General features: G+C 39.7%; 65 protein-coding genes (1 of these 65 running past the window's edge). 40 read left to right on the top strand and 25 right to left on the bottom strand.

The window, feature by feature from the left end:
• The coding region (locus FTV17_RS06935) for a hypothetical protein (protein ID WP_179998709.1) at positions 1-491 on the top strand (491 nt) is incomplete at its 5' end.
• Positions 492-513: 22 nt separating this feature from the next.
• Here the strand turns inward: FTV17_RS06935 and FTV17_RS06930 are convergent.
• Positions 514-1,449, bottom strand: coding sequence for a lauroyl acyltransferase (locus FTV17_RS06930; protein WP_179998708.1), 936 nt, complete (start codon positions 1,447-1,449; stop codon positions 514-516).
• Positions 1,450-1,684: 235 nt separating this feature from the next.
• On the opposite strand from FTV17_RS06930, the gene FTV17_RS06925 reads away from it, so the two are divergent.
• The 6 genes from FTV17_RS06925 (at position 1,685) to FTV17_RS15495 (ending at position 6,290) form a co-directional block, all read left to right on the top strand.
• The gene (locus FTV17_RS06925; RefSeq protein ID WP_179998707.1) at positions 1,685-2,560 is read left to right on the top strand and encodes an urease accessory protein UreD; all 876 of its coding nucleotides are present in this window, start codon (positions 1,685-1,687) and stop codon (positions 2,558-2,560) included.
• Positions 2,561-2,656: 96 nt separating this feature from the next.
• Entirely contained in the window at positions 2,657-2,959 is a 303-nt protein-coding gene (ureA, locus tag FTV17_RS06920) for an urease subunit gamma (RefSeq protein ID WP_035270654.1), read from the top strand.
• 22 nt (positions 2,960-2,981) lie between these two features.
• Positions 2,982-3,290, top strand: coding sequence for an urease subunit beta (locus FTV17_RS06915; protein ID WP_035270651.1), 309 nt, complete (start codon positions 2,982-2,984; stop codon positions 3,288-3,290).
• 12 nt (positions 3,291-3,302) lie between these two features.
• Positions 3,303-5,003 carry an urease subunit alpha gene (gene ureC / locus FTV17_RS06910; protein ID WP_179998706.1) on the top strand — a complete coding sequence of 567 codons (1,701 nt, stop codon included), beginning with the start codon at positions 3,303-3,305 and terminating at the stop codon, positions 5,001-5,003.
• A gap of 167 nt (positions 5,004-5,170) precedes the next feature.
• On the top strand, positions 5,171-5,575 hold the full coding sequence (locus FTV17_RS06905; protein ID WP_179998705.1) for a hypothetical protein: 405 nt from the start codon (positions 5,171-5,173) through the stop codon (positions 5,573-5,575).
• A 28-nt stretch (positions 5,576-5,603) separates the two neighbouring features.
• Positions 5,604-6,290, top strand: coding sequence for a hypothetical protein (locus FTV17_RS15495; RefSeq protein ID WP_257219898.1), 687 nt, complete (start codon positions 5,604-5,606; stop codon positions 6,288-6,290).
• Here the strand turns inward: FTV17_RS15495 and FTV17_RS06895 are convergent.
• The gene (locus FTV17_RS06895) at positions 6,277-6,759 is read right to left on the bottom strand and encodes an NUDIX hydrolase (protein WP_257219897.1); all 483 of its coding nucleotides are present in this window, start codon (positions 6,757-6,759) and stop codon (positions 6,277-6,279) included. The genes FTV17_RS15495 and FTV17_RS06895 overlap by 14 nt on opposite strands.
• 332 nt (positions 6,760-7,091) lie before the next feature.
• Between FTV17_RS06895 and FTV17_RS06890 the strand changes: the two genes are divergently transcribed.
• From FTV17_RS06890 to FTV17_RS06845, 10 genes are all read left to right on the top strand, one after another.
• On the top strand, positions 7,092-7,976 hold the full coding sequence (locus FTV17_RS06890) for a transporter (protein WP_179998703.1): 885 nt from the start codon (positions 7,092-7,094) through the stop codon (positions 7,974-7,976).
• Between the two features lie 45 nt (positions 7,977-8,021).
• The gene (locus FTV17_RS06885; protein ID WP_179998702.1) at positions 8,022-9,356 is read left to right on the top strand and encodes an acetamidase/formamidase family protein; all 1,335 of its coding nucleotides are present in this window, start codon (positions 8,022-8,024) and stop codon (positions 9,354-9,356) included.
• 110 nt (positions 9,357-9,466) lie between these two features.
• The gene (locus tag FTV17_RS06880; RefSeq protein ID WP_179998701.1) at positions 9,467-10,669 is read left to right on the top strand and encodes an aromatic ring-hydroxylating dioxygenase subunit alpha; all 1,203 of its coding nucleotides are present in this window, start codon (positions 9,467-9,469) and stop codon (positions 10,667-10,669) included.
• Between the two features lie 11 nt (positions 10,670-10,680).
• Positions 10,681-11,034 carry a hypothetical protein gene (locus FTV17_RS06875; RefSeq protein ID WP_179998700.1) on the top strand — a complete coding sequence of 118 codons (354 nt, stop codon included), beginning with the start codon at positions 10,681-10,683 and terminating at the stop codon, positions 11,032-11,034.
• 12 nt (positions 11,035-11,046) lie between these two features.
• Positions 11,047-11,538 carry a nuclear transport factor 2 family protein gene (locus FTV17_RS06870; protein ID WP_179998699.1) on the top strand — a complete coding sequence of 164 codons (492 nt, stop codon included), beginning with the start codon at positions 11,047-11,049 and terminating at the stop codon, positions 11,536-11,538.
• Positions 11,539-11,572: 34 nt separating this feature from the next.
• Positions 11,573-12,844 carry a styrene monooxygenase/indole monooxygenase family protein gene (locus FTV17_RS06865; RefSeq protein WP_179998698.1) on the top strand — a complete coding sequence of 424 codons (1,272 nt, stop codon included), beginning with the start codon at positions 11,573-11,575 and terminating at the stop codon, positions 12,842-12,844.
• The gene (locus tag FTV17_RS06860) at positions 12,831-13,355 is read left to right on the top strand and encodes a flavin reductase family protein (protein ID WP_092766728.1); all 525 of its coding nucleotides are present in this window, start codon (positions 12,831-12,833) and stop codon (positions 13,353-13,355) included. Before FTV17_RS06865 ends, FTV17_RS06860 begins: the two co-directional genes overlap by 14 nt.
• Entirely contained in the window at positions 13,352-14,122 is a 771-nt protein-coding gene (locus FTV17_RS06855) for an SDR family oxidoreductase (RefSeq protein ID WP_179998697.1), read from the top strand. The genes FTV17_RS06860 and FTV17_RS06855 overlap by 4 nt, the downstream gene beginning before the upstream one ends.
• Positions 14,119-14,451 carry a non-heme iron oxygenase ferredoxin subunit gene (locus FTV17_RS06850; RefSeq protein WP_168379990.1) on the top strand — a complete coding sequence of 111 codons (333 nt, stop codon included), beginning with the start codon at positions 14,119-14,121 and terminating at the stop codon, positions 14,449-14,451. Before FTV17_RS06855 ends, FTV17_RS06850 begins: the two co-directional genes overlap by 4 nt.
• A 5-nt stretch (positions 14,452-14,456) precedes the next feature.
• Positions 14,457-15,449: a 2Fe-2S iron-sulfur cluster-binding protein gene (locus FTV17_RS06845; protein WP_218945299.1), complete on the top strand. Its 993-nt coding sequence runs from the start codon at positions 14,457-14,459 to the stop codon at positions 15,447-15,449.
• A 35-nt stretch (positions 15,450-15,484) separates the two neighbouring features.
• Here FTV17_RS06845 and FTV17_RS06840 read toward each other — a convergent pair whose 3' ends face one another.
• Together FTV17_RS06840 and FTV17_RS06835 are read right to left on the bottom strand one after the other, a co-directional pair.
• Positions 15,485-16,132 carry a response regulator transcription factor gene (locus FTV17_RS06840; RefSeq protein ID WP_168379989.1) on the bottom strand — a complete coding sequence of 216 codons (648 nt, stop codon included), beginning with the start codon at positions 16,130-16,132 and terminating at the stop codon, positions 15,485-15,487.
• A complete protein-coding gene (locus FTV17_RS06835; protein ID WP_179998695.1) occupies positions 16,123-17,610 on the bottom strand; it encodes a PAS domain S-box protein in 1,488 nt (495 codons plus the stop codon). The genes FTV17_RS06840 and FTV17_RS06835 overlap by 10 nt, the downstream gene beginning before the upstream one ends.
• 387 nt (positions 17,611-17,997) lie before the next feature.
• Here FTV17_RS06835 and FTV17_RS06830 point away from each other — a divergent pair, with 387 nt between their 5' ends.
• From FTV17_RS06830 to FTV17_RS06810, 5 genes are all read left to right on the top strand, one after another.
• Entirely contained in the window at positions 17,998-18,885 is an 888-nt protein-coding gene (locus tag FTV17_RS06830; RefSeq protein WP_179998694.1) for a DMT family transporter, read from the top strand.
• A gap of 170 nt (positions 18,886-19,055) precedes the next feature.
• Entirely contained in the window at positions 19,056-19,541 is a 486-nt protein-coding gene (gene ureE, locus FTV17_RS06825; protein WP_179998693.1) for an urease accessory protein UreE, read from the top strand.
• A complete protein-coding gene (locus tag FTV17_RS06820) occupies positions 19,528-20,193 on the top strand; it encodes an urease accessory protein UreF (protein WP_179998692.1) in 666 nt (221 codons plus the stop codon). Before ureE ends, FTV17_RS06820 begins: the two co-directional genes overlap by 14 nt.
• Positions 20,194-20,213: 20 nt before the next feature.
• Positions 20,214-20,828, top strand: a complete 615-nt coding sequence (gene ureG, locus FTV17_RS06815; RefSeq protein ID WP_179998691.1) for an urease accessory protein UreG — start codon at positions 20,214-20,216, stop codon at positions 20,826-20,828.
• 10 nt (positions 20,829-20,838) lie between these two features.
• On the top strand, positions 20,839-21,408 hold the full coding sequence (locus FTV17_RS06810; protein WP_179998690.1) for a HupE/UreJ family protein: 570 nt from the start codon (positions 20,839-20,841) through the stop codon (positions 21,406-21,408).
• A gap of 59 nt (positions 21,409-21,467) precedes the next feature.
• Here FTV17_RS06810 and FTV17_RS06805 read toward each other — a convergent pair whose 3' ends face one another.
• Positions 21,468-23,378: an ATP-binding cassette domain-containing protein gene (locus FTV17_RS06805; protein ID WP_179998689.1), complete on the bottom strand. Its 1,911-nt coding sequence runs from the start codon at positions 23,376-23,378 to the stop codon at positions 21,468-21,470.
• 34 nt (positions 23,379-23,412) lie between these two features.
• Here FTV17_RS06805 and FTV17_RS06800 point away from each other — a divergent pair, with 34 nt between their 5' ends.
• Positions 23,413-23,658: a SlyX family protein gene (locus tag FTV17_RS06800; protein ID WP_035266784.1), complete on the top strand. Its 246-nt coding sequence runs from the start codon at positions 23,413-23,415 to the stop codon at positions 23,656-23,658.
• Positions 23,659-23,770: 112 nt separating this feature from the next.
• Positions 23,771-24,781: a hypothetical protein gene (locus FTV17_RS06795; protein ID WP_179998688.1), complete on the top strand. Its 1,011-nt coding sequence runs from the start codon at positions 23,771-23,773 to the stop codon at positions 24,779-24,781.
• A 40-nt stretch (positions 24,782-24,821) separates the two neighbouring features.
• On the opposite strand, the gene FTV17_RS06790 is transcribed toward FTV17_RS06795, so the two are convergent.
• On the bottom strand, positions 24,822-25,568 hold the full coding sequence (locus tag FTV17_RS06790; RefSeq protein WP_179998687.1) for an SDR family oxidoreductase: 747 nt from the start codon (positions 25,566-25,568) through the stop codon (positions 24,822-24,824).
• 268 nt (positions 25,569-25,836) lie between these two features.
• On the opposite strand from FTV17_RS06790, the gene FTV17_RS06785 reads away from it, so the two are divergent.
• Positions 25,837-26,286, top strand: a complete 450-nt coding sequence (locus tag FTV17_RS06785) for a hypothetical protein (protein WP_092766741.1) — start codon at positions 25,837-25,839, stop codon at positions 26,284-26,286.
• Between the two features lie 31 nt (positions 26,287-26,317).
• Entirely contained in the window at positions 26,318-28,957 is a 2,640-nt protein-coding gene (gene topA, locus FTV17_RS06780) for a type I DNA topoisomerase (RefSeq protein WP_179998686.1), read from the top strand.
• Between the two features lie 55 nt (positions 28,958-29,012).
• On the opposite strand, the gene FTV17_RS06775 is transcribed toward topA, so the two are convergent.
• Complete coding sequence (locus tag FTV17_RS06775; RefSeq protein ID WP_179998685.1) at positions 29,013-29,528, bottom strand: hypothetical protein; 516 nt, start codon at positions 29,526-29,528, stop codon at positions 29,013-29,015.
• A 133-nt stretch (positions 29,529-29,661) separates the two neighbouring features.
• Here FTV17_RS06775 and FTV17_RS06770 point away from each other — a divergent pair, with 133 nt between their 5' ends.
• The 6 genes from FTV17_RS06770 to FTV17_RS06745 all read left to right on the top strand — a co-directional run bounded on the left by FTV17_RS06770 (position 29,662) and on the right by FTV17_RS06745 (position 34,951).
• Positions 29,662-30,804 carry a glycerate kinase gene (locus FTV17_RS06770; RefSeq protein ID WP_179998684.1) on the top strand — a complete coding sequence of 381 codons (1,143 nt, stop codon included), beginning with the start codon at positions 29,662-29,664 and terminating at the stop codon, positions 30,802-30,804.
• Positions 30,805-30,906: 102 nt separating this feature from the next.
• A complete protein-coding gene (locus FTV17_RS06765; protein WP_179998683.1) occupies positions 30,907-32,895 on the top strand; it encodes an ATP-dependent helicase in 1,989 nt (662 codons plus the stop codon).
• Positions 32,896-32,975: 80 nt separating this feature from the next.
• On the top strand, positions 32,976-33,227 hold the full coding sequence (locus tag FTV17_RS06760) for an RNA-binding protein (RefSeq protein ID WP_035266766.1): 252 nt from the start codon (positions 32,976-32,978) through the stop codon (positions 33,225-33,227).
• Between the two features lie 298 nt (positions 33,228-33,525).
• Positions 33,526-33,852 (top strand): hypothetical protein, encoded by a 327-nt coding sequence (locus FTV17_RS06755; protein ID WP_179998682.1) that lies wholly within the window; start codon positions 33,526-33,528, stop codon positions 33,850-33,852.
• A gap of 194 nt (positions 33,853-34,046) precedes the next feature.
• Positions 34,047-34,550, top strand: coding sequence for a DUF6586 family protein (locus FTV17_RS06750; protein WP_179998681.1), 504 nt, complete (start codon positions 34,047-34,049; stop codon positions 34,548-34,550).
• 122 nt (positions 34,551-34,672) lie between these two features.
• Positions 34,673-34,951, top strand: coding sequence for a hypothetical protein (locus FTV17_RS06745; protein WP_035266758.1), 279 nt, complete (start codon positions 34,673-34,675; stop codon positions 34,949-34,951).
• A 36-nt stretch (positions 34,952-34,987) separates the two neighbouring features.
• On the opposite strand, the gene FTV17_RS06740 is transcribed toward FTV17_RS06745, so the two are convergent.
• The 4 genes from FTV17_RS06740 to FTV17_RS06725 form a co-directional block, all read right to left on the bottom strand.
• The gene (locus tag FTV17_RS06740) at positions 34,988-36,706 is read right to left on the bottom strand and encodes a cation:proton antiporter (RefSeq protein WP_179998680.1); all 1,719 of its coding nucleotides are present in this window, start codon (positions 36,704-36,706) and stop codon (positions 34,988-34,990) included.
• Between the two features lie 151 nt (positions 36,707-36,857).
• Complete coding sequence (gene rpmG / locus FTV17_RS06735; RefSeq protein WP_001205031.1) at positions 36,858-37,013, bottom strand: 50S ribosomal protein L33; 156 nt, start codon at positions 37,011-37,013, stop codon at positions 36,858-36,860.
• A gap of 12 nt (positions 37,014-37,025) precedes the next feature.
• The gene (gene rpmB, locus FTV17_RS06730) at positions 37,026-37,262 is read right to left on the bottom strand and encodes a 50S ribosomal protein L28 (RefSeq protein WP_000048256.1); all 237 of its coding nucleotides are present in this window, start codon (positions 37,260-37,262) and stop codon (positions 37,026-37,028) included.
• A gap of 165 nt (positions 37,263-37,427) precedes the next feature.
• Positions 37,428-38,876: a coniferyl aldehyde dehydrogenase gene (locus FTV17_RS06725; protein WP_035266754.1), complete on the bottom strand. Its 1,449-nt coding sequence runs from the start codon at positions 38,874-38,876 to the stop codon at positions 37,428-37,430.
• A gap of 124 nt (positions 38,877-39,000) precedes the next feature.
• On the opposite strand from FTV17_RS06725, the gene FTV17_RS06720 reads away from it, so the two are divergent.
• The 5 genes from FTV17_RS06720 (at position 39,001) to FTV17_RS06700 (ending at position 42,725) form a co-directional block, all read left to right on the top strand.
• Positions 39,001-39,693, top strand: a complete 693-nt coding sequence (locus FTV17_RS06720) for a TetR/AcrR family transcriptional regulator (RefSeq protein WP_035266753.1) — start codon at positions 39,001-39,003, stop codon at positions 39,691-39,693.
• A gap of 88 nt (positions 39,694-39,781) precedes the next feature.
• Positions 39,782-40,648, top strand: coding sequence for a formyltetrahydrofolate deformylase (purU, locus tag FTV17_RS06715; RefSeq protein ID WP_092766746.1), 867 nt, complete (start codon positions 39,782-39,784; stop codon positions 40,646-40,648).
• A gap of 213 nt (positions 40,649-40,861) precedes the next feature.
• The gene (locus FTV17_RS06710; protein ID WP_179998679.1) at positions 40,862-41,677 is read left to right on the top strand and encodes an energy transducer TonB; all 816 of its coding nucleotides are present in this window, start codon (positions 40,862-40,864) and stop codon (positions 41,675-41,677) included.
• 20 nt (positions 41,678-41,697) lie between these two features.
• Positions 41,698-42,321, top strand: a complete 624-nt coding sequence (locus FTV17_RS06705) for a MotA/TolQ/ExbB proton channel family protein (protein ID WP_179998678.1) — start codon at positions 41,698-41,700, stop codon at positions 42,319-42,321.
• On the top strand, positions 42,321-42,725 hold the full coding sequence (locus FTV17_RS06700) for a biopolymer transporter ExbD (RefSeq protein ID WP_035266746.1): 405 nt from the start codon (positions 42,321-42,323) through the stop codon (positions 42,723-42,725). The genes FTV17_RS06705 and FTV17_RS06700 overlap by 1 nt, the downstream gene beginning before the upstream one ends.
• Before the next feature lie 50 nt (positions 42,726-42,775).
• Here FTV17_RS06700 and msrA read toward each other — a convergent pair whose 3' ends face one another.
• The 9 genes from msrA to lgt all read right to left on the bottom strand — a co-directional run bounded on the left by msrA (position 42,776) and on the right by lgt (position 49,031).
• The gene (gene msrA / locus FTV17_RS06695; protein WP_179998677.1) at positions 42,776-43,297 is read right to left on the bottom strand and encodes a peptide-methionine (S)-S-oxide reductase MsrA; all 522 of its coding nucleotides are present in this window, start codon (positions 43,295-43,297) and stop codon (positions 42,776-42,778) included.
• A gap of 83 nt (positions 43,298-43,380) precedes the next feature.
• Entirely contained in the window at positions 43,381-43,836 is a 456-nt protein-coding gene (locus FTV17_RS06690) for an META domain-containing protein (RefSeq protein WP_179998676.1), read from the bottom strand.
• Positions 43,837-43,910: 74 nt separating this feature from the next.
• Positions 43,911-44,981 (bottom strand): DUF4105 domain-containing protein, encoded by a 1,071-nt coding sequence (locus tag FTV17_RS06685; RefSeq protein WP_179998675.1) that lies wholly within the window; start codon positions 44,979-44,981, stop codon positions 43,911-43,913.
• Positions 44,982-45,007: 26 nt separating this feature from the next.
• The gene (locus tag FTV17_RS06680) at positions 45,008-45,523 is read right to left on the bottom strand and encodes a dihydrofolate reductase (protein ID WP_179998674.1); all 516 of its coding nucleotides are present in this window, start codon (positions 45,521-45,523) and stop codon (positions 45,008-45,010) included.
• A gap of 170 nt (positions 45,524-45,693) precedes the next feature.
• The gene (gene thyA, locus FTV17_RS06675) at positions 45,694-46,536 is read right to left on the bottom strand and encodes a thymidylate synthase (RefSeq protein ID WP_179998673.1); all 843 of its coding nucleotides are present in this window, start codon (positions 46,534-46,536) and stop codon (positions 45,694-45,696) included.
• A 201-nt stretch (positions 46,537-46,737) separates the two neighbouring features.
• Positions 46,738-47,229 (bottom strand): lipocalin family protein, encoded by a 492-nt coding sequence (locus FTV17_RS06670; protein WP_179998672.1) that lies wholly within the window; start codon positions 47,227-47,229, stop codon positions 46,738-46,740.
• A gap of 146 nt (positions 47,230-47,375) precedes the next feature.
• A complete protein-coding gene (locus FTV17_RS06665; RefSeq protein ID WP_179998671.1) occupies positions 47,376-47,627 on the bottom strand; it encodes a hypothetical protein in 252 nt (83 codons plus the stop codon).
• Positions 47,628-47,759: 132 nt separating this feature from the next.
• Complete coding sequence (locus FTV17_RS06660; RefSeq protein ID WP_179998670.1) at positions 47,760-48,131, bottom strand: hypothetical protein; 372 nt, start codon at positions 48,129-48,131, stop codon at positions 47,760-47,762.
• Between the two features lie 84 nt (positions 48,132-48,215).
• Positions 48,216-49,031, bottom strand: coding sequence for a prolipoprotein diacylglyceryl transferase (gene lgt / locus FTV17_RS06655; RefSeq protein WP_035266733.1), 816 nt, complete (start codon positions 49,029-49,031; stop codon positions 48,216-48,218).
• A 93-nt stretch (positions 49,032-49,124) separates the two neighbouring features.
• On the opposite strand from lgt, the gene FTV17_RS06650 reads away from it, so the two are divergent.
• A complete protein-coding gene (locus tag FTV17_RS06650) occupies positions 49,125-49,928 on the top strand; it encodes an NRDE family protein (protein ID WP_179998669.1) in 804 nt (267 codons plus the stop codon).
• A gap of 27 nt (positions 49,929-49,955) precedes the next feature.
• Here the strand turns inward: FTV17_RS06650 and FTV17_RS06645 are convergent, their stop codons facing one another.
• The 4 genes from FTV17_RS06645 to tatA form a co-directional block, all read right to left on the bottom strand.
• On the bottom strand, positions 49,956-52,163 hold the full coding sequence (locus FTV17_RS06645) for a PhoX family phosphatase (RefSeq protein ID WP_179998668.1): 2,208 nt from the start codon (positions 52,161-52,163) through the stop codon (positions 49,956-49,958).
• Positions 52,164-52,328: 165 nt separating this feature from the next.
• Positions 52,329-53,084 (bottom strand): twin-arginine translocase subunit TatC, encoded by a 756-nt coding sequence (tatC, locus tag FTV17_RS06640; RefSeq protein ID WP_373687193.1) that lies wholly within the window; start codon positions 53,082-53,084, stop codon positions 52,329-52,331.
• A 23-nt stretch (positions 53,085-53,107) separates the two neighbouring features.
• On the bottom strand, positions 53,108-53,572 hold the full coding sequence (gene tatB, locus FTV17_RS15625; protein WP_179998666.1) for a Sec-independent protein translocase protein TatB: 465 nt from the start codon (positions 53,570-53,572) through the stop codon (positions 53,108-53,110).
• A gap of 15 nt (positions 53,573-53,587) precedes the next feature.
• Positions 53,588-53,815, bottom strand: a complete 228-nt coding sequence (gene tatA, locus FTV17_RS06630; protein ID WP_035266725.1) for a Sec-independent protein translocase subunit TatA — start codon at positions 53,813-53,815, stop codon at positions 53,588-53,590.
• 172 nt (positions 53,816-53,987) lie between these two features.
• Between tatA and FTV17_RS06625 the strand changes: the two genes are divergently transcribed.
• Complete coding sequence (locus FTV17_RS06625; protein ID WP_179998665.1) at positions 53,988-54,863, top strand: permease; 876 nt, start codon at positions 53,988-53,990, stop codon at positions 54,861-54,863.
• On the opposite strand, the gene rdgB is transcribed toward FTV17_RS06625, so the two are convergent.
• Complete coding sequence (rdgB, locus tag FTV17_RS06620; RefSeq protein WP_179998664.1) at positions 54,860-55,489, bottom strand: RdgB/HAM1 family non-canonical purine NTP pyrophosphatase; 630 nt, start codon at positions 55,487-55,489, stop codon at positions 54,860-54,862. The two genes, FTV17_RS06625 and rdgB, sit on opposite strands and share 4 nt — an antisense overlap.
• A 94-nt stretch (positions 55,490-55,583) precedes the next feature.
• On the opposite strand from rdgB, the gene FTV17_RS06615 reads away from it, so the two are divergent.
• Positions 55,584-55,671, top strand: the beginning of a protein-coding gene (locus FTV17_RS06615) for a GNAT family N-acetyltransferase (protein WP_179998663.1). Its footprint extends 368 nt past the window's final position; 88 of the gene's 456 nt are visible here — the first part of the coding sequence; the start codon lies at positions 55,584-55,586; its stop codon lies off the right edge, out of view.

Below are 55,671 nucleotides of genomic sequence, written 5' to 3'. Positions count from 1 at the left end.
AAGAAGCTAAAGAAGCTAAAGAAGCTAAAGAAGCTAAAGAAGCTAAAGAAGCTAAAGAAGCTAAAGAAGCTAAAGAAGCTAAAGAAGCTAAAGAAGCTAAAGAAGCTAAAGAAGCTAAAGAAGCTAAAGCACAGTCTTTTGCTCAAAAAGTAACGCCTGAACCAACAGCCTATCAATGTTTTGCTGAGCAATGTCCAAGGGTGGATTTAAAAGAGATTCAAATTGATCTCAACGGAAAAGTACCAAAATTTATAACCCCTGTTGCTGTCGGTGAAATTCATGCAAATCAATGGACTCGTTTAGGTACGGAGTTCAATGTAAATTGGACAGATCAGGATCAAAATAAGACTTCAGAAAAGCTGATATTAAATGTCTTGGATATGCAGCATATGACTTTAAAAGATGAGTTAGGTCGTATCAACCGCTATAAGATGGTAGAGGCGAAAAAGCCTAATACTGATAAAAATTCAGATGTATTAGAAACACAATAAAAAAGCGGCTCAGCCGCTTTTTTTAATAAATTTTTTCAAAACCTTCTGGACGTGTTTTAAATCTACGGTGGAACCACATATATTGGGTTGGTGCTAAACGAAGTTGATTTTCAATAATCAAATTTGTTCGTGTCGCGTCTGCAATTTCATCTTCACTTGGCATATTGTCTAACGCCGGTTCAATCAAAATATGATATTTCGGATTTGTAATATCACCTTTACGGTAGAAGTAAAGTGGAATCGCGGCAGCTTTGGTCATTTTTAATATACGGCGATGTGCAGTTACAGTGGCTGCGGGTACACCAAAAAAGGGCGCCATAACACCTTGTTTAAGACCAAAATCTTGGTCGGGACTATACCAAATAGGTCGTCCTTCTTTTAAATGACGGATTAATCCACGCATATCATCATGGTCGATTTGATGGGTATAAATCGTGGCACGACAACGGTAAATCAGCATATCTAGCAATGGATTATTTTGCGGACGATACACGACATCTGGATCAAAATACTGTGCACAGACATATCCACCTGCATCGAGTAGGGTAGAGTGTGTACCAAGTAGTAAAGCCCCACGCCCTTCAGCTTGCGCTTGTTGAATATGTTCTAAACCTTCAATCGTTACACGATCTTTAAACCATTTGGGACAATACCAAGCATTCAGTGTTTCAAAAACACCGACCATTTGATCAATAAAGACTTGGCGAGCATTTTCATAACGAAGTTCGGGCATCCATTCAGGAAAGCAGACTTCTAAATTTCTTAAAGTTGTTTCACGACGTGAACGCAAGTATTTGAAAGCTACATTTCCCATCAGATACGCTAAACGATGCTGAATTGCCCAAGGTAATATCGCAAGGAGCATCAGAAATATAATACCAATCCAAATGCCCCAATATTTTGGCATTAAGAAAGACCACTGGAACTCTCCCAGTTGGTAGTTTTTCTGTTTACTCATATTCAAACTTGATAACAATTTAAGGTAATTCACTATATTAGCACGAACTGTTTTTTTTCGGCGAAGGCAACAATCGGATTCTTTAGGAAAATGTTCTTAGATTTTTCACATGAATTACTCATCAATATCAACATTAAGTGCCTAAAAACTTTTAACCAAAATTAGCTTGAGCAAACTTGGTGCAATTTTTGCAGAACATTTACTGAAAATGATATGAATACGAAGATGACCGTGAATGAATCAAGTATTGATCAATGAGCCAGTCAAAAATGCACAGTATTGGTTTGCTAAATTAGAGTTAGGTTTTACCAAAGATTCAAATCGCACAATTTTGGCGCATCGTAAGCACTTTGGACCTGTTCGCGTGCAAAAGATGCTGTGGCCTGAAAAAACAGGAGTATGTCATGCCATTATTGTTCATCCACCTGCTGGAATTGCTGGTGGAGATCATCTCACCTTTGAAATGAAAATAGATCTGGATTCGCATGCTTTGGTCACCACACCTGGCGCAGGGAAATGGTACAAAACCAATCTTAAACAAGCATTTCAACATATTCATATTCATGTCCAAGATGAGGCGATTTTCGAGTGGCTTCCTCAAGAGACGATGCTCTTTAATGGTGCGAATGCAAATTCAGAGACGATCGTACATTTGGACGCTGCTGCCAGTTTTATCGGTTGGGATATGTTGGTGATTGGACGGCAAGCACGACATGAAACCTTCTCGCAGGGTGCTTATCAAAATAAATTTCAGCTTTATCAAAATCAGAAAATATTGGTTGCAGACTGTTTAAATTTTAAAGGTAATGATCGTTGGTTAAAGTCTTGTTTAGGGATGAACGGTCATGCAGTGATGGCCAGTTTTTGGGCAGTGCCTCCAGAACAATACCGGTCAAATTTCTATCTTGATCAACATATTGATCAAATTCGTGAATTAATCATGCGTATGAATATTAACGTCACATTGACGTTACTCGATTACGTCGTGACCGCACGTTATCTCGGAAATGATGTACGTGAGTGTCATGATGCATTTGCTGCAATTCGTGCAAAGCTTCGTCGTTATTGGTTTGATCTTGATGAAGAGTTCCCAAGAATTTGGCGCACATAAATTTATTCTTGTCATAGCAACATAGTTAAGTTGTTTTAACACAAACATTTGAGCACACATCTTGCATCAATATTTAAAGATAGTGAGGAAAGCATTATGGAACTAACACCTACAGAAAAAGACAAAATGCTGATTTTTACTGCGGGGCTTGTAGCGGAAAGACGCAAGGCCCGTGGTTTAAAGCTGAATTATCCAGAAGCAGTGGCTTACATTTCTGCCGCACTATTAGAAGGTGCACGTGATGGAATGAGTGTGAGTGACCTCATGCATTTTGGAACAACATTGCTAAAACGGGATGAAGTAATGGAAGGGGTAGCTGAAATGATCGCAGAAGTACAAGTTGAAGCGACATTTCCTGATGGTTCAAAACTGGTCACTGTACATCAACCGATTGTGTGATGTCTGAGAGGGAAAATTAAATATGATTCCAGGTGAAATCATTACGTCCGATACAGACATTGAAATGAATGTCGGACGGGCAACGCTCAAAATGACGGTAGCAAATGCAGGGGATCGACCGATTCAGGTTGGGTCACATTATCACTTTGCTGAAGCGAATGATGCGTTGCAGTTTGATCGTGAGTTAGCACGAGGATATCGACTGAATATTGCGGCAGGTACAGCGGTGCGTTTTGAGCCAGGACAGAGTCGAGATATTGAACTTGTTGCACTCGCAGGTAAGCGTGAGGTGTATGGCTTTGCGGGTCGTGTTATGGGTAAGTTGGATTAAGGGAAAATAATAATGAAAATGTCACGCCGTGCTTATGCGGAAATGTTTGGTCCAACGGTAGGTGATCGAGTTCGTCTCGCGGATACTGAGCTGTTTATTGAAGTTGAGCAAGACCTCACAACCTATGGTGAGGAAGTGAAGTTTGGCGGTGGTAAAGTCATTCGTGATGGCATGGGACAATCACAACTGTTGGCTGAAGATGTTGCGGATACTGTAATTACAAATGCGCTGATTGTGGATTGGTGGGGTATTGTCAAAGCCGATGTCGGTTTAAAAAACGGTCGTATCTGGAAAATTGGGAAAGCAGGCAATCCTGATATTCAACCCGATATCACCATTCCACTTGGTGCAGCGACGGAAGTGATCGCTGGTGAAGGGCAAATTCTTACCGCAGGCGGTGTCGATACGCATATTCATTGGATTTGCCCGCAGCAAGTGGAAACGGCACTGATGTCCGGTGTGACCACCATGATTGGTGGTGGTACAGGCCCTGCGGCAGGGACTTCTGCAACAACAGTGACACCGGGGCCTTGGCATATCGGGACGATGCTTCAAGCCATAGATGATTTACCGATGAATATTGGTTTATTGGGTAAAGGTAATTTAAGTCAGCCCGACCCAATTCGTGAGCAAATTCGTGCAGGGGTAGTGGGTTTAAAGCTACATGAAGATTGGGGTTCAACCCCCGCAGCGATTGATAATTGCCTGAGTGTTGCCGATGAATTTGATGTGCAGGTGGCCATTCATACTGACACGTTAAATGAAAGCGGTTTCTTGGAAGAAACCTTGGCTGCATTTAAAAATCGTACCATTCACACCTACCATACCGAAGGCGCAGGCGGTGGACATGCCCCTGATATTTTAAAAGCCATTGGTCAGCCCAATGTGTTGCCATCTTCGACCAATCCGACTCGTCCTTATACCATCAATACGATTGATGAGCATCTGGATATGCTGATGGTGTGTCACCATTTAGACCCTGCTATTTCTGAAGATGTCGCATTTGCAGAAAGTCGTATTCGCCGTGAAACCATTGCTGCTGAAGATATTTTGCAGGACTTAGGTGCAATTGCGATGATGTCATCAGACTCGCAAGCGATGGGGCGAGTTGGTGAAGTGGTGATTCGCACATGGCAAACCGCACATAAAATGAAAATACAGCGGGGTCCTTTAGAAGGTGACAATGCCACGCATGACAATAATCGTGTGAAGCGTTATATCGCCAAATATACAATTAACCCTGCCATTACGCATGGTTTAAGCCATGAAATTGGTTCGGTGGAAGTGGGCAAACTTGCTGATTTAGTGCTGTGGAAGCCTGCATTTTTTGGGGTGAAGCCTTCGATGATTATTAAAGGTGGCATGATTGCAGCTGCGCCGATGGGAGATATTAACGCTTCGATTCCAACACCACAGCCTGTGCATTATCGTCCGATGTTTGGGGCAAATGCGCGCGGTGTGCATAACACCTGTATTACGTTCTTGTCACAAGTCGCGATTGAAGCAGGCGTGCATGAAAAATTGGGTCTGAAAAAGTTGATCAGTCCATGTAAAGGTACACGCGATATTCAGAAGAAAGATATGAAACTGAATACCTACTGTCCTGTGATGGAGGTTGATCCTGAAATTTATGAAGTGCGAGCAGATGGGAACTTGCTGACTTGTGAGCCTGCGGAAGTGTTGCCGATGGCGCAAAGGTATTTCTTGTTTTAAAAATCTCCCTAAATCCCTCTTTTCAAAGAGGAACATTCCTCCCTTTCATAAAGGGAGGTTAGGAGGGATTGAACGGTTTTTCATTTTTTCTCTATTTTATATTATGTTATTGAATTAGTTTTTGATTTATATAGAATTTAAATTAATTAGAATCAATGAAAAAAATTATGGATTTTTCTTTTTTAAGTGAAGATTTTGAAAATGCCGTTGGGAAAGTTTTAGAGCTTTACTCAGGAGTTAAAGATGATGCAACTTTAGATGATTGGTCAAAATTATTAATAAAAAACTTAGCATTTGTTAGTTCACTACCTGAAACAAAGCTACAACAATTTGAGACATATTGTCTTTTAACAAAAAAATATTATGGATTTAATTTACTACATGTATTTGATAAAGGTCAAAATACAACTGTAACTGAAAAATTAGAAAGATTTACACTATGCATGTATGTTTATTATAAAGAAATGCTTTTTAGAAAAGGTATTTCTGACCCCAAAATGCTTCAACCTTTTTTCAATTTTATTGAAAATAATAAGGCTAATTTTCAACAAAACCTGAATTATTTTTTTTAAGTTTGTTGATCAAATACCTTATTTCATTATGAGTGAAATCTATAGTAATCCTAATTTTCAAACAATTTCTCAAACTATAAAAGAACCTCGATTTGGAGAATATTTAAACTCATTCGAGAAAATTGACACAGTATTAGATAAAATTGAAGACTGGGAGAATACACTTCAAACCAAACAAAATGCTGTCACCGAATTAGAATCTCGATTAGAAACTAGCAAGCAAACATATGACTTTGTTTTGCTTAATGCAGGATTTAAAAGTTTATATGATCAAAAAAAGCGAGACTTAAAAGATCCCACTTCGAACTACAAATGGATTTTTAGATTTATTTTGATAATACCGATTTTAGAGATTTTATTTTTTAGCTGTTTGATTGCTAGAGAAATAGAGATCAATTCCGCAACGATCTGGTACATGCTGATACCCTCAATTTCGTTAATCTTATTTCTGTTTTACTTTTATCGCATCAATTTGCAAGAAGCTCGTTCTATCAAATCCCAAATGATGCAACTTGAACTTCGTATGGCACTTTGTCAATTTATTCATAATTATGCGGAAGATTCAGAAAAGCTACATGCAAAAAATAAAGCTGGATTTGAAAAATTCGAAAATATTATCTTCTCACCGCTCGTTTCTTCAGATGAAAAGATTCCAACCACTTTTGATGGTATGGAGCAATTAGCGAAATTAGTAAGTGAATTTAGGAAGTCTTAGCGTTGGATTGGTTTGAGTAAACAGCCCATCTTTTTTCCTGAGGCTGATTTAAAAAATGTCTAATCATGACTTCAGTTTCAGGAAAAAGTGGTTGTGGAAGCTCATCAAAACTAAACCATTCCCAACGCTCAAAAATCTCAGGTTCTGTCACGCAAATTTGAGTTTTTAAACGTTCATCTAAAAGTTGATAAATCGTTCCGAACGTAACTTTTACTGCCTCAGAATCTTGATCAATGATCGTATTTAAGGGTTGAATAGACTCAATATATTGACTCAGATCTAAAGCAGTTTCCTCTAACAATTCGCGTACTGCAGCATCTTCAATTGATTCATGCGCATCCATTTTCCCACCCGGGAAACACCATGAGGCAGGCTCATCGTTTTTGTTTCTATAACCCAATAGAACTTTTTGACGTTGATCAATCAACATGATGCCCACTCCGATGATGGAATTGCTTTTAATGTTCATGATTGTGCACATCTCGCTGCTCTGTGTTCTATAAAGTACAACAGCGATATGACAACGCTAACTTTTAAATGTTTCAAAAAATGTAGTTTAAATAAAAAATTGCTCAAATTTATAGGGGATATTACCTATGTCCCTAGCGAAAAAACCTATTTTATTTCTCTAAAATCTGTATGCCAGTGAGAAAAAATCAATATTTCTACAAGAAAATTCCTTAATTCAACATAGATTCATCCTTATATTTCCCTGCCTCCTTTCAAGACTAGATTAAGACATGCGATAGACGATGCAGTAGATCGCCAGCAAGGAATTTAGCAACGAGGGGGATGCGGTAAATGGTAAGGAAATATCTAACCTCTGTGGCATTGACCACATGTCTTTTCAGTAGTGCAAGTTTAGCGGTTGCCGCTGAAAATGGTGGAAGTGCTTATCCTGATGGAACGGAAAGTTTTTTTGGTGGCGCAATGCCACCACCTGGGATGTATCTCGTCAGTTATAACCAACACTACAGTGCCGATAAGTTTAAACATGATGCACCTGTATTTGATGATTTTAAAATTGACACCTTTGCCACAGTTGCTCGTGGCGTCTATGTCAGCGACAAAACATTTTTAGGCGCGACATGGGGCATGCATGCATTCCTTGTATATGCCAATGCAGATCTTACATTAGGTGGTCGTCAAGATGATCACATGGCAATGGGTGATCTCATTATCGATCCATTCTTATTGGGTTGGCATAAAGGGGATTGGCATGTGGCGACAGGTGTCGACTTTTATATTCCAGTTGGCTCTTACAACAAAAATAGACTCGCAAATATTGGGCGTAATTATTACACCATTCAACCGATTATCTCGACCACATACTTAAATAAACAAGGTATCGAAGTCAGTACCAAGTGGATGTATGACATCAATTTCGAGAATAAAGATACCAAATACGAGTCGGGTAATGCTTTGCATGTCGATTACTTAGTCTCGAAACACATGGGACCTTTGGCGGTTGGTGTTGGTGGTTACGTACATCGTCAGCTTGAAGGTGACTCAGGTGAAGGTGCTGTTTTAGGTGACTTTAAAGCTAAAGCAGCCAGCGTAGGACCACAAGTTCGCTATCAATTCCCTAAAGGGTATGCAATCGCAGCGAAATATCAAAAAGAATTTGATGTTGAAAACCGACCAGAAGGTCAGAAGTTCGCAATTGATATCACCATCCCATTTTAAAACATTGTTACCCAAACATTAGAGCAAGCATATAGAGGTAAGGCCATGAAAATTGAGAATCAAGAATATGCAGCAGGCAGTGCTGGAGCTGTCGATTATTTAGTGGTGAATGAGTTTTCAGGCGGTATCGTCGGACCGAGTCAACGTATGCTTGGCCCTTTAAAAAATGGTGGGACACTTAAAACTGGTACACCTCCAGGATGCTGGGGTCCCATGATTACACCTGCATTCCAAGGTGGGCATGAAGTAACACTGCCTGTCTTTATTGAAGGTGCAGAGGTGGGCGATGCTGTCGCTTTAAAGATAAAACACATGCATGTGACCTCTACGGCGACCTCATCTGGTGTGATGCAATTTGTTGAGGGGCGTTATAAAGGAGATCCATTTGTTGCGAAATATTGTGAGGCATGTGGTACTGAACAGCCTGCAAGTTATGTAGAAGGGATTGGCGACGACGCGATTCACTGTAAAAACTGTGGTGCAGAAGTCAGTGCTTTTCGCTTTTCACATGGTTATGTGATCGTGTTGGACGAAGAAAATAAAGTGAGTTTGACGGTCAATCAAGAGATTGCCAACAAGTTAGCTGGTAATGCCAATGAGCTTTCTGCATTACCTGAACATGCTGCACAGCATTCAATCTTGTCGCTTGCACGTGCTGATATGCCAGGGGTTGCTGCGCATATGCGTCCATTCCTCGGAAATATTGGTACGACACCTTCACGTGACTTACCAGACTCTCACAACTGCCACGACTTTGGTCAGTATTTGATTGATGCACCGCATAAATTCGGGATGACTGAAGAAGAACTTATAGCAGCCAAAACAGACGGTCACATGGATACCAATTCGATTCGTCCAGGCTGTATTTTGATTTGTCCTGTGAAAGTACCAGGTGCAGGTATCTACATGGGGGATATGCATGCGCAACAAGGCAATGGTGAAATTGCAGGACATGCCACGGACGTTTCAGGCGAAACAGAATTACAAGTGGAAGTGATTAAAGGTTTAACAATTGACGGCCCAATTTTACTTCAAGCACCAGATGACTTACCACCAATGGCACGTCCATTTACCAAGGAAGAGCGTGAAAAAGTGAAAGCTTTAGGTGCGCGTTGGGGACAAACTGAGATTGAGAAAAGTGGTCCAATCACATTTATGGGAACAGGTAAGAACCTCAATGATGCAACGGACAATGCTTTAAATCGAGCGGCAAAAGTCACAGGTTTAAGTGTGGATGAGGTTATGAACCGTTGCACCATCACAGGCTCTATCGAAATCAGCCGTTTACCAGGAATGGTACGTGCAACCTTCTTATGTCCAATGCCAATTTTAGAAAAATTGGGGATCGCAAACTTAGTTCGCGAACATTACCAACTTTAATTCATCACGTGAACGGCGGTTGATTCAGATGATTCAAACGCTGTTCGCAAATAAGCATGAAATTTACTGAACTTAAAACTTAGAAACGAAAACTTGAACAGGAATGTCATATGAACAGTAATGCAAAACTCCGTTGGGGCGATTTATATCCAGAACTTGGTATTGAGCCTATTCCAACCGAACCATGTATTTCGCCAGAGATCTATCAAGAGGAAATTGAAAAAGTTTTCTCAAAAGTTTGGTTGAAAGTGGGGCGTGTAGAAGAAATACCAAAGAAAGGCGACTACAAAGTTAAACGCTTAGATTTTGCTAAAACCTCAGTCATTTTAATGCACGGTAAAGATGGTGAAATTCGTGGATTTCATAATATTTGTTCACACCGTGGCAATAAAGTTGTGGTGGAGACTGGCAATGAAACTTTTGGTTCAAATAAAGCTGCAGTCGTGACTTGCCGTTTCCATGGCTGGGTTTACGATGCTAAAGGTGATTTGGTTAGTGTACCTGAAGAAGAAAAATTCACTTCTTGTTTTGATAAAGGTCATAACGGTCTTGCACCTATTCGTACCCAAGTTTGGGAAGGATTTATCTTTGTTAATCTTGATAATGATGGAACACAATCTGTTGAAGAATTCCTCGGTGATATGGGTAAACATTTAGGTGGCTACCCATTCCATGAAATGGAAGAGTGCTTTGCTTACAACACCTTATTGAATTGTAACTGGAAAGTGGCACATGACGCGTTCGCAGAAGCCTATCACGTTGCAACCATTCATGCTGGCTCTTTCCCGAATGTCTTTGCTTCAGGCTTACAGGAAGTTCAGTTGTTTGGTGATCACCGTACTTGTGCAGTGTGTCTGACCAAGAATGCCAATCCAAAACCTGCTGCAGCATTGTCGGGTGAAATCACAGGTGCTTCTTTAGTCAATCACTATGAACGTGTTCAGTTACCAAAAACAGTCAATCCAAATGACCGTGATGACTTCTCTTTCGAACTGTCTGTCATTTTCCCAAACATTTTGGTGCACGTGACTGAAGGGGTGTGGTTTACGCATCAATTCTGGCCAGTTGGGCACAATCAAACACGTTGGGAAGGTCGTTATTACATTCCTAAAGCGAAAACTTATTCGGAGCGTTGGGCACAAGAATTTGCACAAATCTTACAACGTAACGCTTGGTTAGAAGACACCGCAACCATGGAAGACACTCAAGAAGCACTTGAATCTAAAGCGAAAAAAGTGATGCACCTTCAAGATGAAGAGATCTTGATTCGTCACGGTTACCACGTACTTGAACAATATTTAAATCGCGCATAAGGAGAATGCACATGTCAAACATCATTTCACAGTTGCCAGCTGACTTTGCAAGCTTAGAACCTTTTGTTGCGAAATGGGCTTTAGGAACGGGTAAGCAACGCCATGAAGCGCGTTTGAATTCAACCAAAGAAGAATTGCAAGCATTTTACGATGCTATTTTGCCCGAAATGCGCAAGCTACTTGCCGCACTCGATCAATATGCCCTAGGGACCTTACCTGAAGAGCTTCATAAGTTGTATTGGTTAAGTCTCAGCTTTGCTGAAGTTGCACCACACATCGAGCTTTATAAGGGTTCAGTTGGCGTACCGTATGCATTTGCGGAGAACCGTTTCATTTATGAAACTGGTGACGTGGTCAACGTTTAAGAGGAATACAGGATGAGCCAGCACAATCTAGAACAGCGTTTGCATTATCTGGAGGCCTGCGAGGCGATTCGTGGCCTGATCGGTCGCTATGCAACAGCGGCTGATCAGCGCAACAATCCAGCCATTTTACAGCATGTATTTCACCAAAATGCCGTTTGGTGTGCTAAGGGTTTTGGGGAGTATCAAGGACGTCAAAATATTTTAGAGGCATTGTCCAATATTGCAGAGGCTCAAGTGTTATGGAGCTTACATATTATGGCCATGCCCGATATACAGCTCCTAGATCAAGACCATGCAAAGGCAACTTGGATGTTATGGGAAGTCTGTAATTTAGCCGAGGAATCAACAACAGCCGCAACAGATCAAGTTAAACCTGCAACGACCTGTTGCTTAGGTGGATTTTATAAAACAGAAGTAAGTCGGAATGAGCAGGATGAATGGAAATTTGATCGCGTTGAATTAAATTTGACCTTCAATCAACCCTATCCGAACACAGTTAAATAGGCACTGAATCAATACGGCCTAAGGGGAATTCAAGATGAGAAAAATTGCAATTATCGGTGGTGGACAAGCAGGTTTATTACTGGCGTTCTCGCTACTCGAAAACAAATATGATGTCACTTTATATGTAGATCGCCCTGCGGATGAGTTGTTACATGGTCGTATGGTCAGTACCACAATGTTTTTTGAAGGAACTTTAGAGTTAGAGCGCAGATTGGGCTTAAATTTTTGGGATGGGAAAGCGCATCGTGGTCAAGCATTGCATGTCGATTTTCGTGCACCAAACGGCGATATCATGTTACCTGTGACAGGTTTTTTACATGATAATGACGGTATTGCCATGGACCAACGAACCAAATATCACCGTTGGTTAGAGGAATATCCGCGCCGTGGTGGCAAGCTCATCATTCAAAATGTCAGTCCAGAAGATTTGGAAGTAATCACTGCTGAAAATGATCTGACGATTTTGGCAGCAGGTAAGGGCAATATCACGAGTTTATTCAAACGCAACGAATCACGTTCAGTGCATCAAACGCCGCCACGTAAATTGGCTGCAGCACTCGTCGTAGGTGATGATTTATGCGGTCCAAACAGTTGGCAAGGTCAACCATCTCAGACTTTGCATTTTAATTTTGTTGCAGGTGCAGGCGAATACTTCAGTATGCCGTTCTATAGTCACACGCATGGTCCATGTCGTAGTTTCTTATTTGAATGTGTACCGAATGGTCCAATGGATATCTTCGATGATGTGACATCTGGCGAAGAAATGGTCCAACGCATGAAAGAAGCGGTTGCCAAAGTAACACCAGATCAAAGCTTCCGTATGGTCGATAATATGGAATTAAGTGATCCAAACGCATGGCTCAAAGGTGCATTCCGCCCTGAAGTTCGAGATCCTGTTGCAACCTTAGATAACGGTGCAAAAATTTGGGGGATTGGAGACACTGTCATTGTAAATGATCCAATCGCAGGACAAGGCGCAAACAATGCAACTCGTATGGTGGAGCATTATTTAGCTGCGATTTTAGCACGAGGTGATGAAGACTTTAGTGCAGATTGGATGACAGAAGTATTCGAGCAATTCTGGGAAAAGTCAGGTCGTTATACCACAGAATTTACCAACTTGCTGTTAAACCCACCAAGTGAAAGCTTATTGCAAGTGTTAGGCGCAGCATCGCAAAACCAAGCCATTGCAGATGATTTTATGGGGCATTTCAACAATCCATGTGGTTTCTGGCCAGCGGTAGATGGTGAAGCTGGGGCAAAAGAATACTTGTCACGAAAGGAGTTTCAACATGCAGCTGCCTGAATTACTTTGGCAGGATGTTGATCTGGCGGAAGCGAAATCGCTCCGTCAGGCATTTGGTGGCTTTGCGACAGGAGTGGCGATCGTCACTTGCCTAGACCAAGATCAACAACCTGTAGGGTTGACGATTAATTCCTTTAGTTCAGTGTCTTTAGATCCTGCATTAGTGTTATGGAGTTTAGTCAATCATTCTCCAAGCCGATCTATTTTTGAAAATGCTGAATACTTCGCCATTAATATTTTAGGTGCACATCAGCAGGAAGTAGGCTTAAACTTCGCTAAGCCGATTGCGGACAAATTTCAGTATGGTACGTGGAAAATTCAAGGTTCGAAAGCACCTGTTTTAGAAGGATGTGTCGTGCAATTTATTTGCAAAAGAGCTCAACAAATTGAAGCGGGTGATCATCAAATCTTCCTCGGTAAAATTGAGCAATGTCGCCACAGTAATCAACGACCTCTGCTGTTTTGCAAGGGACAATTTAATGAATGGCCTGAGTACAAGGAGGTTTCATGACAGACTTAGATGGAAAAGTCGTCTTGGTGACAGGTGGTGCGACACATATTGGTCAAGCCGTAGTCCAAGAGTTGAAAGGCTTAGGTGCACAGGTCATTGTTGCTGATATTAATCAAACTCAAGGACAGCAAGTTGCACAATCAACCCAAGCTCAGTACGAATTTCTAGATCTCGCTAATGATGAAAGTATTCGTAACTTAAGTGGAAAACTCACTCAGTTAGACGTCTTGGTTAACCTAGCGTGTTTGTATGAAGATCATGGATCTGAATCTACACGTCAAGATTGGCAAAACACGTTCAATGTCACGGTATTTGGTCACGCAGCGTTAGTACAAGCATGTCGACCACTTTTGAAAAAAAGTACTGATGGTGTAGTAATTAATATCAGCAGCGTAAGCGCACGTATTGCACAAAAAGAACGCTGGGTCTATCCAGCATCTAAAGCAACTTTAGAGCAACTCACACAAAGCATGGCACTGGATCTAGCACAAGATGGTATTCGTGTACATGCACTCTCATTAGGTTGGACTTGGTCCGTCCCAATGCAAATGATTTCCGGCGGAGACCGCGCCAAAACTGATCAAGTGGCAGGACGTTTCCATGTGTTAGGACGTATTGCGGATGCCGAGGAAGTCGCACAAGCATTAAGTTTGTTGTGTAGCCCGAAAGCAAAATTACTGACAGGTAGTGTGATTCATGCCGATGGTGGTTATCACATTCTAGGTCCTGAAGCCACAGATTCACCCATAGAGGAGTTAAGCCAATGAACATTAAAATGACCAATGTTGCTGAGAAATTTTTGTGTTCAACCTCTGATGTGGAACAGGGTGAGGGACTACAAGTCATCATTGACGGTTATCCGCCATTGGCAGTATTTCACTTAGAAGATGGCGAGTTCTATGTCACCGATGATACCTGTACACATGGTGATGCATCATTGGCAGATGGTGAAATTGATGGCTGTGAAGTGGAGTGCCCATTTCATGCAGGTGCATTCGATATCAAAACAGGTGAACCTTGTGGGGCGCCATGTACGATTCCACTGAAAACCTATCAATCCATCGTGCGTGAAGATAAAGTCTATTTGGTGGAGTGATGCCGATGTATAAAATTCAAATTGAAGGTCAAGGCACATTCAACTGCGCAGCGGATGATGTATTGCTTCGCGGTGGCTTACGTGAAGGGTTAGGCATTCCTTACGAATGTAATGCGGGTGGTTGCGGGACGTGTAAAATCGAAGTCCTGTCAGGTGAAGTGGAAAATTTATGGGCAGATGCACCTGGATTAAGCGATCGTGATAAACGTAAAGGTCGGTTACTGGCGTGTCAATGTCGTCCTAAATCGGATTGCGTGATTAAGCTTCGTTTAGATGAAAAATGCGTACCCAAAGTGATTCCAAAAGTACAAAAAGTGAAGCTTAAACATGTGCAATTGGTGACTCATGATATTTTGGAAGTACATTTGCAATCCGATGAACCTGCACAATTTATCCCAGGGCAATATGCCTTAGTTTGGGTGAATCAAGAGTTACTTCGTGCCTATTCGATGTCCAATCTGCCGAATGACGACGGTTTATGGGTCTTCCAAATCCGCCGTGTTCCTGATGGTAAGATGACCAATGTACTGTTTGATGAACAGTTGCGTGAACAAGCAGAAATACAAATTGATGGTCCATACGGTTTAGCACATTTACAAGAACAACCTCGTCCGATTGTCTGTGTGGCAGGCGGTTCAGGTCTTGCCCCCATGTTAGCGATTGCACGTGGTGTTGCAGTCAATCCACATTTGAAAAATCACAAAGTCTGGTTTTTCCATGGTGGACGTGAACAGCGTGATTTGTTCACTGAAAATCAATTACGTGACTGGACAGAATTAGGGGAACGCCTCAATTATGTACCTGCAACCTCCTCTGAATTCATTGAAGGTATCCGTTCGGGGTTTATTCATGAAGTGATTCAAGATGTATTAGGCGAACAGTTGCTTGAGCATGAAATTTATTGTGCAGGTCCGCCACCGATGGTGAAATCTATTGAACAAATGGCCCATCAAGCAGGTATTCCACAACAACAAATTCATTTTGATCGTTTCTTTTAATCGAAGATATCATTTTTCTCCCCCTCAGGCGATGGTTAACCCATCGCCGGTATTGAGCGATCACGACACATCAAGACCATATTGACGATCTGTGCGATAGATTCAGTTCCTAATTTCTGACGAATATGAGTGCGGTGAATTTCTACTGTTTTATGGCTGATATTCAACATTTGTGCGATATGTTTACTCGAAAGTCCATCGACCAATAAATTGATAATCTCACTTTCTCTTGGTGATAAAGATTTCAATTTAATCATCTGCTCTTGACGTTTTTCTTCTTCAATAAAGTCTTGTTCAGCAAGTTGCAGACAGGCTTGGATTTGATTAAGCATATGCTGTGGATTAAAAGGTTTTTCTAAAAAATCAAATGCCCCAGCTTTCATCGCATTGACCGACATTGGAATGTCGCCGTGACCAGTCATGAAAATGATTGGCATACGGATTTTTTGTTGATTCAATTGTTGTTGTAGTTGCAAGCCACTCATCCCTCGCATACGAATATCAAGAATTAAACATGCAGGCGTTTGCGGGCGCTGAAAATTCAGGAATTCAGTCGCACTATTGAATGTTTTAGTTTCGAGTTGCACTGAATCAAGCAACCATGTGAGTGAATTACAAATGTCTTGATCATCATCTATCACATACACAATGGGCTCGGGAACATGAGAATTAGTTAAATACATTTTGCACGCTCCTGTGCTGCTAAAGAGATATTAAAAATAGCGCCGGACTCACCTTCACAGACCCATAAATAACCATGATGGTTTTCAATGATGCTTCGAGACAGAGTTAAGCCAATACCCATGCTGTTGTTTTTACTTGAATAGAAAGATTCAAAAATTTGTTCTGGATTTTGCCCTTCGAGTCCAGGCCCATTATCTGCAATTGCAATTCGAGCATGTTGGTTATGTTGCCAAGTGCGGATATAAATGTCCCTTTCACCCTCAGGGTTAGTTTGTAGAGCATCGACCGCATTGAAGACGAGATTGATAATGACTTGGCTAAAGAGCGTTTCATCTGCTGATATAAAAATAGGCGAAACACTTAATTCATAATGGATGGTACATCCACCTTGATCTGCTTTAAGCTTAATCAAAGGATGTAACTCTTGAATAAGATGACTCACAGAATGAATCTGGAAATTCGCTTCGCCTTTACGTAAAAAGCTTCTCATGCTGTGAATAATGCCATTGACGCGATGTGTTTGATTTAAAGCAGCATTGAGGGCATCAAGAGTCTCTTGTGTGTTGGCTAAACCGTTTTGAATGCGAATAATACTACCTCCAACGTAATTGTTGAGTGCAGCCAGTGGTTGATTTAATTCGTGGGCGAGCGCTGTAGCCAGTTCGCCCATCGTTTTGCAACGTGACATATGACCAAGTTGCTTTTCACGAGCACGTGCTTTTTCTTCAGCTTCAATACGCTCAGTGATATCACGATAATTCACCAATATTCCCTGAATATCAGGGTGATCTAATAAGTTACGATAGGTTGCCTCGTGGTGTCGCCATTTTCCATTGTGGTGCAAGATTTTGTAATGAATCACACCAACTGCACGTTGTTCTGTTTTCTTAAATAGAAGCTGTCTGACTTTAATACGATCATCAGGATGAATTGCAGTTAACACATTCTTATTGAGTACAAAGCGATCCCGATAACCAAGAATACCTTGTAATGATGGGCTGGCATAAAGTAGTTTGCCTTGTAAGTCGAGAATAGCAATTCCATCTCCCGAATGCTCAAGCAGCATTTTGAAATATTGATCTTTAGACTGTAGAGCATATTGATACTTTTTGATTTCGCTGATGTTACGTACTAGAGCGAGAAGCTTTGGTTCATTTTCAATCTCAACTTTTTTAAGACATACTTCAACTGGGATATGACGTTGGTCTTGAGACTCTATTAACCATTCAAATGTGATTGCTTCGTCTGTTGTATTGGCGGCCTGTTGAACTTTTCGGAGTGCATGATGCAAATCAAAACCATGTTGAAAAGCACTGATCTTTTCAACGTTCATTTGTGTCAATTCAGATTTACTATATCCAGTAAGTTCTACAGCGGCTTCATTGGCATCCATAAATTGGACACTGCCAATATCATGTACAAAAATTGCATCGCCCGCTTTATCAAAAATAGTTTGATAATATTGTAAGCTGGTCATTGTAGGTCCTTACCTGAGATGGCTTCCGGCTATCGGGTATAGGGTGAAATATCGTCACTGATAAATCATTTTTTTTATAAGTAAATACTGCATTAAGGGGCAGCATCTTGCAATTAGACTTAGGGTCTAATTACATACTTTTAACATATAAAAATATTCATGTGAAAAATTTATCAGTGGTCTCAATGTTATGCAATTTAGATACCATGTTACTTCAACTGATTTAGGTGACAGCTACATGAGGAATGTTGGCTCAAAAAATATCATCTTTTCATTTAACGAATAAAATCAAACTTTATGCTATCTACATACAATCCTTTTTTTATTAGTTATTACATTTGATGAGGCATAAACTAAAAAGTCTATTGTGCGATAAAAGTGAACAGTATGGCTTTTAGTTGGATCCTATTTACCCTCATGGCTGCATTTATGCAGGCATGGCGCAATGCTTTTCAAAAACAACTGAGTACCACAGTCGATGTATGGGGCGTCACCCTTGCACGCTTTATCTTCGCCTTGCCTTTTGCATTGATTTATTTGAGTAGCCTTTATTATTTCTCGCCTGTAACAGCGACTATTCAATTCACTAGCCAATATTGGATTTATATTTTTATTGCAGGCATTAGCCAAATTTTAGCCACTGCATTGATGGTGCAGTTATTTAAACAAAAAAACTATGCGATTGGCGTGGGACTGGCTAAAAGTGAAGCGATCTTAGCTGCAATCATTGGCGTTGCTTTTCTCTCTGATCATTTGTCATGGTTGGCATGGTTTGGTGTTTTGCTAGGCGCTTTTGCTGTGTTTCTGTTGAGTCGGGGACATGGTTTTACTGGATTTTCACCCAAAACACTGATGATTGGCATCGGAAGTGGTTTGTGTTTTGCTATCACTTCACTATTGGTCAGAGAGGCCAGTCTTGAACTAACAATGTTGCCAACAATTCATCGCGCTGCATGGGTATTACTGTCGGTGATTGGCTTTCAATGTTTGAGTATGCTTTTGTATCTCAGTTTATTCAGTCGTCAAACCTTGCTGGCGATGTGGCAACGTCTAGGACTGACCTTTAAAGTCAGTGTATGTAGTTTTATGGCATCACTTGGATGGTTCACCGCCATGAGCATGATGAGTGTACCAGTGGTGAAAACACTCGGTCAGATTGAGATTTTGTTTAGTTTGTTGATCTCCGCTTACTTCTTTAAAGAAAAGTTAGCGAAAGCCGAACATTGGGGATTAGCCTTAGTTGTAATTGCAGCAATCTTGGTGATCTGGGCTTAAATATTTTTAGAGATCATCAAATATTATTTAATAAGAAAGAAGGGGATGCACCAATAGATTTCATGTTGGCATGAATAATGCTTAATTTTGATGCGTAAATGGATTGATGTTGACAAGACATTTCGCGAGTTGAAATTAAAGTAAAGTATTCAAGCGACAATAGGAAAGGCATGAAAATCTATACTCAAAGAATAGAAGCAGTGACAGAAGATCAAGCTTTCGAAACCGTGCAACTCAACTTTGATACACGACAAAAGAGCCGTTTTCGTGCAACTTTAGTTTCAGGGTGCAATATTGGTGCAGATTTACCGCGCACAGGTATTCTTCGCGGCGGATCATTTATTGCAACTGAATCAGGTGACTTACTGCGGGTGGATGCGTTGCCCGAACGCCTAATGTGTGTCCAAGCTTCTTCTGAATTTGAGCTTTTGAAAGCAGCCTATCATTTGGGGAATCGTCATGTCCCTCTTATGCTCACGCCTAGTGCACTATATTTTGAACCTGATCATGTCTTAGCCGAAATGGTCGAAGGATTGGGTTTAATGGTCACGGAAGTGGATCATCCATTTGAGCCAGAAAGTGGTGCTTATGCTCAGCATGCACATGATCATCGTCTAAGCCCAATCAAAGCGATTCATGCTCATGCGCATCACTAATGCAGCTCACTTACTCAAACTGTTAACTTTGTCCTCTACAGCTTTGCCTGTAGGCGCTTATTGCTATTCGCAAGGTGTTGAAAGTGCGATCGATCAAGGTTTGATTAATGACGAGCAATCCAGTATTGCTTACTTCGAAGAAGTTCTGGAAGTGCTTTTGGTTCGTTTTGAGCTACCTGTCTTGAAGCGTTTGATGCAGGCCCATGATGATGAACAGCAGTTTAATCATTGGGCGCAATTGTATCGTGCCAGTCGTGAAAGTCGTGAGTTATTAGCTGAATCTCAGCAGTTGGCATTTTCCTTGAACGCATGGATTAAAGATGTGCTGAAAATGCCCGTTACGGTCAAAAAACAACTTGGATTTGTACCCGTATATGCTCAGTTATGTGGGCGATTGGATCTGAATATCGAAGATGTTTTAACGGCTTATACGTTTACTGTTTTAGAAAACCAAGTGCTTGGCGCAGTCAAAACTGTGCCGCTCGGTCAGATGAGTGGTCAACGAATTTTGTGGCATTTACATGGCTTAGTCCCAGATGCCATAACGCATGCAATGTGTATAGAAGATCATCAACTTAGCAGTGCCTTACCTCAATATGCCATGCTCAGCATGTCGCATGAAACACAATATTCACGCTTATTTAGATCTTAAAAAAACATAAGGAATAAATGATGTCAGAACGTTCTCCTTTACGTGTCGGAATTGGTGGACCAGTCGGCTCTGGTAAAACAGCACTGACTTTAAATTTATGCCGTGCATTGCGTAATAAATACAATATGGCGGTGGTGACCAATGATATTTACACCAAAGAAGATTCCAACTTCTTAACCCGTCATGAAGCCATGTCGCCAGATCGAATTGTCGGTGTGGAAACAGGTGGTTGCCCACATACCGCAATTCGTGAAGATGCTTCAATCAACCTTGCGGCAATTGATGACCTATGTGAAAAATTTGATGGCTTGGAGCTCATCATTATTGAAAGTGGAGGAGATAATTTAGCGGCTACTTTTAGCCCTGAATTGTCTGATTTAACCCTCTATGTGATTGACGTTGCTGGGGGGGAAAAAATTCCACGTAAAGGTGGTCCAGGCATTACCAAGTCTGATTTGCTCATTATCAATAAAACGGATCTTGCACCGATGGTCGGAGCAAATCTTGAAATCATGGATCAAGATGCAAAACGTATGCGTGGTGAGAAACCATTCCTATTTTCAAATATGAAAACAGAAGACGGTTTATCGGAGATTATTGCATTTATTGAAAAGCAAGGTTTGTTTAAAGCTTAGGGAGATAGAGATGAATATGATAAAAAAAATAGCTTTAATGAGTATATGGTTTGTCTCTGGACTCGCGTTTGCACATCCAGGGCATCATCATCACGATGCCAGTTTTTGGACAGGATTTATACATCCTTTCACAGGGCTTGATCATTTAATGATGGCACTCAGTTTCGGCGTTTTGATGTGGAGCATGTCTAAAATTTGGAAGATGATTGGAGCATGGGGCTTGCTTACAGCGCTCGTTGCTGGATTCAGTTTAGGTGCGCATGGAATTATTCCGACTGGCGTTGCAGAAATTGGAATTGTAGGTTCATTGTTCATCTTAGCTGTAAGTTTATGGACCAAATCGAACGGAGTTTTCCCAATTGCAGCAGTGTTGCTATCAGTTTTTCATGGTTCAGCACACGGAGCTGAATTAGCGATGAATGGAAATGTTGGCGTTCAGATTTTAGGCATGATTACTGCCATGGCAATGATTTATGCTCTTGGATTGGGTTTAGGGGCATTGATGGTGAAATTTGTTCCACAAGGTAAAAAGATTGTAGGTGTGCTAGCAGCATTGGTTGCAGTAATTGGTTTAGCGTGATCAAACTTGGCAAAATAAAAAAACTCCGCAAGCGCGGAGTTTTTTATTCACTTGGGTAATCAGCCACCATTCGCAAGACTTTCAAGCACTTCCCAGCGCTCTAATTTCTCTAAAAGTAACTCATCAATTTCAGTAAGTCGAATTGAAAGTTGAGTTGCTTTGTCACTATCTGTCACAAATAAAGATCCATCTGCTAAAAGCGCATTAATCTCAGCTTGTTCCTTTTCCAAAGCTTCCATTTCAGCAGGAAGTTGTTCTAAAGCACGTTGATCTTTATAGCTTAGTTTTACTTTTTTAATCGCTGGTGGAGGGGTTGCTGCCGCTTCAGCTTTTGCAGCCGCTTTCTTCACCGCAGATTTCTGATCGACAACAGTTTGATCAGGACGTTGCATGAGGTAGTCTTGATAACCACCCACATATTCATCGATATTGCCTTTGCCATCAAATACCCAAGTTGAAGTCACAACATTGTCCATGAAGGCACGGTCATGCGAAATAAGAAGCAATGTTCCTTTGTAGTCGCTGAGCATCTCCTCAAGTAGTTCAAGTGTGACCATATCCAAGTCATTGGTTGGCTCATCCATCACGATGAGGTTCGATGGTTTAAGTAGTAATTTCGCCAATAAAATACGGTTACGTTCACCACCAGAAAGGGCTTTTACAGGCGTACGAGAACGCTCAGGTGAGAACAAGAAATCTTGTAAATAGCTATAGATATGTCGACGCCCACCATTTATATCGACAAAGTCTGACCCTTCAGCCACATTATCTTTTACTGATTTTTCAAGATCGAGTACATTACGGAGCTGGTCAAAATAAGCCACTTCGAGTTGAGTACCTGTTTTGACCGTGCCCGTATGTTCTTGTTGACCTAAAATTGCTTTGATCAGCGTGGTTTTACCGACACCGTTGTCACCGACTAGACCAATACGATCTCCACGGAGCACCAGTGCATTGAAATCTTTGATAATTGGAGCATTGTCACCAAATTGCACACTGAGGTTTTCAATTTCGAAGATCACTTTGCCTGAACGTTGAGCATCTTGGGTAGCCATGCTCACTTTGCCTTGCTGCGAACGACGGGCTTTAGATTCTTCACGTAATGCTTTCAGGGCACGTACACGACCTTCGTTACGGGTACGACGTGCTTTAATGCCTTGACGAATCCAAACTTCTTCTTCTGCTAGCTTTTTATCGAACAGCGCATTTTGTTTTTCTTCAGCTTCCATCTGTGCAGCTTTGAGTTCGAGGTAACGTGAATAGTTCCCTTCATAACTGCGTAAGATGCCACGATCCAGTTCCACAATACGTGTAGCAATACTGTCTACAAATGAACGGTCATGCGAAATGAAGAGTAATGTTAGATTATTTTGATCGAGTAAGAATTTTTCTAACCACTCGATACTTTCAACATCTAAATGGTTCGTTGGTTCGTCGAGTAACAACACATCAGGTTGAGTAAGTAATGCGCGTGCAAGAAGCACACGACGTTTACGACCACCTGAAAGATCAGCTAAATCAGCATCAGGATCAAGTCCCATTTTACTGAGAATTGAATTCACTTTAGTTTCAAGTGCCCAACCATCTAATTGGTCCATTTTATGTTGCAAGTTACCCATGCGATCGCAAGCTTCCATATCACCAAGTACGCAAGCTTCGCTTGCTTCGTGATAAGCTCTAAGAACAGAAGCTGCTTCTCCTGCGCCATCTGCCACAATATCTGCAACACGTCCCGAGTCCATCGGTACATCTTGAGCCAGCATAGAAATGGTGATGCCATTTTGCAGGGAAACTTCACCAGCATCAGGCAATAAACTTCCATCAATGAGTTTAAGTAAAGTAGACTTACCCTCACCATTACGGCCAATCAAACACACTCGTTCGCCGCGTTCTAAACTAAAATTCGCGCCGTCGAGTAAGTACGGTCCACCAAATGCGAGTTGGACGTCCCTTAAGGTAATATAGGCCATAATGTTTCCTGAAATCCCCTGATGAGGACTTATAATGTCGAATCAAAAAAATCTAAATGAGCAGGCGTCATTTTCCGCACCCATAGAAGATTTGCAAGTCCGAATTGCATTTTTAGATGAATTAGTTGATCAGTTAAATATTCAAATTGCGTTACAAAGCCGTGAAATCAGCGATTTAAAGAAACAAATGCAAATTTTGTATCAACGTGTTGAAGCTACTCATGCTGACGATGGTGTTGCTCCATTTGATCCAATTTTGGATAAACCTCCACATTATTAAGATGTGACATAAATACTGATTATTTATTAAGAAGTATGCGTAAATAGTTTGACCTTTGATATGAAGGTCGTTGTAATAGTCTTTTCACTTGCCGAATTCTGAATCTTATCCTATGAGCGCTAAAGTTGTCCTAATAGATCTTGAAAATAACATGCCGACTTCGACGTTATTTCGGGAGATTGTGCAACATTACACCACGACCTATCTATTTCATTCGAAAGGGAGTTTCCATTACAGTCTCAGTGATTTGACTGAATTTGCGAGTTGGATTAGTAGTGGTCAAATTGTCATTTTAGAAATGCTTGAGGCAAAAGAAAAAGAATTTGAGTACGCTGTGATTGTGGGGCAAATCTTGGCATTGGTTGAGCATGGCGCAGAGATTGATGTGATTTCTGCACGAGACTGTAGCACGATGTTGGCTGACATGATACGAGCTTCTGGCATTCAATGTAATTTGATACAGGTACAACCAGAGCAACCTGTGTCAAAACTCAAATACAACGTGCCTTCAGTTGAAACTATTCGTCAAAATCATGATTTATTTAGAGTAAAGCAATATTGTGATGTTGTGGTTCGTATGGAAGGGAAGCCAAACACCTTAGCTAAGCTTAAAAACTCGATCGAGAACACGTTGAGAATAAATGACGAGCACAGCGCTAAATTGATTGGCATGCTCATTAATTTAAAGGTAATTAAAAAAGATGGTGAGCAAATTTCCTTTCGTAAAAAGGTATTAAAGCAGTGGGCTCAATTGGATATGAATGTTGATGAAGATGTAGTAGCAGACCACAAGCTTGGTCAGGTAGATGCGTTATTGGCGAAGCTACATATCGAAGCAAAAGACATTTTAGCTGAAGTTGAAGAGTCACAAGATATTCAGCACATTCAGAGTGATTTGTTTAAAAATTTTGAAAAAATAGATCCCGTCCAGCTGGAAGTCATCCAAAAATTGAATGCTTTAAAATCCGGAAAACCTAAAGATATTTATGAACTGCGTGATTTATTAGAACAACTATTTCCAAAATCAGATGTGCGGTTATTGCTTAAGGAAATGATTGATAAAGGATATATTTATTGGAATGGTCATGAAGTTCTATATAGTCACGAAATGTTTTTGAATTAAATAATAAAAGTCCATAGTCATATACTATGGACTTTTAAAATTATAAATTAACTGCACCACCATCAAGTAATAGTTCACTACCAATCATGTATCGAGATTCATCAGAAGCAAGATAGATGAATGCAGATGCAACTTCCTTCGCTGTAGCCATTCGTTTGGCTGGTACTAGCTTCGAAATACTAGCAATCATTGCTTGTTTGATTTCTGGTGTTGGTGCAACTTTGTCAAATGCAGGTGTGTCGGTTGGTCCTGGAGATAACAAGTTAAAACGGACTTTTTGCTCGATAAACGTTTTAGATAATGTGCGAACTAAAGAACGAAGTGTAATTTTTGAAGCTGCATATAAATCACTATGATCTAAGGCAAAATGCATATCGGCTGTTCCATTAAAAATAATAGAAGCATTTTCATTAAAAATAGAAGCTGCCGCCTGTACAAAGAAAAAAGGGCCTTTGACATTGGTATTAAAAATTGCATCAAAATCTTCAGGAGTCCAAAGCTCAAAAGGTTTATGCATGACATTGCCTGCATTTAAAAATACAGCATCTAATCGAATATTTTGATTTTTAAGTTGGTTGACTAACTCTTTTTGATCATCAATGAGTGATATATCACTGACAATGCCTAGAGTTTGTTGAGGATACTTCTCTTGTAATCTGTCTATATTTTCTTTATTTCTACCTGTAAATATAACAAAAGCACCCTCTTTAATACTTTGTTCCAAACTCGCTAAACCTATTCCACTTGTTGCACCTGTGATTAAAATATTTTTATTTGCTAATCGCATAATGTTGACCGTAATTGTGAGTATAGAAAATAATTTTATATCTCTATAAAAAGTTAAAATCACTCACATAAAGGATAGTAAGTATTTTCAAAAAATAGATTACAGTTTTTAAATTTGATGTTTTTTTAATAGATGTATAAAAATGAAATTAGTGGATTGTTAGTAATACAAAACACGGTAAAAAAGAAAAATTATAGTTAATCTTATTTTAAACTTGCGTTTTATATTCGGCTTATGCAACTCTAATATAAGAAGCAAAAGGTGAACTATGGAAAATGCTGGACTTTGGATAACGATTCTTATCGTTGTTTTTGTGCTGGGCTCGATCTTCGGATTACGTGTAAATCCAAGAGAAAAAGCTTTGGGGATCATGCGTGAGAAAGCGCGAAAAATGGGATTACACCCACGTTTGATTGCTGCACCTTCATGGACCAATATTCCAATGGCATCAGAAAATCGTGCCAGTATGGTAGCGTATTACAGCGTTATCATTCCTGATGGTCGCCTACCCTTAATGCGCGCATTGGTTGAAAATGAAAAACTCAATGTTGTTCACGGAAACGAGAAATTTAATGATTTCCCCATTGCATTAAAAGGGATTTATGCTATTGATATGCAGTCTAATTGCGTCGGTTTGTACTGGAAGGAAGAAGAAGATCTTCATGCTACACAACTTGATGAAATGAAAGCACTTTTACACAAATTGGCTGAAATTTAATTTTTTAATCTTATAGGAATAACGGTTCACTATGGCGAATGCTCCTAAGTCCACATCCAAAAGCGCTACAGCTCAATCGTCAGAAGCTGGGAAAAAACGTGCTTTAGTGATCGTCGAGTCGCCTGCTAAAGCGAAGACCATTAATAAATACTTAGGTTCAAACTACATTGTGAAATCATCTGTGGGTCATGTCCGTGACTTGCCAACAGGTGCTTCAAAAAGTACGGATAAGAAACCAGTAACACGTACCAAACAGACTGCTGAAGAGAAAGCTGAAAAAGCTCAACAGGCACTGATCAATCGTATGGGGGTAGACCCTGAGCACGGTTGGAAAGCACACTATGAAGTGCTTCCTGGTAAAGAAAATGTTGTTTCAGAACTGAAAAAGCTTGCTTCGCAGGTTGACGAGGTCTATCTCGCAACCGATTTGGACCGTGAAGGAGAAGCAATTGCTTGGCATTTAAAAGAAGTTATTGGTGGTGATGACTCTCGTTATAGACGTGTGGTTTTCAACGAAATTACTAAAAATGCCATTCAAGAAGCATTTAAACAGCCTGCTCGTTTAGATATTGATAAAGTCAATGCACAACAAGCACGCCGTTTCCTTGATCGTATTGTTGGCTTTATGATTTCACCACTATTGTGGGAGAAGATCGCACGTGGTTTATCTGCGGGTCGTGTACAGTCAGTTGCTGCGAAACTTGTGGTAGAGCGTGAGCGAGAAATTCGTGCTTTTATTCCTGAAGAATATTGGCAAGTTTTTGCAGATACCAAATCTAAAAAAGATGATATTCGTTTAGAAGCAGTCAAACAGTCAGGTAAGACATTAAAACTTCAAAACAAAGCACAAACAGATGCTTTATTGGATGTTTTAAAAGAAGCTGAATTTAAAGTTGCTGCCCGTGAAGATAAACCGACCAAAGTTAATCCGAGCGCACCCTATATCACATCGACCTTACAACAAGCAGCAAGTACTCGACTTGGTTTCTCTGTAAAGAAAACAATGACGATGGCACAGCGCTTGTATGAGGCAGGTTATATTACCTATATGCGTACCGACTCTACATTCTTGAGTGATGATGCGGTCAATATGGTACGTGGACATATCGAAACCGAGTATGGTGAAAAATATCTTCCTGCAAAGCCAAACCGTTTTGGAAATAAAGCAGGTGCGCAAGAAGCCCATGAAGCGATTCGTCCATCAAACGTCGCGTTGAAGGGTGATCAGCTTGCGGGCGTAGATCGCGATGCTCAGCGTCTATATGATCTGATTTGGCGTCAGTTTGTTGCATGTCAAATGACACCTGCTGAATATTTGTCTTCGACAATCTTGGTCGATGCAAACGGTGTAGAACTTAAAGCTAAAGGTCGTACTTTGGTATTTGATGGCTTTACGAAAGTACGTGGCCAGAACAAGTCGGATGATGATGTTTTACTGCCTGCTGTGAAAGTGGGTGAAGTTCTGCAACTTCAAAAGTTAGATCCTTCTCAACATTTCACTAAACCACCTGCACGTTTTACAGAAGCATCATTGGTGAAAGAGCTTGAGAAAAAAGGCATTGGTCGTCCTTCAACTTACGCAGCGATTATTTCAACGATCCAAGATCGTGGCTATGTGAAATTGGATAACCGTCGTCTCTATGCAGAGAAGATGGGTGAAATCGTTACAGATCGTTTGGACGAAAGTTTTAACAACTTAATGAATTATGCATTTACTGCAGATCTAGAAGGTCAACTGGATAAAGTTGCAGATGGTGAGCGTAATTGGAAAGAGTTATTAGATAGTTTCTATGGTGATTTTAAGAAACGTCTGACTACTGCACAGGGTGAAAATGGCATGCGCCGTAATCAGCCTGTTGAAGTTGATGCTGTGCATTGTAAAGAATGTGATCGTCCGATGCAGATTCGTACCGGTACCACAGGTGTATTCTTAGGTTGTTCTGGCTATAACTTACCACCGAAAGAACGTTGTAAAGGTACACTTAACTTAACGCCAGTAGAGTCCTTGGCCGCATTATCTGATGATGAGTCTGCAGAAACCGCAGATTTAATGTCGAAAAAACGTTGCCCAATTTGCGAAACAGCAATGGATAGCTATGTTATTGATGGTGGTCGTAAACTTCATATCTGTGGGAACAATCCAGACTGCGAAGGTTTTGAGCTTGAAGAAGGTGAGTTCAAAATTAAAGGGTACGATGGTCCAACAATTCCATGTGACAAATGCGATGGTGAGATGCAGTTAAAGACAGGGCGTTTTGGTCCTTATTTTGCCTGCACAAGCTGTGAAAATACACGTAAAGTATTGAAGAACGGTCAACCAGCGCCTCCTCGTGTCGACCCGATTAAAATGGAACATTTGCGCTCAACGAAACACGACGACTTTTTCGTATTACGTGATGGAGCAGCAGGCTTATTCTTAGCAGCAAGTAAATTCCCTAAAGTACGTGAAACTCGTGCTCCTAAGGTTGCGGAATTGCGTACGGTTGCTGAACAGCTAGATCCAAAGTATCAGTTTATTCTGCAAGCGCCAGATACTGACCCTGATGGAAACCCAACTTTAGTGAAGTTTAGTCGTAAAAATCAAGCGCAATATATTGGTTCTGAAACGCCTGAAGGTAAACAAACGAAATGGTCTTTGATTTACCAAGATGGTAAATGGATTGAAGCTTAACGTTTAAATAACAGAAAATGCTGACTTAGGTCAGCATTTTTTTATGACATTAAATTTATTGTCTTACACATACTCTTGAGAGATTTTCTATTTCTGTATCAAATAGAATGAAATTCGCAATCATTTCTTTGTTATCGAGTTTTTTAATTAGTAATTTCACAGCATCAGGATCAGCTAAAGCTGATTTAAGGTTTAATTGCTCTTCAACTCGAGCATTGTCCATTTCAAATTTCAGTAATTTATTTTGATCAATTGTGAGTATATGTTCTTGTAAACTCCATTGAGCTTCAGATTGGGTATAAGCAATTGCTTTCTCGTTATCTTTAATAAAGGTCATTTGATTTTTTTCAAAATATTGACCATTTGGTTTGAACTCAGACACTATTTCGCTTTTCGCAGCATAACCCATGTAATCCATTTCTTCAGTACATTTCCATTTGGCTGAAAGTGCTGATAATTGAATATTTTCACTACTGTGTGAATTGGTTGCAGACGAGCTGGTAGCTTGATTACATACAAAAATGAATGTACACAGCACTAAAGTTTTTTTAAATATTTGATATTTTTGCATTGTTATACCGTTATTTTTTTGGGGAATTGTAAGTTTATTACAATATATATAAGGGTTCTATTTGAAAAATTGAAAATCTCAATGTAATAAATAAGTATCTGAATTAATTTAAATATGAGAATAGCAATAAAGTATGCAGCAAAGGATAGAAACTTTTATTTTGGCTCCCGACTCTTTCAAAGAAAGCATGCCTGCTGAGCAGGTATGCATGATTATGAAAAATGCAATCCATAAAGTCTTACCCGATGCACAATGTATTTTGAATCCAATGGCAGATGGTGGTGAAGGAACCATTGATGCATTGGTGATGGCAAAATCAGGATTAAAAATCGCGTGCGAAGTACAAGGTCCATTCGCTGATCAGCGTGTCATGACTCATTTTGGATTAATTGATCAGGGACAAACAGCAGTCATTGAAATGGCGAAAGCCAATGGCATTCATCTCATACCACCTCATTTAAGAAATCCTTTGTTCACTAATACTGTCGGAACAGGGCAACTGATTGTTGCAGCTCTCGAATTCGGTGTGAAAAAGATTATCATCGGATTAGGTGGGAGTGTGACCAATGATGGTGGTGCTGGTATGGCGCATGCTTTGGGCGTGAAATTTATTAATCAATATCATGAAGCATTTGAGCCAACAGGTGGAAACTTAAACCAAATCGATTCCATTGATGTGTCACAACTCGATCCAAGATTGACTAAAACAGATATTGTTATCGCTTCAGATGTAAACAATCCATTATGTGGTCCACTTGGCGCATCGTACATTTTTGGTCCGCAAAAAGGGGCTACACCTGAAATGGTGCAAGTATTAGACCTTAATTTATCGCACTTTGCTGGGGTGATAGAGCAGCAGCTTTTAGTCGATTTATGTCATCGATCTGGTGCTGGCGCAGCAGGTGGGTTGGGATTTGGTTTGATGGCATTTACAGGCGCAGATATTCGATCGGGTGCTGAATTAATCATTGAGGAAACTCAATTGTCTGAAAAAATTGCGCAAGCTGATTATGTATTTACGGGTGAAGGTAAAATTGATGCTCAGACTCAATTTGGTAAAACCCCATTTGCCGTTGCTCAAGTTGCATATCGGCATAACAAGCCTGTATTTGCATTCGCTGGTAGAGTTGGTGAAGGGGTAGAACCATTGTACGAACAAGGATTTCATCACATCTTTAGTATTAATCCACTGGATCAAATTTTGTCAGAATCCTTGAAAAATGCAGTTCAGAATTTAGATTTAACGGTACAAAATATCGTAAGGCAGTATATCTAATTCTCTATGTAAGTGGGCTTTGAGGTTTAAAACTGAAGCGTGTTTGTATTTTCTAAATCTAGCTCTGTTAAACTATTGTTATTGTAAAATTGATGAGTAGCGATGAGTTTAGACAGCCTGATTGATGAATTAAATCCTCAACAAAAACAAGCTGCAACCACAGAAGCCTTACATAGTTTGGTGTTGGCGGGTGCGGGCTGTGGTAAAACCAAAACGATTGTGGCACGTGCTGCTTATCTCATTGATCAAGGTGTACCCGCCAATCAAATTCAAATTTTGACGTTTACGCGTCGTGCTGCCAGTGAAATCGTGGCGCGTGTCGAATTGGCACTCGGTGAACAAGCAACGGGATTACGAGCATCAACATTCCATACTTTTTGTATGTACTTACTGCGTCGTATACCAAAAGCTTTCGGCTTAGCGCAATTCTCAATTATTGATCGTGATGATCAACTCATGATGTTTCGCTTGATACGTGGTAAAGACGATAAAAAGAATCCCAATCAGCTCCCGAAGCCCGCTGAATTATGTGATCTGTATTCATATGCCAGAAATACGCGTCAAAAGCTAAGTGTCGCCTTAGAAAAGCAGATGCCTGAATTCTTAGCAATGAAAGACCTGATTGCAGAAATCATGAAAGAATATGAAACTCGAAAGCAGGCACGTAGCTTTCTTGATTATGACGATATTCTTGCGAACGTGGCATCAGCTTTAGCACAGTCTGAGGGGCTAGTCGATTATGTGGCTTCGATTTGCAGACATATGCTCGTGGATGAAATGCAAGACACCAATCCATTGCAATGGGCGCTGTTAGAGCCTTTAAAGGATCGAGTAAGTTTGTTTTGTGTCGGTGATGATGCTCAATCGATTTATGGTTTTCGTGGAGCAGATTTCGAAAATATTCATCACTTTAAAGAGCGTGTGCCAGAAGCTCAAATTTTTAAATTAGAAAAAAACTACCGATCTACTCAAGAAATTTTAGATTTATCAAATTGGTTGCTTGATCAAAGTGAAATTAAATACGACAAGCGCTTAGATGCGTATCGAGGTACAGGCGTAAAACCTAAAATTCATATTTTCCCGAATGAATTTGATGAAGCAAAATGGATTGCCATAGATATTAAAGAGCGACATTTGCTTGAGGGAAGTCCTTGGCGCGATCATATGGTTCTGGTACGTTCAAGTTTTGCAGCTCGTCATATTGAAGCAGCTTTCATTGCAGCCAATGTTCCGTATCGATTTATTGGTGGTATGAAACTTCTTGAAACTGCGCATGTTAAGGATTTACTGAGTTTACTACGCGTCATTGCCAATCCTTCAGACGATATTGCATGGATGCGTTTTTTGACGCTTTGGGATGGTGTTGGTGATGTTGGCGCAAGCCGTTTAGCGCAACAGTTGTTACAGGACCCTCAAGATGACGTCATTGCGGAAAAACTAGAAAAATTTGGACGCATTCCTGCTGAGGCTCTACTCATTATGAAGCAGTTGAATGTGTTAAAGACTGAAGTTAAAGCTTGCGTAAGCTTGGCAATTCAGGCAATAGAGATTCAGTTGAGTGAAAATTACAAAAAGGATTGGGGGCGTCGTCAAGGAGACTTTGAGTTGGTGAAACAGTTAGCTTCAAAACATACTCAGTTAAGTGAGTTTTTAGAAGCCTACGTGCTTGATCCAGTTTCAATCAGTGAAATCGAACGTCAGTCAGATACTGATGTTGTGACTTTGATCACGATACATTCTGCGAAAGGAACTGAACAAAAAGTTTGTTACGTGGCGAATGTGACACCTGGTCAGTATCCACACGCAAGAGCTCAAGGGGATTTTGATGAAGTTGAAGAAGAACGCCGTGTCCTTTATGTGGCACTTACCCGTGCACAAAATGAATTGATTCTAACCAAGCAAAATTTGGTGACGTGGGCGAGGGAACAAGTCGATGAACAGGGGCGAAAAATCGAAAGCTATTTTCTCAATGATCTTTCAAGACATTTGTGTACAAGTGAAACACATTATAAAACCAGACAGCAAACGGTTAAGAGTGCTTTGATTGAGCGACAGTCGATTAATTTAGATTTTGGGATTGATCTCGATTAAACTATCTAGATTGTTTCATACAAAAAGTAGAGTAGGCGCGTACTTTTTGGTTTTTTTGCCTATCTTCTTAAGGTTTTTTCATGAAAATTTTAGTTCGTAACTTAGAGCGCAGCATTACTGAAGCTGAGATTCTGGAGTTATTTCAGCAGTTTGGAACAGTAGACTCATGTACATTGGTGTTAGATGCTGCAACAGGCAAATCGAAAGGATTTGCCTTTGTTGAAATGCCACATGGCCGTGAAGCTGTGAAAGCAATTAAGGGGCTGAACACCCGTAAAGTTAAAGGTGCAGGTATTCGAGTAAAAGCTGCAGACGAAAAGCCAGAAGCATAACTTGATGTCTAAATAAAGTAGGAGCAGTTATTGCTCCTTTTTATTTGATATTTTATTTAATTTCACTAATAAATATGAATTTTTTTTAGCTTTTTTAACCGACTTTTGTACTTTGAAGAATTGACATATTTTTGAAATTTATTTCTGTTATATATTAATATTTTTATTAAAAAACATACACTTAAAATCACATTTATATACAAATTATTGTGAAGTATATCTTAATAATAGATTGAATAAGTTTGAGTGATGTGTGTAGTATAAAAGCTCCATTATAAAACCCCAAAAGGTTATAAAAATGTCTATTCAAGAATTAAATCATCTAGAAACAGAAATCGTATCAGGTGCAGGTACGTTAATCGGTGACACGCTTCAAAACGCATCAAACTTATTTTCGAGCACATTGAATGTTCAAGCTCCAATTTGGAAGCCACTGAGCCTAATTCCTGGTATTGGTACAGTTCATCAAGCAATTGATGTTGGCTTCCTTACAATTTCAGAAGGTCTTTACAAGGCTGGAACACTGTTAGGTGGTGATCAAGATCAGGTCAAATTTCATTATGACAATGAAAAAGGCGATGGGACTTATAATCCATTAGGAATTTTTAAGGGTCTTGTTCGCTAACATAACCTTAGATTCATTCGAAAGGGTCAGCCATGCATTTGGCTGGCTTTTTTATTTAAGCAGTATGCATTAATCATCAAGCTTTCAATCAATCTTGTTGATCTAAAATTAATCTTTATTTTTTTCTTAAAAGCATTGCGTGATATGGCGTCAACATTTAAGTTGTATGACATAAATGTTGCTAGGAAGTTTTCATGTCTCGTGTTGCTCGTTTTCATGCAGATCGCACTAATCAAAAACTCTATTTTGCTCGTCTATCATGTCAGCAAGCAGAACAGACAGATCATATTCAACAAGCTCAAGCCCATCGTGAAGCGGCAGTCTTTCATTTGCATGGAGCGGTCTTGGCATTTTTGCAAGAGTTGGTGCGTTATTACCGTTTAAATGATTTTTCACCGACATTAAAATCTATTGAAGAGCATATGGCTGCTAAAGGGCAAATTTCTCCAGAAATCAACGTGTTACAGCATCTTGCAAAGGATGGTTTTATTGCAGAACTAAAGCGCGCTTATCGTATGTGCCAGTATGCACCTGAACCAAGTGCACCAGAACCTGAGGATGAGACTTCTTCAAATCTTATTATTAAAGTCACGCAGACACCTCAAGCGTGGTTGCCAGACACTCAAATTCTTCGAGAGTGGCATCGTGACTTAACCCATCTTATTGACGGTTTTCGTAACGAAATGGTTGAGTTTTAATTGTAATCATGACAGTTTTAAATGATTAGACTTGAAATATAAATTTTAGAACTTATATAAAATAGTCTAAGCAATGCAAAGTGCATTCAGCATTTTGCCACCATGTGAATCATGGAGGGTATATGTCTATAGAGCAATTGAAAGAATTATTCGGAACACAAGAAGCAATTTTAGAATTGGTGCAACTTGAGAATGGCGAGTTAGCGCTTCGTCACGCTGCATCTGAAGATGAGCCACTTGTGAAAATTCAATTTAATGATGAAGTGAAAGCTTTATTAGGTGATCATATGCCTTTGATTGCCCAACACATGATTCAGGCTGCGTTATTTGCACTTCTCGAAAAACAATCGAATGAATGGCATGCGGAAGTCGTAGATGAAAAACCACAGTTTTATAGCTAAGAAAAAACCGCGCAAATAGCGCGGTTTTTATTTTACTTAGTGAGATGGTGCATGATGATGTGCGATTTCAATTTGATTTAGAATATGATTACTCATGTTCTTCGCCATTTCTTCCTTCGCGTAATACACTTCACCAATTTCATCTGCACGTATTGCTTCAGCTTCTTCTTTACTTTCCGCACAGATCAAAACTTGAATCTGTGGATTCAGAAGTTTGGCAGTATCTACAATCTTATGAATATCTAAAATATCCATCGGCGAGATAATTAAAAGCCTCGCATGTTGAATATGTGCTTGAATTAATACGCCAGGTTCTGTTGCTGAACCTGATACTGCAGCAATATCTTTTGCACGTAGTTTTTCAACAATTTCTCGATTTTCTTCAGCAATCACCACTTTGATGTTATTTTCCATCAGTGTTTTCGTTAAGCGACGTCCAACTTCTCCATGACCGACCATGACCACTTGATCGCGCAGGTAGTCCTGTGAGACCTCGTCAGGTAACATCGCCAATGGATCACCACTACGTTCAAGCAAACGAGCCAAATGCGAGCGCTCACGAATCCATTTCTGTACGGGTTCAATGGCTGAAAATAAAACAGAATTGAGCGAAATAGAAAATAATGCCCCGGCTAAAATCAAGTTTTGAGCTTCAGGGGTTAATAGTCCTATAGATAGACCGAGTGTTGCCAAGATAAAGGAGAACTCACCGATTTGAGCGAGTGAGGCACCTACTGTAAGTGCAGTATTTAATGGATAGCGGAAGAACAAAACCAGCGCCATTGCTGCTAATGTTTTTCCGATCATGATAATGCCAATCACAGCCAGAATATGAAGTGGTTCTTCAACGATAATTGTTGGGTCAAACAACATTCCGACAGAGACGAAGAATAGGATGGAGAATATCTCACGCAGTGGTAACGTTTCTTCTTCAGCACGATGACTGAAGTCAGACTCTTTAACCACCATCCCAGCAAAGAATGCACCTAATGCCATTGAAACGCCAAAAACTGCATACGAACCATAGGCAATCGATACGGCTGCTGCAACCACGGTCAATGTAAATAGCTCGCGAGAACCTAAGCGTACGACAAACTGAATGATTTTAGGAATGAGCCGCTTACCTATAATCAGCATAAAGGCAATAAAGCCCGCAACTTTAAGTAAGGTTATTCCTAAAGTCACAAAGACATTTTGATCTGGATTGGCGCCTTCGAGTGCTGTTCCGCCGAGGAGTACGGCTGTAGCTGGTAATAAAACTAAAGCGAGCACCATAACTAGGTCTTCGACGAGTAGCCATCCCACAGCAATTTTTCCATTGACTGAATCCAATAAGCCTCGGTCACCCAAAGCTTTCAGGAGTACCACAGTACTCGCACAAGATAAGCTTAAGCCAAACACCAATGCTGACCCAAAACTCCATCCCCATAGCATAGAGACGCCAATCCCGAGGATGGTAGCCACTGTGATTTGTAAAATTGCACCAGGGACAGCAATACGCCGAACTTGCATTAAATCTTTCAGTGAAAAGTGCATCCCGACACCGAACATCAAAAACATGACGCCGAGTTCTGCGAGTTGATTGGCTAGTGTGATATCGGCGACGATACCGGGGGTTTTGGGACTAATAATAATGCCGGCAATGAGATAGCCAACGAGAGGGGGTAGACGTAAACGTGCGGCGATAAAGCCAAAAATAAGGGCTAAGCCAAAACCAACCGCAAGCAATATAATTAAATCTACATCATGTGGCACTAATCACCCCTTAAATATTTATAAATTATGAATTGGCTTTTGAGCTGTATAAGCACAAAAAATGCCAAACTGAGATTAAATTTTAACAACCTGAAGAAAAAAAAAGCAAAAAAAACGACCCAATGGGTCGTATTTTTTTAAAGAACTAAAATTATTTGATTTTAGCTTCTTTGAAGATTACGTGTTGACGGATTTTTGGATCAAATTTTTTGATTTCCATTTTTTCCGGCATAGTACGTTTGTTCTTAGTAGTGGTATAGAAATAACCTGTACCAGCAGAAGAAACTAGGCGAATCTTATCACGCATTTTCGTTGCTCCTTAGATCTTTTGACCTTGAGCACGTAGGTCAGCAACAACCTTTTCGATGCCCAATTTGTCGATAATACGCATACCTTTAGTAGTTAGACGAAGACGTACGAAACGTTTTTCGCTTTCTAACCAAAAACGGTGGTGGTGCAGGTTCGGCTCGAACCGGCGCTTAGTTTTGTTGTTGGCGTGTGAGACGTTGTTACCAACGACTGGACGCTTGCCGGTAACTTGGCAAACCTTAGACATGGTGTAACTCCATTGATTTAGCCAACAGCAAATCTGTATGGCCAGTCAAAATAAAACGGATTGAATTCATTCAAGGGGCGTTTTATATCAAAAATACGCTTAAAAGACAAGCGAAATTGATAAAAACAGGGCATGACCTGTTGTGATAGATCATGCCTTGATCATTTAACGAAGAAAGGCTTTACGGATAAGACTAGGGATCGGTCTATTAAACGGAGGCAGTACGTATTTCAAGCTGAATAGCTTTGGAATAGACATGACTGAGCGTTCATTTGATAAACTGAAGAAGCCTTCAGGACCATGGTATCTGCCCATACCAGATGCACCAACGCCACCGAAAGGTAGATCATCTTGTGCAACATGAGTAACAACAGCGTTTTGACCAAAGTGTCCAGAATGAGTACGTTGCGAAACGTATTCTGCTCGAGCATCGTTAAAGTCGAAATAGTATAATGCAAGTGGACGTGGTCGGTCATTAATAAACTCGATAACTTCGTCTATTTGATCATATTCTAAGATTGGTAAAATTGGACCAAAGATTTCGTTCTTCATAATTTCCATATCAGGGCTGATATTGGTCAGAAGGGTTGGCGCAATTTTACGTACAGAAGCAAGCTCTTCTTTTAATGGGTTAATTTCAGTGACTTGAGCACCATTTTGAATCGCATCTTCTAAGTAACCTTGTAAGCGTTTATTTTGCTTATCGCTCACTATAGAGGTGTAATCTTGGTTGTCACGTAATGTTGGATACATCGTTTTCGCAACAGTTTCAAACTGGTGAATAAACTCTGAAGTTTTACCACGTGGTAAGAAAATATAATCTGGTGCAACACAAGTTTGACCCGCATTCCACAATTTACCGAATGCAACACGCTCCGCGACATCTTTTAAGTCAATTGAAGGATGCACAATAACTGGTGATTTACCACCAAGTTCTAGAATAACTGGAACTAAGTTTTCAGATGCTGCTTTCATCACAGTCTTACCAACATTGGTAGAGCCTGTGAAGACTAATTTATCAAATGCAAGATGACTGAATGTGTCAGAGATTACGCCACCACCTGTAACAACGGCAACTAACTCTTGTGGGAACGCTTCAGATAAAGCATTTTGTAATACATAGCCAAAATTACGAGAGGTGCTTGAAACTTTAATCATGGCGTGGTTGCCCGCTGCCAATGCACATACTAATGGGCTAATCGCCAATAATAAAGGGTAGTTCCAAGGGGAAATGATACCGACAACACCTAAAGGTTGATACTGAACCCAACCTTTTGCAGGTTGATGTAAAATACCGATATGGCGTTTAGAAGGCTTCATCCACTCTGTTAAATGTTTGCTGTAATATTTGATTTGCTCGAGTGAAGTGAGCAGTTCACCAATTTTCGTTTCAGAAACCGAACGATTACCATAATCTTGGCTAATTGCTTCTGCAATTTGGTCCTGATATTTAATCAAAACTGCTTTAAGACGAGCCAAACGTTCAATACGCTGTTTTGCTGTCGGGTTCGGATAACGTCGATAGGCTGCTTTCTGAAGCGCTAGAAGATCATGTAAATGCTGAACTTCCGATGCTTCAGTCGTCATTAAATTTGTTTTTGTTTGACTGTTCATGACCAGTACCACTAATGTAAGGGTTGATGTGATTTTTATTTTTAGAGTAAATACTCTAAAAGTCAAGTCACTTTTATGTTAGCTTGGGCTAAACGTCATTATTCTTGTTATAGATGGTATTAGGATGTCGCATTCCAAAACGTTAAAAACCAAAGACCGAATCTTGCAAATTAGTTTGCAACTCTTTAACGAACGTGGAGAGCGATCTGTCACAACTAACCATATCGCAGCAGAGTTAGGTATTAGCCCTGGTAATCTCTATTATCACTTTCGTAACAAGCAAGAGATCATTAAAGAGTTGATGGAGCAATATCAGCATGCAACTTTAGAGCTGCTAGCATTGCCAGAAGACCGTGATGTGAATGCCAATGATAAAATCCGATACTTTCAAGTCCTCAGTAGTCAGTTATGGGCATATCGTTTTCTGCATCGTGATGTATATCATTTAACCGAAAATAATGATGACTTTAGAAAAATTTACCCGCGTTTTGCAGGTAAAGTGATGCAACAAGGTCAAAAGATTTACCGAGCCTTCGTCAATGCAGGTCTCATGCAAATGACAGAGTCTGAAATTGAAGCGTTGATCATTAACCTATGGATCGTCCTAACCAATTGGACGAACTTTCTCTATATGTCTGGTCATTTAAAAGATTCCAACCATTTAGATGAAAAGTGGGTTTGGCAGGCACTGCGTCAAATGGTGTTTCTTGAGGGTCCTTATTTACGTGGTGAAAGTCGTCAGACTTATGAGCGCTTGCTTGAAACACTGGGAACATCTGAATTATTTGCTAGTCTTTCTGCTGATCGAGAAGATTGATTTCAGCAAAGATAATTTGAAAGCATTAAAAAAAGAGTTAGAATACGCGGCTGTTTTTCAATTTAACTGTTAAGTGATATAAATCATCATGAATATGACAACTGCTAACACAGCACGTTTACTGATTACTTGCGAAGATAAACCAGGAATCGTGCAGGCTGTATCGAGCTTTTTGTATCATCAAGGGGCAAACATCACTGCGCTTGATCAATATGCAACAGAAGCTCAGGGCGGGCGTTATTTCATGCGTGTTGAGTTTGAACTCGACAATTTGCAAAGCCGTAAGGAAAATATTCTACAAACTTTCGCCACAAACGTAGCTGAACGTTACAACATGCATTGGCGTCTAGCTTTAGTGTCAGATGTAAAGAAAGTCGGTATTTTGGTATCGAAAGTCGACCATGCCTTGCTTGAGCTTTTGTGGCGTCATGCACGTGGTGGATTACCTTGTGAAATCACTAAGGTTGTGTCGAATCATGAAGATCTACGTGAGTCTGTGGAAAACTTCGGTATTCCTTTTGAAGTTGTGCCTGTCAATAAAGAGAATAAGCGCGAAGCATATGCAAAAATTGATGAGTTAATGCAAGGTAATGATTTGCTTGTACTCGCACGTTATATGCAGATTCTTGATGAAGAGTTCGTCTCTAAATGGGAAATGAAAGTGATCAACATTCATCATTCTTTCCTTCCAGCTTTTGTGGGTGCTAACCCTTATAAGCAAGCGTATGAAAAAGGCGTAAAGCTGATTGGCGCAACAGCGCATTATGTGACAGCTGATTTGGATCAAGGTCCGATTATTGAACAAGATGTTGAGCGTGTCAGCCATGATTTTACAGTTGATCAATTACGTGAATTAGGTCAAGACGTTGAGCGTAATGTCTTGGCGCGTGCTGTTAAGTGGCATTTAGAAGATCGTATCATTGTTGATGGTAATAAAACTGTGGTATTCCAGTGATTTTTAATTAAATATCACTGATTTATTAAGGCATGCGTGAGCATGCCTTTTTTATTGATGATCAAAAAAACTCATCAAAACTACAGAATTAATAGTTGCAAATGAAAACACTTCTCATTTATTATTGGCGTACTTTAATTGTACTAACCGATAAGTTTGATTGAAATCTTCCTTATGAAGACAGCGTCAATGTATATCAGGTCATAAATTTTAATGAGCCCATCTCCCATTCCTATGATGCAAAATCCAATCTCAATGAAAAAGAAAGTGCTTACTTCGCTCATTGCAGTGGTGATCGGGCATATTGGTGTTTTATTTGCCGTGAGTCAGATGAAAACACCTGAATTAAAACCTATTGATAAAGATCCAATTAAGGTTCGTTTTGTTCAGATTAAAGAGGATGCGCCACCGCCGCCGCCTGTTGAACCTGTGAAACCTCAAGTTCAACCAAAACCAGAACCTAAAGTCGTTGAACCACCTCCTGTGGTTAAACCCAAAGTCATTGCTGAAAAGCCTAAACCTGTTGAACAAAAAGCAATTGTTCAAGAAGATAAATTAGAAAAGCAAAAGCAGGAACAACAGCGTTTAGAGCAAGAACGTAAAAATCGTGAGTTGCTTGAACAGCAGCGACGTGAGCAAGCATTGCGTGACCAACAGCTACGTGAGCAACAAGAACGTGAGCGCTTGGAAAATGAAAGACGCGAACAAGAACGTCGTGAGCAGCAAGCACGTAATACACCAAAGAATTTAAGTATTGGGCAAATATCATGGTCTCGTACACCGAAGCCATCATATACCAACCGAGATTTACAAGGTTCTGATCGTACTGTTGTAGTATCGATTGAAGCGGACACTAACGGTAATGTAGTGAATGCCAGAATCACAAAATCAAGTGGAATTGATTCGCTTGATCAAAAGATTTTACGCTCAGTGCGTAATGCAAAATTCAGACCTTATAAGGAAAATGGCGTGGCTTATCCGTTTAGAGCGGAACAACCATTTGAACTTAAGTTGAATTCTAACGGCTAACTTTTATTAGGAGTTCGAGTATGAACTTTTCAGTTTATTGGCAACATGCTGATGCAGTCAGTAAGACGCTTTATTTCGTTTTACTCGCAATGTCTATTGCGACATGGACAATTGTCGTTTTACGTGTGATGGGAACACGTCAACTGAAAGAAGTTGCTTATGCTCAACTCTCTAAAGCATTAGCAGGATTGAAAGCAAAATTCGCTCCTTTGGGATTTGAACAACGTAAAGCTGTTGCTGAGCAAGCTTTATTGCGTCAGATTGCTTTGGAAAAAGCATCTGCTGAAAAAGGTGTTGCTGTACTCGGAACAATTGCATCACTTGCACCATTTGTAGGGCTATTTGGTACAGTATGGGGAATCTTCCATGCATTGGTTGCAGTAGGCAAAAGCGGTCAAGCAGGACTTGCACAAGTGGCAACACCTGTGGGTGAAGCCCTGATTATGACTGGTATTGGTCTAGCAGTTGCTATTCCAGCAGTGATCGCATACAACATTTGTATTCGCTTTAATCGTACATTAAGTAATGAACTACAAGATCATGCTCACAGTCTGTTAATCGACACGATGCTGCAACAAGATTCTTCTGCGCAAAAAGTTGAAGTGAAAGCGACTCAAGAAAGTTACGTTGGAGGTCAAGCTTAATGGCTTTTCAATTGGGTGAAGACAACGATACAGGCATGACGGAGATGAACCTCATCCCGTTAATTGACATTATGTTGGTTTTGATGATCATCTTCTTGGTGACAGCGACCGTTGCTAACCCATCAATTCCATTAACTTTACCAAAAACGACAGCGGATATCATTGATCCACCACCTGAATCGATTCAAGTAAGCATTAACTCACAGGGTGAGATTGCATGGGATTCAGAAATTATCAGCTTAGATGAATTGCAAAAAAGATTTAACGATGCCGGTGGTTCAGCACAACAACCGACGATTATTCTTAAAGCAGATAAAGAATCACGTTATGATACTGTTGCTCAAGTGATGTCACGTGCAAGCGAAGCCGGGCTTGCCGACATTGCCTTTGCCACAGATAATTAACTGATTAACATGCGAAAAGCGACCATAAGGTCGCTTTTTTTAAACCTGTATTAGTCTTTAAGTAAACCTTCAAATTTAGAGCGCAGCTTTAAAAGTTTTGGTGGGATACTAAAATTGCAGTAGCCCTGAGTCGGGTTACGAGCAAAGAAATTTTGATGATATTCTTCAGCAGGGTAGAAGGTCGGTACTGAGCTTAATTCTGTAACAATATCTAAACCTTCTGCTTTTAACTGTTGAATTGCTTTCTCTGCAATCTGGCGCTGTTCTTCATCAAAATAATAAATGACAGATCGATATTGTGTACCTATATCATTACCTTGGCGATTGAGTGTGGTTGGATCATGTGTTGCAAAAAATACATCAAGCAATTGAGCAAAGCTAATTTGACTTTCATCAAAATCCACTAAAATCACTTCAGCATGATGGGTATCTCCTTTGCAAATATCTTCATAGCTTGGATTGACCGTATACCCACCCGCATAACCACTCACGACTTTAGTGACACCTTTGAGTTGAAGGAAAACTGCTTCAACACACCAGAAGCATCCGCCACCGAGCAAAGCTTGTTGCATGGGATTCACCTTATTGAGTTGCAATGACTGAAATAATGGGGTGTAGAATGAAAAAAGCAACCAGTGGAATGGTTGCTTAACTGTTAACGCGGTTGTATTGCAGACTCATACTGCAATACTGGATTACCATTCTCATCGAGTAGGCGAAGCGTTTTGTCGTAGACTTGGAATGCCGCGACTTTTGCCAAGGCAGCATTATAGCGATTTGCAAGTTCTTGAGTATTCACGCACATCATTTGTGTAGTCGCAACTTCACTCAAGCTAATTTTGTCAGATTTAATGCTATATGCACCCATAAAACGGTTACAACCATCTGCACCACTCAAACGACTAGATGCTGCATCAAATTGAATACTTGGAACATTGTGTGCAGTAGGGTCGGTCTTAAACTCTGTTGCGCCGATATGTGTCAAAATCCAAGTTTTATTTTGCAATTGATTAAGTGCTTGTTGCTGCTTTTCAGCAGATGGTGTTGTGGTACATGCTGTAAAAAGTAATGCTGAGCCTATAACGGATACGGCTAAAAGTTGTTTTAACATATGAAATGCCCCTGTGTTATTTCTTTCTAATGTAAATTAAATTCAAGTCAATTTTATATATATCAACTGATACGTTAAGGTGCAAGCTCTGGCTGACTCTGAGGGAGACCCAGACGAATCAATTTTGAATAATTTTCACTACTTTGGTATTTAAATTGATTAAATTGGTCTGTTCTTGGATTGACATGTGCCTTGTTGTACCAAGTTTTGATATCCCAATGATGTTGTAATGCCCCCAAGTCATACAGATAATTAGGTAAATAACCTGAGGCTAATAATCTGTAGTCCACTGGCAGTTCATGTTTGGAAATCGCTTGAACCATATCAAAAACCAAAGTGGTGCAGTTACTGGTCAAGGTGTTATACCATTTTGGTTCTTGACTAAGTTGATCTGCTTGCTCTAAATATTCCTCAAATAAAGCTTTCATTTCAGCAGCTTTCATGTTGATTGGGAAAAAATAGACCTGCTCATTACGTACATTGCTACGTGTATAAATAATGTCTTTCTCGTCAGCAGCAACTAAACTGACTTCGTACTTTCTAAAAAAACCACCAATAGCAGAAAACTCTTCATCTTTTTCTTTGCGAATTTCAATCGAAAAGGTCAGTGGTTTAGAGTTTTTGAAATCAAAGCTGACTAAAGTGTGGGCGATTTGTGGTCCCATCCAATATGAAGTAATGATGTTAATGCCACTGATTTGATTCAAATCAATTTGACGTGTCTCCCAGCGTTCTTGATAGGTTCCGTCTTCATTCCATGCAAAATTACGCACATTGTGTAAAGTGATCCAATCACCTTGACGTTCATAATTGAGAATTCTTGCGACTTCAGGATTCCACTCACGGTCTTGTTTGGCAGGGATGCTAAAATACCAAACTAAACTGAACGCAAAAAAGATAATGTATAAGACAACATCTTTACTACGGCTGAAAAAATGTTGTGTTGCATATATGCCTAAAACACTTAAGGCAAAAGCGACCCAAAAGCCAATGATAATACGACTGACTAACCAGCCAAATGGCTCTTGAACCCATAAGGCCATACATAACCAAATCGAAGAGAAGATGACAAATAAACTAAATAGGGAGTGAAAAGCTCCCTTTGCAAGTGCAAGAATAAACTCTCTTTTACCGATATTATGCATTGTTATTGGCTATATGTAAGAAAGCTTTATTTTTGGTAGGTTGCGAACTCAAATGCAATATTTGTTTTGTCATCAATGTGTTGCTCTGATGCCACTTTTTTAAATTCAGGTGGAATCTCGGGATAAAAAACATCACCATCAACATCTAGGTCTATGTGAGTGAGTTCTAATCGGTCTGCAATATTAATAGTCTGTTCAAAAATTTCACCGCCTCCGATTACAAAAATCGTGTTCGGTTTATCTGATAACTTCACATCATCTATAGATTTTTCTAAAGCTTCTTCAATTGAATAAGCAACTTTAACACCGTCATGACACCACTCTTTATTTCGTGTGATAACCCAATTAACTCTTTTGGGTAGTGGTCGACCAATTGAGTCGAAATTTTTTCTTCCAAGAATAATTACGCCACCTTGTGTAATTTCTTTGAAATGCTTCAGATCTGCAGAAATATGCCAAGGTAAATCGTTATCCTTACCGATACATCTTTGATTGTCCATCGCAACCACGTGTACAACCTCAAATTTTTGTTGGAAAGCCATAACGTTTAATCCAAGTCATGTAAATTAACAAATAAAAAAACCCTACTTTAATAAAAGTAGGGTTTGTATTGTAACTTCAAAATAATAATTTAAACAGCTTCACTGCTTTTAAAGGTATTAGATTTTAAAGTTACTTGGATTTGATTTATTTTATAGCACTTTTCAAATATTTAAACCGCAACTGGTGCTTTAATTGCAGGATGCGATTCGTAATTTACGATTTCAATATCTTCAAATTTGAAATCAAAAATATCTTTAATTTCAGGATTAAGTTTGAGTTGGCACAATGGAAGTGGTTCACGTGTTAATTGAAGTTGTGCTTGCTCGAAATGATTGGCGTAAAGATGAGTATCACCACCTGTCCACACAAAATCACCGACTTCTAGATCACAGACTTGCGCAATCATATGGGTGAGAAGTGCATAACTTGCAATATTAAATGGAACGCCAAGAAAAACATCAGCACTACGTTGATAAAGCTGACATGATAATTTTCCATCCTGAACAAAAAACTGGAAAAGCGTGTGACAAGGAGGGAGTGCCACTTGTCCAGCTTCTTTTGGGTTCCAACCTGATACGATCAAACGACGGGAGTTTGGATTGGTTTTAATTTCATTAATTAACCATTTGATTTGATCAAATCCATCTTGCTCGTATAAACCATCGTCTTTCTTAGTTGCACCAAAGTTACGCCATTGGTGTCCATATACTGGACCTAGCTCTCCTTCAGGACGTCCAAAACGAGCAGTCTGCTCAGCTGTCGACCATTCATCCCAAATTGTAACTTTATGATCTTGCAGATATTTAACATTGGTATCACCTTTAAGGAACCAAAGTAATTCAATCACGATTGAACGGAAGTGAACTTTCTTTGTGGTCAGTAGAGGAAAACCTTTAGAAAGATCAAAGCGCATTTGATGACCAAATACAGAACGAGTACCTGTACCAGTACGGTCGCCTTTATCGCCACCGTTGTCGAGGATGTGTTGTAGAAGGTCAAGATATTGGCGCATAGGTCTCTCTAATCAATTCGTTAATCAAAGCCTCTGATCACTTTCTTCAAGAAGAAGGAAGAAGTTGAAGGTTGGGGCAACTTGAAAATTGGAGTCATCATATCATCTTTTTTGTATTTTTTAGAATGTCTATACCGGTGTGACAAAAGTGAAAGAGGCATTAAAAAAGCACCTGTTTAAGGTGCTTTTTTAATGTAAAAACTATGCAGTTTGACGCCCTGTATGTACGGTGTCTATCAGCTCTGATAAGTCATAGCCAATGGATTGAGCATATGCTAGATACGCTTGTTTGATAGATTCATTTAACACTGGTTCACGGTGCAGAATCCAAAGATATTTTTGATGAGGTTCACCGACTAAAGCAGTTTGATAATTTTCATCGATCTTAAGTACCCAATAGTCACCCTTAGTGAATGGAATCCAACGAAATCCTTCAGGCAAAAAGCTGACTTCTAATTTGCCCTGTTCAGCATCTACAACTGTGGCTTCGCCAATAGACTCATCCAGTTCTTTGTTGCCATCAAGACAACGATTTTGGACACGTACAGTTCCATCATTGTTTAAGGTATAGACTGCCGAAATATCCGTACTGTCTTCAGGTTGATGCTTCATTGGTAAGCGTGCAATCTCATACCAAGTACCTAAATAGCGTTCAAGTTGGAAGTTAGATACGGTCGTTAAATTTTGACTCATTATGATGTACTCCATTTAATCTAAATTAGATACATCCTTTGAGTATAGGCACAGTTTTGGAGTAGAAATAATACTGTTCTGTAGCAAAGCGTTAAGTGAGTGTGATTAATTTATATTTATTTTCATTTGCTTAGTAGTTTTGAAATTCAGCGGGGTGTACGAGATGCATATAAACTCACTACGAATAATCCCACTGCGCTATAACCCATGAGTTGTACAAAAAGTGCAAAAAACTCTCTGCTATTTTGAAAGTTCAGCGCTGAAAGCATGAAGATAAAAAATACAATCAAGATGAAAGGACTAAAAGCATAATATGCTTTCAGCTGATGCTTTAGACGCTTAGATTGGATCAAAACATGATGAATAATGTGTAGACTTAAGCCTAAACATAAGCTCATTAGTGTCGATAGAAAATCAAGTTTTTTAATTTCAGCTGTCAACAGAATCACTACACACGTTGATATACAAATGATCAATTTAATCGTGCGTGTGCATCGTTCTGAATACCAGAAATTTAACATAATGACGTTTTAATGCTGATGTTGATGAAGTAGAGACAGTGGAGAAAATAAGCAAATAGATAAAGCCATAAATCCTAATCCTTGAGCACCAGGTAAAAGAATTTCTCCATCCTTTGCATGCATGAAAATTAAGGCAAGTAGCAGAGCGATAGGAATCCAAGTAAATAATCGGTACATCAACCCTGTTGGATGGTGTGAAGCGAAATGAATTTTACAGTAACGGCAAATAAGAAAAACGATACCTGTGCCTACAAACATTAAGATGGCATCGAAGTTAAGCGGTTGCATCCAATATAACGTAGCAGTAGCACTCGCAATCAAAATAAAAAATAAAGCTTTGTGTTGTATTGAAACTTTAGGATCAAACCAAAACTCGAGCATAGTAATCTGAATCAAAGTAAATAAGTCAAAACTCTAGCACAAAAAAAGGTGAACAAGATGTTCACCTTTGAGGACATAATTTACTTATTTGCCATTATTTTGTAGAGGACCCCAGTCATATACTTTCTTTTGGTAGGCATACCAAAGCATCCATAGCCCGATGAGAATCATTGGAACTGTAAGGAATTGTCCTTTGCTCATCCATCCAATAAATAATTGTCCATTATCTGGCTCACGGAAGAATTCAACTGTGAAGCGAGCGATACCATATCCAATTAAGAATAGAGCAGAAACAGCCATGCGTGGACGAGGTTTAGAACTAAACCACCACAGAACAATAAAAAGAATCAAACCCTCACAGAGTGCTTGGTAAAGTTGGGATGGATGTCGTACGAGTTGTAAAGGATCTGTAGGGAAAATCATACCCAATGCGAAATTTGGATCTGTGACTTGTCGGCCATAAAGTTCGCCGCCAATAAAGTTGCCAATACGACCAAACATCAGACCTGTTGGAACACATGGGGCAATAAAATCTAGTGTTTGGAACCAAGTCATTTTGTATTTTTTACACCACAATAACATGGCCAACATGACACCTAAGAAGCCGCCATGGAAACTCATGCCACCTGTCCAAACTTGGAATAACCATATTGGGTTTGCAAGGAATTGATCAAAACCATAAAAGAACACATAGCCTACTCGACCACCAATCACGACACCTAATGCGCCGTAGAAGATGAGATCAGAGACCATGTCTGGTGTCCATCCTCGTTGCTTAGCACGGAATGTTGCTAAGCCCCACGCAAATAAAAATGCGAGTAGATACATGAGTCCATACCAGTGAACTTGTAATGGACCCACAGATATTGCCACTGGGTCAATAGAAGGATAGGTCAGCATTGCTTTTCCTTTATATTATGTTTTGTGTCGATTCTAACGGAAAGACTGAAAAAATGTTGTACATTCAATGTGTAAAGTTCTAAGGATGCAACGATGTGTATTGTAGCAATCGCATGGCAAGTGTTGGATGAAACACCATTATGCTTAATTTCAAATCGGGATGAGTTTTATCACCGACCTGCTTCGCAAATTCATAAGTGGGAAAATAGCCCAATTATTGCAGGTCAAGATTTACAATCTGGTGGGACGTGGATGGGGGTTACTGCTGCAGGGCGTTGGGCACTTGTGACAAATTACCGCGATGCAAATGATAAGAAGGAATATCCCACCTCAAGAGGACATATCATTCAGCAATATCTGGAATCCGATTTAGTACCGATCCGATTTGCCCAAGAATTAGAAAAAAAGCAATGTGATTACGCTGGATTTAACCTGTTTATCGGAACCTCTGATCAAGCGATTTATATGAGTAATCGTGGTGAATCTCCACAAGTGCTTGCCAAAGGTGTATATGTGGTTTCCAATGGTGTATTAAGTGATCCATGGGAAAAAACCAAACATTTGCGTAAACGCTTTACACAAGAGTTCTTACCGTTATTGCAATTAAATCCCAATGCTCAAAAAGCGTATGATTTAGAGTACGCCGTTTGGGATATCTTACAAGATGAAAGAAAAATTGATTTAGATTTATTACCTCAAACAGGCATATCAGTGAAAATGGAGCAGCTGTTATCTTCTACTTTTATACAAAGCCCGATATATGGAACACGATGCTCAAACTATTTATTGATGAAAAGAAATCAATGGACTTGGCTTGAAAAAACGCAACAAGGTAAGCATCAGAATCAAATAGTCAAAATTGATCCGCATCTTTCAAAAAAAATGCCGACATCGTAGTCGGCATTTTCTATTTCAATGTTTGAATTAAGCAGCAGGAGTGTTTTCTTTCTTTTCTAGACTTTCCCCAACAATCTCGCCACCATCTTTACGTGTAATCACGACCGTCGCAGAGCGAGGACGTGTACCTTTACCGCCACTGATAGTGTTGCTGTGATTTGCAGGCCAAGTGCCACCTGGATGCTGAACATTCACAAAAATAGCTTTATAGTCTGGTGTCATCGTTACACCTGTAATTTCACAGCCTGAAGGGCCTGTTAAAAAACGACGTAACTTTGAATCATCAAGCTGTGCGCCAGCAGGAGTAAGTTGAGTGGCATCATTTGAACCAGCATTTGCAGAAGTCACTTTACCATCACTTACTTGACCTGGAAGTGCAGCAAGCATCATGCAATTCGTTTCATCTGTATAAGCGCCATCATCAGTCTGTACCCACAAGACACCACGTGGATCAAACCATAGGCCATCTGGACTTGAGAAATCATTTGCTGATGTGAGTCCAGATAGGTTTACACCCGGAAGTGAATCTTCTTCTGCGCCAAATAAGAAGATATCCCATACAAATGTTTTTGCTGTAACAGTATCACCAGTTTCACGGAAACGAATAATATGTCCGTTGATATTCCCGCGAGGACTACCACCTTTATCATTATCAGCATAATTACGAGGGTTGGCAGCATCAATCGTGTGCTCACTTCCACGTAATGAGTTATTGGTTAAGGTGACATAAACCTCACCATTCTCTGGGTTTACTGCAACCCATTCTGGACGATCCATTTTGGTTGCACCAACTGCATCACCTGCTAAACGGGCATTTACCAATACATCAGCTTGATCTGTAAATTTGTATTTTGAATAACTAGCAATTAATGGATTGGAGATATTGAGTTCAATCCACTCACCAGACGTCTTTTGAGTTGCTTCATTAAAGTTAAATTTAGCAACATAGAATTTACCGTTATTCATATATTTATCACCAGCAGCATAACCGCCGTTGATATCTTTAGGGTCCCAAACCGCATCTGAAACAAATTTATAGATATATTCGCCTTGAGAGTCATCACCCATATAGAAGGCTAGTGGTTGCCCAGGAATGGCACGACTAACACGACAATCTTCATGTGCAAAACGTCCAAGAGCTGTACGTTTTACTGGGCGTTGACGACCATCAAACGGGTCAATTTCAACAATCCAACCAAACGTATTTGGTGAGTTTCTAAAATCTTGAGTTGCAGAAGATGCAGAGACTTTAGTTAACCAGCGCTCATAGACATCTTGAGGGAACAGTTGTGCTTGAACTGTGTGCCACTTATAAGAACTATTTGAAGCAATTTTATAACGTTTTAACGACTCCAAATCCTTTTCAGAACGATCTTTATCATCGCGAGTAAAGTATTGGTTAAAGTTTTCTTCGGTGGTTAAGTATGTGCCCCAAGGCGTATAACCGTTACCACAGTTATTGATCGTACCTAATGTAAATGTGCCTTCTGGACTGATCTTGGTTTGTACCAATTCATGCCCTTTTACAGGACCAGCGAAATCGATCGGTGTTGCAGCTGTAATTCGACGGTTGAATACAGAGCGTTTGTTTAGAGTGACTTGTTGAGTTGTAGGATTTTTTTGTACTTCAATCACTGAAATGCCGTGACAGTTGATTTCACGTAATGCTTCATCTTCAGAACGAATATCCGCTGAAATGGTATTATTCGCTGGATGCAAAATCGCTTTGTTATCTACATATTCATGGTTGAGTACCAGTAAACCTACATTTGACTCATTTTGATCATAACGGCTATTTTTCATGCCGAAATATGTCATACCGTCATGACATTCACCTGAACGCATGGTAAATGAAGCACCACTCGGAATATTATCTGCATCCCATTCAGGCATACCTTCAAAAAGCGGGTCTCCTAGTGCATAAATAACACGTGCTTCATATCCTTCAGGCACTGTGAATTCATTTTTAATATTTTTATCAACCGCTTTAAATGTTAGTTCAGTTGGCGTTTTTGATTTGTCGAATTCAGGTAGTGAAGGATTTGAGTTGTTATTGTCATTGTCGTCACTGTTACAGCCTGCGACTGAAGCTGCTACTGTCAATGCTACTGCACCACCAGCAGTCTTCTTGATGAGATCTCTACGCGTAATTTGCTTTTCAAGTAAATGGTGAAATTCTGGATTCCCCGAATCATTGCTATCGTAATCATCGTTAAAAGGTATTAAATCAGTCATGTTCGTTCCTAGCATCTTGCTTGGTAGTTTTTAGCGTCACCAACAACTTAATGCGCAATCATGACAATCAAATGATAGATTTATGTCAGTTGAATTAAGCTTTTATTTAAAGAGTATGAAAAAGGCGAGTCTTTAGACTCGCCTATGTGTAAAAGGGTCAAGATATCAAAGTACTGACTTTGCTCTTCTGTTTTCGAGTAATTTTCCAAAGAAAAGCCCCAATTCAAATAACATCCACATTGGTATCGCCAACATAATCATCGATAGTGCATCAGGTGGCGTCACAAACATAGAAACGAAGAAACAACCTACAATAATAAAACGTCTTTTTTCAACCAATTGTTCTGTGGTCACAATGCCAATCATAATGAGTAATAAAGTCACAATTGGAATTTCAAAAGTTAAACCAAAAACCAAAAATAATTTTAAACAGAAACTCAGATAGCTATTAATGTCCGTCATGGGTGCAACGGTTTCAGGTGCAACGCTAATGAAAAAATGTAAAATCGAAGGGAGGGCTATAAAGTAGGCGAAAGCAACACCCGCATAAAATAATGTAATACTTCCGATGAGTAATGGTAGAGCTAAAGCTTTCTCTTTTTTATATAGCGCCGGTCTGACAAAAGCCCATATTTGATAAATGATAAATGGCATGGCGATCATTAGAGCAACGAAGAAGTTTAACTTAAATGGTGCCATAAATGTCGCGGTGACATCCGTTGCAATCATTGATGAATTTATTGGGAGTTGAGCTCTAAGAGGCTCAGACATCATTTGATAGCTTTGATTTGCAAATGGTAATAAACAAAAGAATAAAACTAGAATGACCCCAACTATTCTAAATAAATATTTTCTTAAAATAATAAGATGCTTGGTTATTGGCATTTCTTCAAGCTGAGGATTTTCGTCATTTGAAGACATTATATTTGGGAGAGTATTGTGACTCATACTGCCTCCGCTAAGACTACATATGGTTTATTGTGTTGCGCTGAATTTTGAATAGAAATGGAACTTTGCTTGGCTACAGCATGTCCCTTAAAAGGAACTGCTGTACTTTGCTGAACGTTTAAATACACATAAACAGGGCTTGTTTCAGAGCGAACCTGTTGATGGATAGGTGGATTTAAATATTCATCGCTTAATACTGTGTGTTTTTCAATTTCCTGCATTTGCGCTTTCATTTTTTCTTCTAATTCTTGAATGCGCTTCATTTCAGTCTGCATTTGTTCTTTAAGTTCAGACATTCTTAGTTCACGATCAATATCATTTTGTACATTGCTGACCATACGCTTAATTTTGCCATACCATTTACCAGCAAATCGCGCACCCTCAGGAAGCTTTTCAGGTCCAAGAACAAGCAATGCAATGATGCCAAACATTAATAGTTCAGCCATACCAATATTCAGCATTACTGTTACCTACCTTTAATGTTTCGCTGTTGAATTCAAATCATGAGATGTTTGATGTTCAATCGTGCGTGGTTCTTTTAATTGAGCAGATGTGCTCTGGTCTTCGTCATCCTTAATTGATTTTTTAAAATCCTTAACCGCACCACCAACATCTTTACCCAAATTTTTTAGCTTAGACGTACCGAACAAAAGTAAAACGACAATTGCGAAAATAAGTACGTGCCAAATTGATAATCCAGCCATGATATATTCCTTATTGAAAATGATCTTGAATGATTTCAACAGTTCTTTATGACAGCAAGTTGACGGAATTATTTCAGTTTGAAGTCATGGCTTTTTTATGTGTGCAAGAGACTTATCCTGAAGTGAAATAGATGTTGTGCTAAGATGAGAAAAAATCTATTTCATATTTAATATGGTTCTTCTACTCCCACTAGTCTCCTTTCTTATCGGCTATTTTGGCGTAGAATATTTACAAAAAATTCGTCCCTTTATGGCGATGTTGTTGGCGAAAGTGCTGATTCCTCTCATCATTATTTACAATATGGTGTTTTATCAAGAGGGCAGTATATGGTTGATGTTATTTAGTTTTATCGCTTCATTTTTGCTGTATTTATTTGTTTATTACCGTACAAAAGACAAATTAGTCTCCTTATGTTCCAGTTACCTAAACATGGCTTGGCTCGGCTTTCCATTTGCATTCGCTATTTTTGGTGCGCAAGCATCTAGTCCTATGGTTGCACTTTATGTCGGGGGCTCTATTTTTGGTAATATTTGTGCAGTGACCGTATTAAGTGCTGAAAAGCAGTCTGCGATGGAGATTTTGAGAAAATTGACTTTCTCTCCACCGATTTTAGCTTTACTAGTTGCTGGTTTTCTTTCGTTATGGAATGTTAGTCATTTTCAGCAGAATGCAATGATTCAATCATTGTATATATTGGATAAGTGGTTAATGACCTTTACAGGGATGTGTATCCTTGGGATGTGGTTATCTCAAGTAAAAATTCACTTGTCCGACTTAATTGAAAGTTTAAAACTTGCTTTGATTAAATTTTTATTTGGTTTAGTGTGCTGTGCGGTAGCCTATTTGCTTCTACCGATTCCTCACGAACTGGTTATTATTGCGCTGATGTCTATGTTTTTTTTATTGCCACCCGCAGCGAATATTGTTGCTTTAGAAACACATTATTCAGGAACAGGCGTTTCAGCCCCATATATCGCAGCGGGTACCATCGTAAGTTGCATGACAATTGGTTTATTTGCCATGGTTTATCATGGACTGATCGTTTAGTTCGTTTCGAGGCTTGCTTTGAATAACTGCATGGCTTGACCACGATGACTGATCTTATTTTTTTCTTCTTTGGTCATTTCAGCGCTACTAATATTGAGTTCAGGTAGCCAAAACAGTGGGTCGTAGCCAAAACCATTTTTGCCACGTGCTACTTCCAAAATTTCACCTTTCCAGATTCCTTGGAAAATCTGAGGTAAAGGATCTTCAGCGTGTTGAACTAAGGCGAGTACACACACAAACATCCCTTCAATCACGTCACCATTGTTACGTAATGGTGCTAAATCTGTCAGTAATTTAGCATTATTGGCAGCATCATCGCCATGCTCACCAGCATAACGTGCAGAGTAAATACCAGGAGCACCACCAAGTACAGGAACGCAAATACCTGAGTCATCTGCTATAGCTGGTTTACCCGAAATCTTAGAGGCATGCCGTGCTTTGATAATGGCATTTTCTACAAAACTTAACCCATCTTCCACCGCATCCTCAATGTTCAGTTGTCCTTGAGGCACAACGTTAACAGGGAGTTTTAATTCTTCAAATAACTTTTCGAACTCAGCTATTTTCCCTTTATTGTTACTCGCTAAAACCAAAGTACCTTGATCTAACCAATCTTTAGACGCCATGTTTAATCACTTTCTGTTTCAAATTTGAAGCTATTCTAACGGATATTTGCGATGATACAGATGAACTCATCTTTAAAATAACCAATCATTAAACATGAGAAGTTTAAATAGCATTCATATTCGTCAAGCAGAGATCGCGGATGCTGAAAATATTGCGTTCTGTATTGCTTTAGCTTTGAATC

It is taken from the genome of Acinetobacter sp. YH12239 (genome assembly GCF_013417635.1).
Classification (GTDB): Bacteria; Pseudomonadota; Gammaproteobacteria; order Pseudomonadales; family Moraxellaceae; genus Acinetobacter.
The sequence above is the reverse complement of the archived record's forward strand: the minus strand, read 5'-3'. Positions and strand labels throughout refer to the sequence as shown.

Bases quoted from the DNA above. Each gene is read 5' to 3' on its own strand.
- FTV17_RS06930 (WP_179998708.1), bottom strand. From the start codon at position 1,449: ATGAGTAAACAGAAAAACTACCAACTGGGAGAGTTCCAGTGGTCTTTC.
- FTV17_RS06925 (WP_179998707.1), top strand. From the start codon at position 1,685: ATGAATCAAGTATTGATCAATGAGCCAGTCAAAAATGCACAGTATTGG.
- ureA (WP_035270654.1), top strand. From the start codon at position 2,657: ATGGAACTAACACCTACAGAAAAAGACAAAATGCTGATTTTTACTGCG.
- FTV17_RS06915 (WP_035270651.1), top strand. From the start codon at position 2,982: ATGATTCCAGGTGAAATCATTACGTCCGATACAGACATTGAAATGAAT.
- ureC (WP_179998706.1), top strand. From the start codon at position 3,303: ATGAAAATGTCACGCCGTGCTTATGCGGAAATGTTTGGTCCAACGGTA.
- FTV17_RS06905 (WP_179998705.1), top strand. From the start codon at position 5,171: ATGGATTTTTCTTTTTTAAGTGAAGATTTTGAAAATGCCGTTGGGAAA.
- FTV17_RS15495 (WP_257219898.1), top strand. From the start codon at position 5,604: ATGAGTGAAATCTATAGTAATCCTAATTTTCAAACAATTTCTCAAACT.
- FTV17_RS06895 (WP_257219897.1), bottom strand. From the start codon at position 6,759: ATGAACATTAAAAGCAATTCCATCATCGGAGTGGGCATCATGTTGATT.
- FTV17_RS06890 (WP_179998703.1), top strand. From the start codon at position 7,092: ATGGTAAGGAAATATCTAACCTCTGTGGCATTGACCACATGTCTTTTC.
- FTV17_RS06885 (WP_179998702.1), top strand. From the start codon at position 8,022: ATGAAAATTGAGAATCAAGAATATGCAGCAGGCAGTGCTGGAGCTGTC.
- FTV17_RS06880 (WP_179998701.1), top strand. From the start codon at position 9,467: ATGAACAGTAATGCAAAACTCCGTTGGGGCGATTTATATCCAGAACTT.
- FTV17_RS06875 (WP_179998700.1), top strand. From the start codon at position 10,681: ATGTCAAACATCATTTCACAGTTGCCAGCTGACTTTGCAAGCTTAGAA.
- FTV17_RS06870 (WP_179998699.1), top strand. From the start codon at position 11,047: ATGAGCCAGCACAATCTAGAACAGCGTTTGCATTATCTGGAGGCCTGC.
- FTV17_RS06865 (WP_179998698.1), top strand. From the start codon at position 11,573: ATGAGAAAAATTGCAATTATCGGTGGTGGACAAGCAGGTTTATTACTG.
- FTV17_RS06860 (WP_092766728.1), top strand. From the start codon at position 12,831: ATGCAGCTGCCTGAATTACTTTGGCAGGATGTTGATCTGGCGGAAGCG.
- FTV17_RS06855 (WP_179998697.1), top strand. From the start codon at position 13,352: ATGACAGACTTAGATGGAAAAGTCGTCTTGGTGACAGGTGGTGCGACA.
- FTV17_RS06850 (WP_168379990.1), top strand. From the start codon at position 14,119: ATGAACATTAAAATGACCAATGTTGCTGAGAAATTTTTGTGTTCAACC.
- FTV17_RS06845 (WP_218945299.1), top strand. From the start codon at position 14,457: ATGTATAAAATTCAAATTGAAGGTCAAGGCACATTCAACTGCGCAGCG.
- FTV17_RS06840 (WP_168379989.1), bottom strand. From the start codon at position 16,132: ATGTATTTAACTAATTCTCATGTTCCCGAGCCCATTGTGTATGTGATA.
- FTV17_RS06835 (WP_179998695.1), bottom strand. From the start codon at position 17,610: ATGACCAGCTTACAATATTATCAAACTATTTTTGATAAAGCGGGCGAT.
- FTV17_RS06830 (WP_179998694.1), top strand. From the start codon at position 17,998: ATGGCTTTTAGTTGGATCCTATTTACCCTCATGGCTGCATTTATGCAG.
- ureE (WP_179998693.1), top strand. From the start codon at position 19,056: ATGAAAATCTATACTCAAAGAATAGAAGCAGTGACAGAAGATCAAGCT.
- FTV17_RS06820 (WP_179998692.1), top strand. From the start codon at position 19,528: ATGCGCATCACTAATGCAGCTCACTTACTCAAACTGTTAACTTTGTCC.
- ureG (WP_179998691.1), top strand. From the start codon at position 20,214: ATGTCAGAACGTTCTCCTTTACGTGTCGGAATTGGTGGACCAGTCGGC.
- FTV17_RS06810 (WP_179998690.1), top strand. From the start codon at position 20,839: ATGAATATGATAAAAAAAATAGCTTTAATGAGTATATGGTTTGTCTCT.
- FTV17_RS06805 (WP_179998689.1), bottom strand. From the start codon at position 23,378: ATGGCCTATATTACCTTAAGGGACGTCCAACTCGCATTTGGTGGACCG.
- FTV17_RS06800 (WP_035266784.1), top strand. From the start codon at position 23,413: ATGTCGAATCAAAAAAATCTAAATGAGCAGGCGTCATTTTCCGCACCC.
- FTV17_RS06795 (WP_179998688.1), top strand. From the start codon at position 23,771: ATGAGCGCTAAAGTTGTCCTAATAGATCTTGAAAATAACATGCCGACT.
- FTV17_RS06790 (WP_179998687.1), bottom strand. From the start codon at position 25,568: ATGCGATTAGCAAATAAAAATATTTTAATCACAGGTGCAACAAGTGGA.
- FTV17_RS06785 (WP_092766741.1), top strand. From the start codon at position 25,837: ATGGAAAATGCTGGACTTTGGATAACGATTCTTATCGTTGTTTTTGTG.
- topA (WP_179998686.1), top strand. From the start codon at position 26,318: ATGGCGAATGCTCCTAAGTCCACATCCAAAAGCGCTACAGCTCAATCG.
- FTV17_RS06775 (WP_179998685.1), bottom strand. From the start codon at position 29,528: ATGCAAAAATATCAAATATTTAAAAAAACTTTAGTGCTGTGTACATTC.
- FTV17_RS06770 (WP_179998684.1), top strand. From the start codon at position 29,662: ATGCAGCAAAGGATAGAAACTTTTATTTTGGCTCCCGACTCTTTCAAA.
- FTV17_RS06765 (WP_179998683.1), top strand. From the start codon at position 30,907: ATGAGTTTAGACAGCCTGATTGATGAATTAAATCCTCAACAAAAACAA.
- FTV17_RS06760 (WP_035266766.1), top strand. From the start codon at position 32,976: ATGAAAATTTTAGTTCGTAACTTAGAGCGCAGCATTACTGAAGCTGAG.
- FTV17_RS06755 (WP_179998682.1), top strand. From the start codon at position 33,526: ATGTCTATTCAAGAATTAAATCATCTAGAAACAGAAATCGTATCAGGT.
- FTV17_RS06750 (WP_179998681.1), top strand. From the start codon at position 34,047: ATGTCTCGTGTTGCTCGTTTTCATGCAGATCGCACTAATCAAAAACTC.
- FTV17_RS06745 (WP_035266758.1), top strand. From the start codon at position 34,673: ATGTCTATAGAGCAATTGAAAGAATTATTCGGAACACAAGAAGCAATT.
- rpmG (WP_001205031.1), bottom strand. From the start codon at position 37,013: ATGCGTGATAAGATTCGCCTAGTTTCTTCTGCTGGTACAGGTTATTTC.
- rpmB (WP_000048256.1), bottom strand. From the start codon at position 37,262: ATGTCTAAGGTTTGCCAAGTTACCGGCAAGCGTCCAGTCGTTGGTAAC.
- FTV17_RS06725 (WP_035266754.1), bottom strand. From the start codon at position 38,876: ATGAACAGTCAAACAAAAACAAATTTAATGACGACTGAAGCATCGGAA.
- FTV17_RS06720 (WP_035266753.1), top strand. From the start codon at position 39,001: ATGTCGCATTCCAAAACGTTAAAAACCAAAGACCGAATCTTGCAAATT.
- purU (WP_092766746.1), top strand. From the start codon at position 39,782: ATGAATATGACAACTGCTAACACAGCACGTTTACTGATTACTTGCGAA.
- FTV17_RS06710 (WP_179998679.1), top strand. From the start codon at position 40,862: ATGAGCCCATCTCCCATTCCTATGATGCAAAATCCAATCTCAATGAAA.
- FTV17_RS06705 (WP_179998678.1), top strand. From the start codon at position 41,698: ATGAACTTTTCAGTTTATTGGCAACATGCTGATGCAGTCAGTAAGACG.
- FTV17_RS06700 (WP_035266746.1), top strand. From the start codon at position 42,321: ATGGCTTTTCAATTGGGTGAAGACAACGATACAGGCATGACGGAGATG.
- msrA (WP_179998677.1), bottom strand. From the start codon at position 43,297: ATGCAACAAGCTTTGCTCGGTGGCGGATGCTTCTGGTGTGTTGAAGCA.
- FTV17_RS06690 (WP_179998676.1), bottom strand. From the start codon at position 43,836: ATGTTAAAACAACTTTTAGCCGTATCCGTTATAGGCTCAGCATTACTT.
- FTV17_RS06685 (WP_179998675.1), bottom strand. From the start codon at position 44,981: ATGCATAATATCGGTAAAAGAGAGTTTATTCTTGCACTTGCAAAGGGA.
- FTV17_RS06680 (WP_179998674.1), bottom strand. From the start codon at position 45,523: ATGGCTTTCCAACAAAAATTTGAGGTTGTACACGTGGTTGCGATGGAC.
- thyA (WP_179998673.1), bottom strand. From the start codon at position 46,536: ATGCGCCAATATCTTGACCTTCTACAACACATCCTCGACAACGGTGGC.
- FTV17_RS06670 (WP_179998672.1), bottom strand. From the start codon at position 47,229: ATGAGTCAAAATTTAACGACCGTATCTAACTTCCAACTTGAACGCTAT.
- FTV17_RS06665 (WP_179998671.1), bottom strand. From the start codon at position 47,627: ATGAGCTTATGTTTAGGCTTAAGTCTACACATTATTCATCATGTTTTG.
- FTV17_RS06660 (WP_179998670.1), bottom strand. From the start codon at position 48,131: ATGCTCGAGTTTTGGTTTGATCCTAAAGTTTCAATACAACACAAAGCT.
- lgt (WP_035266733.1), bottom strand. From the start codon at position 49,031: ATGCTGACCTATCCTTCTATTGACCCAGTGGCAATATCTGTGGGTCCA.
- FTV17_RS06650 (WP_179998669.1), top strand. From the start codon at position 49,125: ATGTGTATTGTAGCAATCGCATGGCAAGTGTTGGATGAAACACCATTA.
- FTV17_RS06645 (WP_179998668.1), bottom strand. From the start codon at position 52,163: ATGACTGATTTAATACCTTTTAACGATGATTACGATAGCAATGATTCG.
- tatC (WP_373687193.1), bottom strand. From the start codon at position 53,084: ATGTCTTCAAATGACGAAAATCCTCAGCTTGAAGAAATGCCAATAACC.
- tatB (WP_179998666.1), bottom strand. From the start codon at position 53,572: ATGCTGAATATTGGTATGGCTGAACTATTAATGTTTGGCATCATTGCA.
- tatA (WP_035266725.1), bottom strand. From the start codon at position 53,815: ATGGCTGGATTATCAATTTGGCACGTACTTATTTTCGCAATTGTCGTT.
- FTV17_RS06625 (WP_179998665.1), top strand. From the start codon at position 53,988: ATGGTTCTTCTACTCCCACTAGTCTCCTTTCTTATCGGCTATTTTGGC.
- rdgB (WP_179998664.1), bottom strand. From the start codon at position 55,489: ATGGCGTCTAAAGATTGGTTAGATCAAGGTACTTTGGTTTTAGCGAGT.